General features: G+C 65.4%; 55 protein-coding genes and 1 pseudogene. 21 read left to right on the top strand and 35 right to left on the bottom strand.

Annotation, left to right across the window (positions count from 1 at the left end; translation table 11 throughout):
* Positions 1-130: 130 nt before the first annotated feature.
* Together RTU05_RS01775 and RTU05_RS01770 are read left to right on the top strand one after the other, a co-directional pair.
* Positions 131-961 carry a type IV toxin-antitoxin system AbiEi family antitoxin domain-containing protein gene (locus RTU05_RS01775; protein ID WP_312595174.1) on the top strand — a complete coding sequence of 277 codons (831 nt, stop codon included), beginning with the start codon at positions 131-133 and terminating at the stop codon, positions 959-961.
* Positions 948-1,871, top strand: a complete 924-nt coding sequence (locus RTU05_RS01770; RefSeq protein WP_312595172.1) for a nucleotidyl transferase AbiEii/AbiGii toxin family protein — start codon at positions 948-950, stop codon at positions 1,869-1,871. Before RTU05_RS01775 ends, RTU05_RS01770 begins: the two co-directional genes overlap by 14 nt.
* Positions 1,872-1,966: 95 nt before the next feature.
* Here RTU05_RS01770 and RTU05_RS01765 read toward each other — a convergent pair whose 3' ends face one another.
* The gene (locus RTU05_RS01765) at positions 1,967-2,209 is read right to left on the bottom strand and encodes a 3'-5' exonuclease (protein ID WP_409411581.1); all 243 of its coding nucleotides are present in this window, start codon (positions 2,207-2,209) and stop codon (positions 1,967-1,969) included.
* A gap of 111 nt (positions 2,210-2,320) precedes the next feature.
* Here RTU05_RS01765 and RTU05_RS01760 point away from each other — a divergent pair, with 111 nt between their 5' ends.
* From RTU05_RS01760 to RTU05_RS01750, 3 genes are read left to right on the top strand one after another with little or no spacing between them, the layout of a single operon-like run.
* Positions 2,321-3,259, top strand: a complete 939-nt coding sequence (locus RTU05_RS01760; protein ID WP_312595169.1) for an ATP-dependent endonuclease — start codon at positions 2,321-2,323, stop codon at positions 3,257-3,259.
* A 52-nt stretch (positions 3,260-3,311) separates the two neighbouring features.
* Positions 3,312-3,638 carry a TonB-dependent receptor gene (locus tag RTU05_RS01755; RefSeq protein WP_312595167.1) on the top strand — a complete coding sequence of 109 codons (327 nt, stop codon included), beginning with the start codon at positions 3,312-3,314 and terminating at the stop codon, positions 3,636-3,638.
* 8 nt (positions 3,639-3,646) lie between these two features.
* The gene (locus RTU05_RS01750; protein WP_312595165.1) at positions 3,647-4,669 is read left to right on the top strand and encodes a hypothetical protein; all 1,023 of its coding nucleotides are present in this window, start codon (positions 3,647-3,649) and stop codon (positions 4,667-4,669) included.
* Here the strand turns inward: RTU05_RS01750 and RTU05_RS01745 are convergent.
* The 11 genes and pseudogenes from RTU05_RS01745 to RTU05_RS01695 form a co-directional block, all read right to left on the bottom strand.
* Positions 4,623-6,059, bottom strand: coding sequence for a ParB N-terminal domain-containing protein (locus RTU05_RS01745; RefSeq protein WP_312595163.1), 1,437 nt, complete (start codon positions 6,057-6,059; stop codon positions 4,623-4,625). The two genes, RTU05_RS01750 and RTU05_RS01745, sit on opposite strands and share 47 nt — an antisense overlap.
* Positions 6,060-6,063: 4 nt before the next feature.
* Positions 6,064-7,011 (bottom strand): toprim domain-containing protein, encoded by a 948-nt coding sequence (locus RTU05_RS01740; protein WP_291537380.1) that lies wholly within the window; start codon positions 7,009-7,011, stop codon positions 6,064-6,066.
* A gap of 7 nt (positions 7,012-7,018) precedes the next feature.
* Entirely contained in the window at positions 7,019-7,300 is a 282-nt protein-coding gene (locus tag RTU05_RS01735) for a JAB domain-containing protein (protein WP_312595161.1), read from the bottom strand.
* Positions 7,287-7,517, bottom strand: a complete 231-nt coding sequence (locus RTU05_RS01730; RefSeq protein WP_291537382.1) for an AlpA family transcriptional regulator — start codon at positions 7,515-7,517, stop codon at positions 7,287-7,289. Before RTU05_RS01730 ends, RTU05_RS01735 begins: the two co-directional genes overlap by 14 nt.
* 153 nt (positions 7,518-7,670) lie before the next feature.
* Positions 7,671-8,128: pseudogene (locus RTU05_RS01725) on the bottom strand (transposase); the annotation flags it as partial.
* Between the two features lie 185 nt (positions 8,129-8,313).
* Complete coding sequence (locus RTU05_RS01720) at positions 8,314-8,526, bottom strand: hypothetical protein (RefSeq protein ID WP_312595160.1); 213 nt, start codon at positions 8,524-8,526, stop codon at positions 8,314-8,316.
* On the bottom strand, positions 8,510-8,842 hold the full coding sequence (locus tag RTU05_RS01715; protein WP_312571263.1) for a YHS domain-containing protein: 333 nt from the start codon (positions 8,840-8,842) through the stop codon (positions 8,510-8,512). Before RTU05_RS01715 ends, RTU05_RS01720 begins: the two co-directional genes overlap by 17 nt.
* 41 nt (positions 8,843-8,883) lie before the next feature.
* On the bottom strand, positions 8,884-10,650 hold the full coding sequence (locus RTU05_RS01710; RefSeq protein ID WP_007407174.1) for an oleate hydratase: 1,767 nt from the start codon (positions 10,648-10,650) through the stop codon (positions 8,884-8,886).
* A gap of 27 nt (positions 10,651-10,677) precedes the next feature.
* Positions 10,678-11,544, bottom strand: coding sequence for a 3-hydroxyacyl-CoA dehydrogenase (locus RTU05_RS01705; RefSeq protein ID WP_007407172.1), 867 nt, complete (start codon positions 11,542-11,544; stop codon positions 10,678-10,680).
* Positions 11,541-12,038 carry a thioesterase family protein gene (locus tag RTU05_RS01700; protein ID WP_224761176.1) on the bottom strand — a complete coding sequence of 166 codons (498 nt, stop codon included), beginning with the start codon at positions 12,036-12,038 and terminating at the stop codon, positions 11,541-11,543. The genes RTU05_RS01705 and RTU05_RS01700 overlap by 4 nt, the downstream gene beginning before the upstream one ends.
* Positions 12,035-12,658, bottom strand: a complete 624-nt coding sequence (locus RTU05_RS01695) for a TetR/AcrR family transcriptional regulator (RefSeq protein ID WP_007407173.1) — start codon at positions 12,656-12,658, stop codon at positions 12,035-12,037. The genes RTU05_RS01700 and RTU05_RS01695 overlap by 4 nt, the downstream gene beginning before the upstream one ends.
* A 79-nt stretch (positions 12,659-12,737) precedes the next feature.
* Here RTU05_RS01695 and RTU05_RS01690 point away from each other — a divergent pair, with 79 nt between their 5' ends.
* The 3 genes from RTU05_RS01690 to RTU05_RS01680 are packed head-to-tail and all read left to right on the top strand — an operon-like array spanning position 12,738 to position 15,930.
* Entirely contained in the window at positions 12,738-13,901 is a 1,164-nt protein-coding gene (locus tag RTU05_RS01690) for a catalase family protein (RefSeq protein WP_218015899.1), read from the top strand.
* Positions 13,902-13,941: 40 nt separating this feature from the next.
* A complete protein-coding gene (locus tag RTU05_RS01685; protein ID WP_066624052.1) occupies positions 13,942-14,553 on the top strand; it encodes a hypothetical protein in 612 nt (203 codons plus the stop codon).
* A 3-nt stretch (positions 14,554-14,556) separates the two neighbouring features.
* On the top strand, positions 14,557-15,930 hold the full coding sequence (locus tag RTU05_RS01680; protein ID WP_191554977.1) for a peroxidase: 1,374 nt from the start codon (positions 14,557-14,559) through the stop codon (positions 15,928-15,930).
* A gap of 217 nt (positions 15,931-16,147) precedes the next feature.
* Here the strand turns inward: RTU05_RS01680 and RTU05_RS01675 are convergent, their stop codons facing one another.
* The 7 genes from RTU05_RS01675 to RTU05_RS01645 all read right to left on the bottom strand — a co-directional run bounded on the left by RTU05_RS01675 (position 16,148) and on the right by RTU05_RS01645 (position 20,792).
* The gene (locus RTU05_RS01675; RefSeq protein ID WP_224761175.1) at positions 16,148-16,657 is read right to left on the bottom strand and encodes a LysR substrate-binding domain-containing protein; all 510 of its coding nucleotides are present in this window, start codon (positions 16,655-16,657) and stop codon (positions 16,148-16,150) included.
* Positions 16,654-17,589, bottom strand: a complete 936-nt coding sequence (locus RTU05_RS01670; protein ID WP_191554976.1) for a hypothetical protein — start codon at positions 17,587-17,589, stop codon at positions 16,654-16,656. The genes RTU05_RS01675 and RTU05_RS01670 overlap by 4 nt, the downstream gene beginning before the upstream one ends.
* Before the next feature lie 8 nt (positions 17,590-17,597).
* Positions 17,598-17,966, bottom strand: a complete 369-nt coding sequence (locus tag RTU05_RS01665) for an XRE family transcriptional regulator (RefSeq protein WP_030538437.1) — start codon at positions 17,964-17,966, stop codon at positions 17,598-17,600.
* A 4-nt stretch (positions 17,967-17,970) separates the two neighbouring features.
* A complete protein-coding gene (locus RTU05_RS01660) occupies positions 17,971-18,336 on the bottom strand; it encodes a type II toxin-antitoxin system RelE/ParE family toxin (protein ID WP_191554975.1) in 366 nt (121 codons plus the stop codon).
* 43 nt (positions 18,337-18,379) lie between these two features.
* Positions 18,380-18,781: a thermonuclease family protein gene (locus RTU05_RS01655; protein ID WP_409411583.1), complete on the bottom strand. Its 402-nt coding sequence runs from the start codon at positions 18,779-18,781 to the stop codon at positions 18,380-18,382.
* 14 nt (positions 18,782-18,795) lie between these two features.
* Positions 18,796-20,049: a site-specific integrase gene (locus tag RTU05_RS01650; RefSeq protein ID WP_191554974.1), complete on the bottom strand. Its 1,254-nt coding sequence runs from the start codon at positions 20,047-20,049 to the stop codon at positions 18,796-18,798.
* 116 nt (positions 20,050-20,165) lie between these two features.
* On the bottom strand, positions 20,166-20,792 hold the full coding sequence (locus tag RTU05_RS01645; protein ID WP_291537816.1) for a RadC family protein: 627 nt from the start codon (positions 20,790-20,792) through the stop codon (positions 20,166-20,168).
* A gap of 110 nt (positions 20,793-20,902) precedes the next feature.
* Between RTU05_RS01645 and RTU05_RS01640 the strand changes: the two genes are divergently transcribed.
* Complete coding sequence (locus RTU05_RS01640; RefSeq protein ID WP_191554972.1) at positions 20,903-21,310, top strand: thermonuclease family protein; 408 nt, start codon at positions 20,903-20,905, stop codon at positions 21,308-21,310.
* A gap of 609 nt (positions 21,311-21,919) precedes the next feature.
* Here the strand turns inward: RTU05_RS01640 and RTU05_RS01635 are convergent.
* Entirely contained in the window at positions 21,920-22,552 is a 633-nt protein-coding gene (locus RTU05_RS01635; RefSeq protein ID WP_191554971.1) for a hydrolase, read from the bottom strand.
* A 338-nt stretch (positions 22,553-22,890) separates the two neighbouring features.
* Here RTU05_RS01635 and RTU05_RS01630 point away from each other — a divergent pair, with 338 nt between their 5' ends.
* The 5 genes from RTU05_RS01630 to RTU05_RS01610 all read left to right on the top strand — a co-directional run bounded on the left by RTU05_RS01630 (position 22,891) and on the right by RTU05_RS01610 (position 28,671).
* Entirely contained in the window at positions 22,891-23,367 is a 477-nt protein-coding gene (locus RTU05_RS01630; protein WP_291537832.1) for a hypothetical protein, read from the top strand.
* On the top strand, positions 23,259-23,924 hold the full coding sequence (locus tag RTU05_RS01625; protein WP_224761173.1) for an SDR family NAD(P)-dependent oxidoreductase: 666 nt from the start codon (positions 23,259-23,261) through the stop codon (positions 23,922-23,924). The genes RTU05_RS01630 and RTU05_RS01625 overlap by 109 nt, the downstream gene beginning before the upstream one ends.
* A 569-nt stretch (positions 23,925-24,493) precedes the next feature.
* Entirely contained in the window at positions 24,494-26,140 is a 1,647-nt protein-coding gene (locus RTU05_RS01620; protein ID WP_191554970.1) for an acetolactate synthase large subunit, read from the top strand.
* A gap of 31 nt (positions 26,141-26,171) precedes the next feature.
* Positions 26,172-27,608, top strand: a complete 1,437-nt coding sequence (locus RTU05_RS01615) for an aldehyde dehydrogenase family protein (RefSeq protein ID WP_191554969.1) — start codon at positions 26,172-26,174, stop codon at positions 27,606-27,608.
* Between the two features lie 175 nt (positions 27,609-27,783).
* A complete protein-coding gene (locus RTU05_RS01610) occupies positions 27,784-28,671 on the top strand; it encodes a hypothetical protein (RefSeq protein WP_312595150.1) in 888 nt (295 codons plus the stop codon).
* 29 nt (positions 28,672-28,700) lie between these two features.
* Here RTU05_RS01610 and RTU05_RS01605 read toward each other — a convergent pair whose 3' ends face one another.
* The gene (locus RTU05_RS01605; RefSeq protein WP_191554967.1) at positions 28,701-30,041 is read right to left on the bottom strand and encodes a hypothetical protein; all 1,341 of its coding nucleotides are present in this window, start codon (positions 30,039-30,041) and stop codon (positions 28,701-28,703) included.
* Positions 30,042-30,189: 148 nt separating this feature from the next.
* Positions 30,190-31,524, bottom strand: a complete 1,335-nt coding sequence (locus RTU05_RS01600) for a site-specific integrase (RefSeq protein WP_191554966.1) — start codon at positions 31,522-31,524, stop codon at positions 30,190-30,192.
* A 347-nt stretch (positions 31,525-31,871) separates the two neighbouring features.
* Here RTU05_RS01600 and RTU05_RS01595 point away from each other — a divergent pair, with 347 nt between their 5' ends.
* Positions 31,872-32,480: a DUF433 domain-containing protein gene (locus RTU05_RS01595; RefSeq protein ID WP_291537800.1), complete on the top strand. Its 609-nt coding sequence runs from the start codon at positions 31,872-31,874 to the stop codon at positions 32,478-32,480.
* Positions 32,477-32,908: a type II toxin-antitoxin system VapC family toxin gene (locus RTU05_RS01590; protein WP_035305778.1), complete on the top strand. Its 432-nt coding sequence runs from the start codon at positions 32,477-32,479 to the stop codon at positions 32,906-32,908. Before RTU05_RS01595 ends, RTU05_RS01590 begins: the two co-directional genes overlap by 4 nt.
* A 5-nt stretch (positions 32,909-32,913) precedes the next feature.
* Here RTU05_RS01590 and RTU05_RS01585 read toward each other — a convergent pair whose 3' ends face one another.
* The 5 genes from RTU05_RS01585 to RTU05_RS01570 all read right to left on the bottom strand — a co-directional run bounded on the left by RTU05_RS01585 (position 32,914) and on the right by RTU05_RS01570 (position 37,810).
* Entirely contained in the window at positions 32,914-34,470 is a 1,557-nt protein-coding gene (locus tag RTU05_RS01585) for a strawberry notch C-terminal domain-containing protein (RefSeq protein WP_409411580.1), read from the bottom strand.
* Positions 34,471-34,634: 164 nt separating this feature from the next.
* Positions 34,635-35,633 (bottom strand): hypothetical protein, encoded by a 999-nt coding sequence (locus RTU05_RS01580; protein WP_312595145.1) that lies wholly within the window; start codon positions 35,631-35,633, stop codon positions 34,635-34,637.
* A gap of 598 nt (positions 35,634-36,231) precedes the next feature.
* Positions 36,232-36,399 carry a DUF1289 domain-containing protein gene (locus RTU05_RS18250; RefSeq protein WP_081836171.1) on the bottom strand — a complete coding sequence of 56 codons (168 nt, stop codon included), beginning with the start codon at positions 36,397-36,399 and terminating at the stop codon, positions 36,232-36,234.
* A gap of 9 nt (positions 36,400-36,408) precedes the next feature.
* Positions 36,409-37,527: a nickel/cobalt efflux transporter gene (locus RTU05_RS01575; protein ID WP_271145752.1), complete on the bottom strand. Its 1,119-nt coding sequence runs from the start codon at positions 37,525-37,527 to the stop codon at positions 36,409-36,411.
* A gap of 7 nt (positions 37,528-37,534) precedes the next feature.
* Positions 37,535-37,810 (bottom strand): metal-sensing transcriptional repressor, encoded by a 276-nt coding sequence (locus RTU05_RS01570; RefSeq protein WP_035308120.1) that lies wholly within the window; start codon positions 37,808-37,810, stop codon positions 37,535-37,537.
* 70 nt (positions 37,811-37,880) lie between these two features.
* Between RTU05_RS01570 and RTU05_RS01565 the strand changes: the two genes are divergently transcribed.
* Entirely contained in the window at positions 37,881-39,200 is a 1,320-nt protein-coding gene (locus RTU05_RS01565) for an MFS transporter (protein ID WP_035308117.1), read from the top strand.
* Between the two features lie 31 nt (positions 39,201-39,231).
* On the opposite strand, the gene RTU05_RS01560 is transcribed toward RTU05_RS01565, so the two are convergent.
* The 8 genes from RTU05_RS01560 to RTU05_RS01525 all read right to left on the bottom strand — a co-directional run bounded on the left by RTU05_RS01560 (position 39,232) and on the right by RTU05_RS01525 (position 49,573).
* Positions 39,232-39,948, bottom strand: coding sequence for a hypothetical protein (locus RTU05_RS01560; protein ID WP_035308115.1), 717 nt, complete (start codon positions 39,946-39,948; stop codon positions 39,232-39,234).
* Positions 39,949-39,961: 13 nt separating this feature from the next.
* Complete coding sequence (locus RTU05_RS01555) at positions 39,962-40,690, bottom strand: HupE/UreJ family protein (protein ID WP_035308114.1); 729 nt, start codon at positions 40,688-40,690, stop codon at positions 39,962-39,964.
* The gene (locus RTU05_RS01550) at positions 40,687-43,875 is read right to left on the bottom strand and encodes an efflux RND transporter permease subunit (RefSeq protein ID WP_035308111.1); all 3,189 of its coding nucleotides are present in this window, start codon (positions 43,873-43,875) and stop codon (positions 40,687-40,689) included. The genes RTU05_RS01555 and RTU05_RS01550 overlap by 4 nt, the downstream gene beginning before the upstream one ends.
* Positions 43,876-43,889: 14 nt before the next feature.
* Positions 43,890-45,152, bottom strand: a complete 1,263-nt coding sequence (locus RTU05_RS01545) for an efflux RND transporter periplasmic adaptor subunit (RefSeq protein WP_035308110.1) — start codon at positions 45,150-45,152, stop codon at positions 43,890-43,892.
* Positions 45,149-46,465 (bottom strand): TolC family protein, encoded by a 1,317-nt coding sequence (locus RTU05_RS01540; RefSeq protein WP_052004992.1) that lies wholly within the window; start codon positions 46,463-46,465, stop codon positions 45,149-45,151. The genes RTU05_RS01545 and RTU05_RS01540 overlap by 4 nt, the downstream gene beginning before the upstream one ends.
* Positions 46,466-46,518: 53 nt before the next feature.
* Complete coding sequence (locus tag RTU05_RS01535) at positions 46,519-46,917, bottom strand: hypothetical protein (protein WP_312595141.1); 399 nt, start codon at positions 46,915-46,917, stop codon at positions 46,519-46,521.
* A gap of 363 nt (positions 46,918-47,280) precedes the next feature.
* Positions 47,281-48,360 carry an acyltransferase gene (locus tag RTU05_RS01530; protein ID WP_312571537.1) on the bottom strand — a complete coding sequence of 360 codons (1,080 nt, stop codon included), beginning with the start codon at positions 48,358-48,360 and terminating at the stop codon, positions 47,281-47,283.
* A 937-nt stretch (positions 48,361-49,297) separates the two neighbouring features.
* Positions 49,298-49,573 (bottom strand): metal-sensitive transcriptional regulator, encoded by a 276-nt coding sequence (locus RTU05_RS01525; RefSeq protein ID WP_035308104.1) that lies wholly within the window; start codon positions 49,571-49,573, stop codon positions 49,298-49,300.
* Between the two features lie 101 nt (positions 49,574-49,674).
* On the opposite strand from RTU05_RS01525, the gene RTU05_RS01520 reads away from it, so the two are divergent.
* The 4 genes from RTU05_RS01520 to RTU05_RS01505 all read left to right on the top strand — a co-directional run bounded on the left by RTU05_RS01520 (position 49,675) and on the right by RTU05_RS01505 (position 55,517).
* Entirely contained in the window at positions 49,675-52,029 is a 2,355-nt protein-coding gene (locus RTU05_RS01520) for a heavy metal translocating P-type ATPase (protein ID WP_312595139.1), read from the top strand.
* A 281-nt stretch (positions 52,030-52,310) separates the two neighbouring features.
* Positions 52,311-52,991, top strand: coding sequence for a DUF305 domain-containing protein (locus RTU05_RS01515; protein WP_052004990.1), 681 nt, complete (start codon positions 52,311-52,313; stop codon positions 52,989-52,991).
* Positions 52,992-53,046: 55 nt separating this feature from the next.
* Positions 53,047-53,517, top strand: a complete 471-nt coding sequence (locus tag RTU05_RS01510) for a DUF305 domain-containing protein (RefSeq protein ID WP_112863190.1) — start codon at positions 53,047-53,049, stop codon at positions 53,515-53,517.
* 137 nt (positions 53,518-53,654) lie between these two features.
* A complete protein-coding gene (locus RTU05_RS01505; RefSeq protein ID WP_112863189.1) occupies positions 53,655-55,517 on the top strand; it encodes a copper resistance system multicopper oxidase in 1,863 nt (620 codons plus the stop codon).
* Positions 55,518-55,660 lie beyond the last annotated feature (143 nt).

The following is a 55,660-nucleotide window of genomic DNA, read 5'->3' as shown; positions in this document are numbered from 1 at the left end:
GACGCGCCGGTATCAATCCCGCACCAGAGTTTGACTTTGAGCGCACTAAGACACTGATGGTGTTCCAATATGCCGAATGGCAAACCAATATGTTTGACAATCTTCATATTAGGACACTATAAGTGTTCAAATGCTAGGAAAGCTAAACAAGCTCGAACGTATCCTCCCGGAAGGCCTTCTGGTCGATTCCGGCTGGATGAACGAGAACGGCTATCCCAATTCTCTCCGTGCCAAATACGTCGCTTCGGGGCGACTGGAACGGACTGCGCGCCGGGTCTACCGCCGTCCGCGCGGAACCCTCGACTGGCCGACAGCCGTTCTCTCGCTCCAGGCCCTCCTCGACTATTCCATTGTGATCGGAGGCCGCACCGCGCTCGAGTTGCAGGGCTATGCCCACTACCTTCCTGCCGCCCGCAAGGAAGTTCATCTCTATGGCGACGAGACCCCGCCGACCTGGCTCGCCGACCTGCCGCTGGACGTAGAGTTCAAATATCATCCGTCGCAGAAGCTGTTCCGCAGCGCCCGATACTTCGAGGTCGCCCGGCTCGGCGAGGACTCCAGCGAGACCGGCCTCCTGGCGGACTGGGCCCGCGCCGCAGTGGTGGACACCCCCCTGGGCCACTGGCAATGGCCCTTGCGCCAGTCGACGCCCGAGCGCGCCATCCTCGAACTTCTGGACGAACTCCCCGATCATGAGAGTTTCGACCAGGCGGACCAGTTGATGGGCGCCCTGGCCACCCTCAGCCCACGACGTCTCCAGCGTCTGCTCGAGGATTGCGTGAGCGTGAAGGTCAAACGCCTTTTCTTCTATTTCGCCGATCGGCACGGTCATGCGTGGCTTAAAGCCCTGGACCGTAACACCATCGATCTGGGCAGCGGCAACCGCGTGCTCGCCAAGAGCGGCAGACTGGACCCGACCTACAAGATCACCGTGCCGAGGTCGCTCGATGCCGGTCAGTGACGTCTACGCCCGGCAGGTCCGCCTCCTCGTCCGAACCCTCCCCCTCGTGTTCCAGGAACCCTGCTTCGCCCTGAAGGGCGGCACGGCGATCAATCTTTTCGTCCGCGATCTCCCACGGCTGTCGGTGGATATCGACCTGACCTATCTGCCGGTCGAGGATCGGGACACATCGCTCGCCGCAATCGACGCGGCCTTGAGGCGAATCGCCGACGCCATCGAACACGCCCTGCCGGGGTCTGTCGTCGTGCGCGGCAAGGGTGGAGCCCAGCCCGTGATCGACAAGCTGCTCGTCCGCGCGGACGGCGCGGTGATCAAGGTGGAGGTGACGCCGGTCCTGCGCGGCGTGGTGTTCGAGCCCGAGGTCCGTCCGGTTTCAGCGGCAGTGGAAGAGCGCTTCGGCTATGCGGAGGCCCGGATGGTTTCCCACGCGGATCTCTACGCCGGCAAGATCATGGCGGCGCTGGATCGCCAGCATCCCCGCGACCTGTTCGATGTCCGCGACCTTCTGGCCAACGAGGGGATCACGCCGGCACTGCGACAGGCGTTCGTGATCTATCTGACCAGCCACCACCGGCCCATGGCCGAGGTGCTCCGCGCCAATCCCAAGGATCTGGCCCAGGAGTTCGAACGCGGCTTCTATGGGATGACCGAAGACCCGGTGGACCTTGAGGACCTCATCGCGGCGCGCACCGCCCTGATCACTGCCGTCGTCGATGACATGCCCGAGGCCCACCGCGCATTCCTGATCGGGTTCAAGGCCGGCGCGCCTGACTGGGACCTCATCGGCCTGCCCGACGCCGCCGACCTCCCCGCCGTGCGTTGGAAGCAGTTGAACCTCGACCGCCTGGAGCCCGACCGACGCGCGGGCATGGTCGAACGGCTTCGACAGACTTGGCCGCAATCAGTCTGACAATACCGCCAGACCGCAGCATGCTCACAGACTCCGAGGTTCGGACGCTATGAGCAACTGACGCAAACGGTCGTTTAGGCGTCTGCGCGTCGGGTCTAGATGGCAATTTCCGGAACGCCAGCCTGCCCTAGGAGCGCGTAGAGTTCGGCTACCTTTGATCGTTGGCCACGTTGTTGGCAGAACGCAAAGATGGCCCGCTGCTTCGCTCGGGAGAGAGCGACGAAAAACGCGGCGAGGCCCTCTTTGTCGCCGGGTTTGTGCGCCCACCAAGCTTGGTCGTCGAGCCCCATGAAGACGATCGTGTCGTACTCAAGCCCCTTGCTCTTGTGCACGGTCATCAGAGGTATCTGATCGAGACCTTCGAAGGCATCCAAGCACTCGGACCAGGTCGATACCCCGGTATCGTCCGACAGATCCAGGAACTGACCGCAGGGTCACGGGCTCAAGCCATGCTCTCGAGCCATTCGCCAAGCATTCTGGCGCGGGTGAAGCCCGAGCAAGTCCGTCATTTCCGCCTCGACTCCAAGACCCGCGCCTGCCGCGTGAGGGGGATCCGATTGCCTCCGATCGCGGACGAGGCTTCGAAGTTCGTTCGCGAGGCGGTGCGTACCTACCCCGAGCTCTATTTTGCCCGTTTCGTGATCCTCGGCGAAGGCGCCTCCGAAGAGGTGGTGCTCCCGCGCCTCGCCGAGGCCCTTGGCCTGGACATCGATCGGTCTTTCGTGGCGGTGGTTCCCCTTGGGGGCCGCCACGTCAATCACCTGTGGCGGCTGCTTGTCGACCTGGACATTCCGCACGCGACTCTTCTGGATCTGGATTACGGTCGTGCGGGCGGGGGCTGGGGGCGCATCAAGACCGCCTGCGCGCAGCTGATGGACAACGGCGTTCGGCCTGACCAACTTTTCCAAAGCCCGAGCCCGGCGGGCTCTTCGGCCGATCTGGCGGCCTTCGACACCTTCGCCGCCGCCAACTGGACAGACATTCAGACGTGGGCGCGATCTCTTCGAAGGTTCAACGTCTTCTTCTGTGAGCCGCTGGATTTGGATTATTCGATGCTGATGGCATTGCAGGCCGCCTATTCGGCGCCAGAGCCCGGGCGTTCCGGACCGTCCCCGGCCGGGGAGCCGCGAGACGCCGTGTTGGGCGACGGCGGCATTCACGCCCTCTACGACTCTAGCCAGGACGGCCTGTTGCGCTGGTATCGTTATCTCTTTCTGGGGCGAGGCAAGCCAAGCACGCATGTGCGGGTTCTGAGCGGTCTCGACAGTCCGGCCCTCGCTTCGGCGGCTCCCGAGGAACTGAAGGCCTTGCTCGGCGCCGTCGCGGTCCAGCTCGATCCCCCACCGCCGGCTGCGCCCGGGACTCTGACCGTATCGCTAACATCATGACGTTACGGTTCACCGCGCCACCCCGACCGCCCCGGTCCGGGAGGTGTCGGGATTGATCGGCTTTCCCGTCAAGTTCCGCTCGAGGCTCGGCGCGACCTGGACCGACGGCGCGTTCGCCGCCAGCCTCCACTGGAACCATGTCGACGCCTATGAGGACCGCGCCGGCGTCCGCATCGACGCTTGGGACACCGCCGATGTCCAGGCGAGCTGGAACCCGGAGACGGGGGCTCTGGCGGGCTTGAGGATCAGCCTGACGGTCCAAAATCTTCTCGATGAGGACCCGCCGTTCTACGACGCCGCGAGCGGGTTCGGCTTCGATCCGGGTCAGGGCAGTCTTCTGGGAAGGGTCGTCGCGCTTCAGCTCGTCAAGCGCTGGTAGCCGGTCCCATGGTCCGGACCCTGTCCGCCCTGGCCGGGGCGTTCCTGACGCTCGTCTGCCTCGCAACCCCCGTATTCCCGCAGGATCGGGGCATCACGGTCGAGGACGTCGTCGGACTGGAGGCCTTCGGTCGCGCGGCCATCTCGCCCGACGGGCGCTGGGCCATCTATGAGAAGCGCGGGCGCTACGACAGCGCAACCCGGTTCGATCTGGGCCAGCGGGCGTCCTGGACGATCACCGACCTCTGGCTGGTGGATCTGCGCCGTCCGAACGCTGCGCCCGAGCGGCTTCTCCCCGGCGAGGGGCCCGGTCTTCTACGCGGGTCCTGGTCGCCGTCGGGCGCTCGCGTCCTGATTTCCCGCTTCGCCGGCGCCCGACTGGAGGTCGGCATCGTGACGATGGCCAACCGGTCCGTACGATGGACGGGGCTGACGCCGGAGATGCCCCAGATGGGGGCGGTCGCCGAATGGCGTGGCGATGACGAGGTCGTCGTCATGGCCCGTCGCGACGGCGACCTGCCCTGGCTTCTGCGCTACTATAACGCCAGCCAGACCCGGACCGCGCAGGCCTGGGCGCGAACGGCGTCGGGCCGCGAGCCCTCGAGAACGGTCGTGGACACGGTGAACCGCCTGCCGACGGCCGAGGGCGCCGGCAGCCTGCAGATCCTTGTCCTGGTCGATGCCAGGACGGGCAAGGGCCGGCCCTTGTTTGAAGGCACGGCGGTGGATTTCGCCCTCTCCCCCGATGGCGGCCGGGTCGCCGTGATCGAGGGGGTCGCTCCGCGGCCGCTGCCCACCGATGAGATGTCCCAGTCGGAGATTCCCTGGGTCCAGCGGCTTGTGCTCATCGACCCGGACCGGGCCGTGCGGATTACACCGGACGCAGAATTCGAAGTGGCCCCGCACCTGTTGCGGTGGTCGCCGCAGGGCGACTCCGTGCTCGTCTGGGGCCGGGCGAGTGGAAAGCCATGGCGCGACGGCGATCTCAGAAAGGTGACCGGGCCACGCGGCTGCGCAGGACGATCACCGTGAACAGGCGCGAGATCAGCGCCGTCAGGGCGGCGGACGGATCATCGGCCAGGGCCCGGATCAGGCCTCGCGTGGCGACGTCGGTGCGCGCCGCATGGAGGGCGTGGTTGACCCCTTCGGTCTCAGGTTCGGGCGCCTCGACCTCGGGCGAGATGTAGGCCGGCGGGGCGGCCGCACGCGGGACCGGATCGCCCCCGCCTCTCTCATCGTCGTCGGTCTCGGGCTCCTCCGGCGTGTAGCAGCGCACCTCCACGCCCGTGTCCGCCGCCGGCCACATCACCATCGTCGTCACGACGCGGCCGCCGCAGCCGGTCTGGTCGGAGGCGATCCGCGCGCGGATCATGTCCATGATGGCGAGATCGGCGATGTCCGGTCGGGCCGGGTCGGCCAAGGCCAGGCGCGCAGCCTCGACACGATCGTTGAAGACCTCGCGCTGGGCGCGATATCGCGCCATCTCCTCGGCCGGGAGGGATCCGCCATAGACATAGCCGAGCGCCTCCAGGTCCTCGGGCAGGTCCGGCTCCGGGCCAGCGGTGACGTGGACGGCGACGCCTTCCGCCTCGAACACGGCTGCGATGCCACGGGCGCGCCTCAGCCAGAGATCGGTCAGGATGTCAGGGTCGAGCAGGACGGGGACGAGTTCGCCGAAGAGATCGGTCTCGGTGCGGCCCCCGGCCTCGCCGTAGGTGGTCGGATGGACGAGGGCGCAACGGCGGTCGCGGGCGGTGACGCGAGCGTCGTCGAGCCGCTCGAGAACGCGCCAGTCCTGGAAGCCGTGACCGTCCAAGGCCGCCTCGGCGAGTTCCTCCTGCTCGGCCTTGTCCGGCAACCGCGCCAGCAGCCGCGCCTGCTTCAGGCTCATGCGGCCGCTCTTCAGGGCGACGAGCGCTGCGGACGGCAGGCCGGCGAGCGCCGCCAGACGCTTGATCTCGATCTCGGCATAGCCCAACGCCCTGGCGATCACCGCGACCGTCAGCTTCGACTTCAGCATCCGGCCGATCGCCGCGATGATGTCGGCGACATGGACGGGAACCGCAGTGTTGGTGAGAAGCACCGCCGCGGCCTGACGGGCCGGGTCGGTCTCGACGAAGACATCGACGGGATGGTCGTCGCCGATCTCGCCGGCCTCGAGGAGGAGGCCGAGCGCGAGCCGGCGCCGGCGCCCGTCGAGCGCCATCCACGGCTCTTCCTTCCTGCCGCGACCCGGGCGGACGGTCAGGGGCTGAAGCTGGCCGGCGGCCCGCATCGTCGCGGCGAGCGTGGGGATGTCGTCGTCAGGCGGCTCGTCGTGACGAAGGTTTTCCCGGGCGATGCCCAGATCGCCGAGACGGACTGTGCGTCGGTCGCGCTCGACGACAACGACAGGGGTGATAACGGGAGCGAGGTCGGTCATGGGATCATCTCCGCAGGGCGACGGGGCCCATCCCCGCCGCTCCGGCGCCCCCGAGCGCCCTCGCTCCTCCTTTCGCGACGCCGCGGGCGATCGCGTTCCAGTCCTCAAACGGCGGGTTGGGGCACCAGACCCGAACCTGGATTCCCAGCGTCCTGAGGCGATGGCTAAGGCGGGCGGCGGCGTCCTCGCCGACCATGCCCCGGTCTGCGGCGACCAGCACGCGACGGACGTCCGGGGGCGGGGTCCAGGCCGCGAGATTGTTCGCCGACATCAGGGCCCAGCCGGGAAGGCGGAAGCGGTCGATGGCGGACAGGGTGGTGACCACCCCTTCGCCGACCAGCATCTCCTCGGCCGCCGGCGACAGGCGAACCGCCGCGCTAGGCGGCACGACCCCCACCGTCTTGCGCGGCACGGCGAGGCCGACGACGCCCAGGCCGTTCGGCTCGAGATAGGTCACCTCGACGGCCGTCAGGCCCCCGTCCGCCGCGACGATTCGCGCGACGAGGGCCGGTCGCGTACGCCCGCCGGGCCGGTAGATGGAGACGGGGACGGCGGGATGGAAGCGCAGGTCGAGCGCCCCATCGCCGCCGTGGACGGCGCGGCGTCGCAGGTAGAGGGACGCGGGATCGGAGGGGCTTAACGGTCGAGCGTCATGCCACAGACGAGAGGCGGTCTCGATGCGCCGCCGGCGGTCCGGCGCCGGGGCCGACACCGGGGCGCGCCCCGCCCCCGTGAGACGCCCGGTATCGTCGATGAAACCCGAACTACGCAGGTGGTCGCGGATGGCCCTCCAGTCCGCCGCGCCGAACCCGTGGATGATGACCCGACCCTGGGAAAGGAGGAGCGAGACCGATCGATCGGCCTGGCTGTGGCCCGGCGCGGGCACATTGGCGCGCAGCCCGCTCTGGTAGAGGTCGCCGCCCAGGGCGGCGACGATGGGGTGAAGGGTCATGACGGCCTCAGAACAGGCCGAGTTGCTTGAAGCTCGCCGTCCCCTGACGCCCCAGGACCAGATGGTCGTGGACCTGGATGCCGAACAGTTTCGCAGCGTCGATGATCTGGCGGGTGACGACGATGTCCGCCTGGGACGGGGTCGGATCGCCGGAAGGGTGGTTGTGCACCACCCTAATGGCCGCTGTAACCAATTGATATTGCTCGTAAAAAGCGCCCCGTGGATGCAAGTGGAGCCGCTTATTGGGGGCGGTCCAAGGTGACCGATCGTGATCATCACGCCTGATCACCCGCAGGCTCGCTGAGTCGCTCAGAGGCACTGCAAGGCACTCTATTCCTTTTGTCCAAATCCTCAAGCTCCTCCACCGGGTAGAGGACGGCCTTTCCGATCTTGATGAACGAGGGGCCAATACGCTTCGTTCGCCAGTTTCGTAGGGTGCCAAGCGACACACCGCCGCGATAGCGGTCCACCACTTCCTCCGGCGTCAGAAACCTGCTGTCTGTCATATTCGCCTCCTGCGGCTCGTTGTGCGCGAGGCGGTTCTGATCGAAACGTTCCGCACTCCGGAGCACTCTCGGGATCGTTCAAGCGCGATGTCTCACGCTACTGCCCGCAAGAGGTTGCATTGAGTTTGTAGCGAGAAAAGCCCCCACGCTCGGGCGTCGATAGCCGAACCGCCGACGCTCCTGGGCCAGGGCCTTCAGCCGATCGCGCAGGGTGCCGTCGTCCGGTCGCGTCGCCTGATAGCGCACGCTCGTCCGGTCCACGCCCAGCACCCGGCAGGCCCGCCGTTCGCTCATCCCGTAAGCCGACTGCAGGTGCGCCGCCGCCGCTCGATGCGCAGCGGGCGTCACCACTTTTTTCCCAGCAGATCCTTCAGCGCGACGTTGTCCAGCATCGAGTCCGCCAGCATCCGCTTCAGCTTGGCGTTCTCCTCTTCCAGCGCCTTCAGCCGCCGGGCCTCCGACACGTCCATGCCGCCATACTTGGCCTTCCATTTGTAGAAGGTCGGCGAGCTCAGCCCGTGCTTCCTGCACAGGTCCGCCACCGGAACACCGGCCTCCTGCTCGCGCAGGATCCCGATGATCTGCTCTTCCGTAAACCGTGATCGCTTCATTCTGTCCGTCCTTTCGAGGGGCGGACTCTAGCTATTCGTGGAGGAGTTTCAGGGGGTCACGTCACGTATCATGAACGAAGCCTCGCACGGCGTGGACGTCGACCCTGACGCGGCCAAGCGAGCGGTGGAGGTTGGAACAGTCTTTCTCACCGAACTGAGAGCCATGGACACCCATAACTGAGGCATCAGGTTCGGCAGGCATTGAGTGACTTCAAAAGTTTCATGGAGAGCGACGCCGGCGCATCCGCACGATACCAATCACGGCTCGGGCGACGCATCCACATAAATCGAGCCGCAGTCAAAGAAGATGTCCCCCCGCGGATCGCACCGCCTTTCAAGCCGCTGTCGCCGAACAGCTTGGTTCCATTAAGCGTAGCACCTTTAGCGGTCAGGACCATGCGTGTGGCTATGGTGGGAATGATCGCCATGGGCGGCAGCACCCTCATGGTGATGTGCGGCATGCGCTGCCAGTGCCGCATAATGCACGGGGTCGGCGTCGAACTTCGCCTTGCAGCCGGCCGAGCAGAAGACGTAGCGCTCGCCTTCATACTCAGCCTTGTGAGCGGTCCTGGCGGGATCGACCACCATGCCGCAGACCGGATCATGGTCGACGTGACCGGACGGCGTTTCGCCGTCCGGCTCATGATGGTGATGATGGCCGTGCGCCCCAGTCACCTCGGCGGCGCGTTCGCTCTTCTGATCGTCGTCGGCCATTCATCACCTTTCACACGCCGCGCGTGCCTTCCGGTCTCTGTTCACTCCTCGATCAGATGGAACTCTTCGAGCAGCTTGGCGATCTCGGTGCCTTCGAGCTTCTTCATCAGCAGCTTGCGCAGGAAGGCCGGTCCGGGAAGGTCGATGCCCTTGCCGTCCCGCAGCGGACCGATCGCTGCCAGCAGCGTACGGATATCGTAGGTCGAGTTGAAGACTTCCGGCACGCCGCGCTCGACATTCATCAGGGTGTAGACGGCCTCCATCGGGGTCCTCACCGAATATTCCGTGGTGAAGATGCAGTCCCGCTGTTTCGATTCCGCGAACTGTCCGATGAAGGCGAAATTGACCGCGCCCTCCGGCACCACGTCCGGCCGGTCACCCGCCTGGCGCGGCATGAAGAAGGCGGTGATATAGGGCATCATCGTGGGCACGGTGCTGGCGCCGGAGGCTGCGAGCTCCGGAATGTCCTCGACCGGTACACCGAGATGGTAGAGCCACTCCTGGGTGATTTCCTCGCCGGTGCATTCCTGCATTGGCTTCTTCACATAGTCGCCGGGCTTGTCGACAAAGAGCGCGTAGAACCAGGCGATCATCTGGTCCTTGGGCTGCTTCTTGAAATGCGGCTGGCGATGAACCGTCCAGCTCAGCAGCCACGCCGAGTCCTTCACCGTGACGATACCCGCCGAGACGATCTTGCCGGTGAAGGGGTTGCGCTTGGTGATCTTCTCGACATAGGCCGGAATACGGGCATCGAGGGCGGTAATCGATGCCGAGGCCCATTTCGTTTCCGGGATATGGGCCCCGAATACGTCCGGGCGGCCGAAGGCCGGATCCTTCGCCGCGATCCGCCGCCACAGGTCCCAGGCCGGCGCCGGTCCTTCGTTGAGCTTCGCCGGCGTCTTGTGATCGCCATTGTCGGAATTCTCGGTCAATGAGCCGATGGTTATGAAGACGAGATCGTCTGGCGCGAGATCGACGCCGCCTTCGACGCCGCGCTCTTTCCAGTGAATGCGGGTCGCTTGCTTGCGGCCGGGCTGGATGTCGAAATCGACGTCGGTGACCTCGACGCCGTAGCGGAACGTGACGCCGTGATCGGTCAGCCACTTCACCAGCGGCAGGACCATGGATTCATACTGATTGTAGCGATTGAACTTGAGCGAGGAGAAGTCGGCGAGACTGCCGATATGATGGATGAAGCGGTGCAGGTAGAGCTTCATTTCCAGCGCCGAATGCCATTCCTCGAAGGCGAACATGGTGCGCCAATAGAGCCAGAAATTGCTCTTCAGGAAATCTTCGCCGAAGACCTCGTTGATGCGCTTGTTCTCCATCTCCTCGCGTGTCGCCAGGAAAACGGAGAGCAGGTCCTTCTGGGCCTTGTCGTTCAACGTCAGCAGCGCCTTGTCGGGCACGTCCTGGCCCTGGTTCTGCGTCGTACGCTGGAGCGAAAAGTTGGGGTCGTCCTTGTTGAGCCGGTAGAATTCGTCGAGGACGCTGGCATCCTCGATCTCCAGCGAGGGGATCGAGCGATAGAGGTCCCACAGGCACTCGAAATGCTCCTCCATCTCGCGGCCGCCGCGAATGACGAAGCCCTTCTCCGGCACATCAAGACCATCGAGCGCGCCGCCGGGGATTCCCAGCTCTTCCAATATGGTGATGCGATCGCCCGAAACGCCGCCGTCGCGGATCAGGAAGGCGGCGCCGGCGAGCCCCGCCAGCCCCGAGCCGACGAACCAGGCCGTCTTCTTGTCGGCCCCCTCGGGCTTGCGGGGACGCACGAAGGCTTCATAGTTTCCACTGCTATAGTGCATGGCGAACTCCTGTTCTTCTTGTTGGGATCAGTCTGCGGAGGGTTTGTAGCTGTAGAAGCCTTCGCCCGAGGCGATGCCGAGCCTGCCCTTGTCGATGTAGTTTTCCTTCAGCCATGCCGCGAGCGACTGGGCGTGCTCATCGCCATGCGACAGAATGTTGTAGGGGGTGTTCAAGCCGATGATGTCGTAGATCTGGAACGGCCCCATCGGCGCGCCGGTGGCGATCCGCCAGACCTTGTCGACATCTTCCGGCTCGGCATAGCCGCCGGCGGCGAGATCGGCCGCCGCGTTCAGGAACGGCACCAGCAGGGAATTGAGGACATAGCCTGCCTTTTCCTTGCGCACCGGGATCGGCACCATGCCGATGGCCGAGGCGAAGGCGATCAGGGCATCGAACACGGCCGGATCGGTGTCGTCGGTGCCCATCACCTCGGCGGTGTTGAACTTCCAGATGCTGTTGGCGAAGTGCAACGCCAGAAACCGGTCCGGGCGGCCGGTGAAGGCCTTGAGGTCGCTCGGCAACAGGGTCGAGCTATTGGTAGCGAAGATCGCCCTTTCCGGCGCAAGCCCCGCGAGCTTCTCGTAGAGCGCCTGCTTGATCGAGAGAAGCTCCGGAACCGCTTCGATCACGAGGTCCGCGTCCGCGACGGCCGAACCGAGATCGGCGGACAGGGTGATGCGCTGCAGGGACTCGGCGGCCTTGCCGTCGGCCGCACCGGCCACCTCCTTGCCATAGGTCTCGACGAGCATGGCAAAACGCTGCCTTGCCTGTTCAAGCGCCTCCTCGCTGGTGTCGTAGGCGGTAACGTCGAAGCCGCTATAGGCGGTCTGGAAGGCTATCTGGCTCCCGAGGACGCCCGTGCCGAGAACCGCCACTTTCCTGATATCGCTCATTCAATCTCCTTCTGCGCGGTATCGTCACCAAGAAACGGAGCCGCCACCTCCACCGGGACGCGGGCCAGCTTGCCGGTTTCCCGATCGACAAGGGCCCACTGGGTCAGCGAGGCGACGAGCGTCCGCCCGTCTTCATCATGGAATTCGACGCATCGTGCATAGCGCGCACCGCGCGGCACTCCGACGACCCAGGTGATCGCGCTGACCGCGTCTCCCGCCCGGACATTGCCGCGATAGTCGACCTCATGGCGCAGCACGACCGCGACGAACCGGTCGCGATCTTGCGGACGCGCGGCCGTCAGCCAGTGCGCCACCGACGCATCCTGGATCCAGGTCACCCAGACAGCATTGTTGACATGGCCGAGTTCGTCGATGTCGGCGTCCTGGGCGCGGAAGCGGATATGGAAGCGCCGATGCTCATCCACCTCGCCGACGAGCGGGTGTCCGTGCTCATCGCAGCCGATGCGTCGACGATCTGACACGATCCCGCTCACGAATACGCCTGCTCCTCATGCGACGAACCCAGTCCAGCCATGGCGCGGAAGAAGCCGACGAGCATCTCGTCGCGCGGCATGGCGCCTTCGACATCGCCCTGGACCGCCAGTCCCATCCAGAGCGCGTATAGACCGATGCCCGTCTGCATCGGCGGCAAGGCCGGACGCAGTGCGAAGCGTTGCGTTAGATCGGCAACGAGTTCACCGAACATCCGATAGCAGGCCGCCTTGCCCTCCCGGTGCCGCTCGGCGAAAGCCGGATCGCGCCGCGCGTGAAGCTGCAATTCGATCGAGAGGAGCGACCATTGCGCTTCACCGGCCAGCTTCGCGAGCCGGGCGGCCAGCACCTGGAGCGTTGCCTCGATATCATCGCCGGAGCAGTGCGCGACCAGGTCGCGAAGCAGTGTGACCTCATCCTGGATATGGCTCTGCAGGATCTCGACCAGCAGATCGTCCTTGCTGGCGAAGTTCGAGTAGAAGGCACCCTGCGAATGGCCGGCCGCGCTGCAGATGTTGCGGATCGACATGGCGGCGACCCCCTCCTCGATGATCGAGGTATGTGCGGCGGCGATCAGCCGGTCCCGCGTCTGGCGCTGCGTGTCCTTGCGCGTAAGCGGCATGGGTTCGTTCTCCAACCAACGGGCGAGACGTGCGAAACCTTTTCGGCGGTTCCGCGTTCTCAGTAAAACCAGATATCAAGTGATCTCCGAAATCAACGGCGATTTCGACCCGAAATCGTCCGCAGTATCGAAATTAAAACGCGAAGGAGTGCCCTTGGCTGAAACCTACATTGGCTATTCCCCGGACGTGGAGGTTCTCGGCGAAGACGAGGAGCGGCTGACCGCCGAAATCCTCGAGATCATGGCGAGCACTAACCGTAAGGCCTTCGAACGCCACCGCCATGCGGTGCGCGACGCCCATGCCAAGAGCCACGGGTTCCTGAAGGGTGAGTTGGTCATCCCGGAACTGCCGGAGCATCTGCGCCAGGGGCTTTTCGCTCGTCCCGCCACCTATTCCGTGGTGATCCGCCTCTCATCAGCGCCCGGAGATATTCACTCCGATACGATACCGGCTCCGCGCGGCATGGCGATCAAGGTCATTGGCGTGGCGGGGGAGCGGCTTCTCCCCGAAGACCAGGGCCGCAACCAGGATTTCCTGCTGGTCAATATCCCGACCCTGAGCTTCGGCACGATCGGTAAATATCGCCAGCTCATCGGCCTTCTGGAAAAGAATGCCCAGAACCCGGCCGTTCTCCAGCGCGCCATGGCCGGGGTGGCGCGGGGAGTGGAAGCCGCGGTCGAAGCGGTCGGCGTCGAGCCCGGCGCCACGCTGCGCGGTCTCGCGCGCGACAATGACCATCTGCTTGGCGAGACCTATCACTCGATGGCGGCGATCCGCTTCGGCGACTACATCGCCAAGATCAGCGCCGCACCGCTCTCCGACAATGTCCGGGCACTCGCCGGCAAGGATGTCGGCGCGGTGGAGGACGCCACCATGCGCGATCTGGTGGTCGAGCATTTCCGCGATCAGAGCGCGGAGTATCAACTGCGCGCCCAGCTCTGTACCGATCTCGAAAGGATGCCGGTCGAGGATGCGGCGGTGCTCTGGCCGGAAGATCTCTCGCCGCACCAGCCGATCGCCACGCTGCGCATTCCCCCTCAGGACGCCTATTCGCCAGCGCGGCGGGTCTATGGCGATGACGTGCTGTCCTTCAACCCCTGGCACGGCATCCGCGATCATCAGCCGCTCGGCTCGATCATGCGGGTGCGCATCGCCGCTTATGAACGTTCCGCCCGCTACCGCCACGAAATGAACGCGCAGCCGCGCGTCGAGCCGACGAACATCGACGCCATTCCGGACTGACGATCCGATCGTCAACCAAACTTACGAAAGGAGGCCAGCCATGGCCGAGACCGAAGAAACCCCTCAGATCGACGAAACCCGCCTTCAGGCCATCCGCCGCCGGATCGAGGAAGTGGCCGGCGACGCGCCGCAGCTCGCCAAGCTCGCCCTCGAGCAGATGGTGACGAAGCATAATCCAGACCTCAAGGGCACCGCCGGCTCCGCCGGCCGTGTCGGCGCTCAGTCCGGCAATGTCTCGGAGCTTACCGCCATCGCCAACCTCAAGCCAGGCGGCGCGGACCGGCTGAAACGCATCTTCGGGCTGGTGAACGGCAATTTCGACGGAGCACAGAAGGTCGGCACACTGCACAATATGCGCTTCGTCTTCTTCGACAACGACACGCGCATCCTGTTCGCCACCGCCTATGATGGCGACTGGGACACCTATATCAACGACTTCGCCACCAAGATCCCCGACCTGATGGACCTGCTCTTCGCCTCGGTCGAGGGCTGGCCGGGCATTGCGAGCCCCAAGGTCAAGGACTTCATCGCCGAGCATCAGATCACCGCCGCCGGCTGGTTCGTCGCCAACCCGCAGGTGACCGTCGTCGATGTGCGCCGGCTCCAGCGCATGGAGCATGCCGTCAACGAATTTCTCGACAAGGTGGGCTGAGCAATGGCGATCCTTCAGAAACTGAAAGAGCGCTTCCGGCGCGACAGCGTCACGCTCGACCTGCACGACATCCAGGCGCTGATTCTGCGAAGCCGGCCGGAGCCCTATGTCGGCATCCACGCCATGCTCCATTTCGACGAGGCCGAGGGCGCGCGCGACCTCCTCGGCCGGCTCGCGCCGCATGTCGCCTCGGCCGACAACTGGAGCGACGATCTCGATTTCTGGATCGGGGCCGCACTCAGCTTCGAGGGGCTGAAGGCGCTCGGCCTGCCGGAAGCACAACTCAAGACCTTCCCGCTCCCCTTCCAGCAGGGCATGCCCGCACGCGCGGAGCAGCTTCGCGACTTCGGGCCCAACGCGCCTGAAAAGTGGGAAGAGGTCTTCAAGCCGGGCAACTGCCATCTCGCGCTGACCATCTATGCCGTGAATGATGCGGCGCTCGACAAAGCGCTGGCGACAGCGCGCGCCGAACTCGACCGGAGCAGCGGCGTGACCCTGCTCGGCGAGCATCGCTTCGGTGCGCCGGATGGCGCGAAAAACCCGTTCGGCTTCCGGGATTCGATCTCCCAGCCCGCAGTGGAGGGCAGCGGCGTTGATCCGCTGCCAGGCGAGGAGCGGCCGATCAAGGCCGGCGAATTCATCCTCGGCTATGAGAGCGAGAACGGCCAGCCTCTCGGCATGCCGGAGCCCGCCGCGCTCGGCAAGAACGGCACCTTCGTCGTTATGCGCAAGTACAACAGCCGGGTCGGCTGCTTCAACGCCTTCCTCAAGGCGCATGGCGAGACGCCGGAGGAACGCGAGCTATTAGCCGCCAAGATGTTCGGGCGCTGGCGCTCCGGCGCGCCCTTGACGCTGTCGCCCGACCATGACGATCCCGACCTCGGCGCCGATCCGCAGCGCAACAATGACTTCACGTTCAAGGAAGACCCCAAAGGCCGCGTTGTGCCGCTCGGCTGCCATATGCGTCGACTCAATCCCCGCGATTCCGAGCTGACGCTGCTTACCGACGTCAACATCCACCGGATCATCCGCCGCTCCTCGACCTTCGGACCGGTCTATTCCGAGGATGTCGCGCCGGAAGACGATGCCGAAGGCGATCGCGGCCTGTTCTTCATCTTCATCAGCGCGCGTGCCTATGACACGATCGAGTTCATGCAGCAGGAGTGGATCAACCGAGGCAATTTCGTCGACCTTGGCGAAGAGCGCGATCCGATCGTTGGCCTGCATGAGGATGACGGCCGGTTCACGATCCCGCAGGCGTCGGCGCGCAAGCGCATCGACGGTGTGCAGACTTTCAATGTCATGAAGGGCGGCGAATATCTGTTCATGCCAAGCCTGTCCGCGCTCAAATGGCTGGCGGCCGGGAGCTGGGGTTAGGAACCCGCCGGTCAGTCGTTGGCCTTTGTGAAGATGAACGTGCAATTCATCAGGATCGCTGCGCTCGGCCTCACCATGATCTTTGCCAGTCGCGTCTGGCCCGATCGGTAATCCTGACGTCTGCAAAAACTGCCTCTAACGCATGATCGGCGAGGACGCTTCGGTCATCCGGACCGCTTGAGCGCAGGCCTTTCGGATCCCGGGTGGCTTTTGCTCTTCATAAGAGCTTGTCCTTCAGCAGCGTCTCAAGCCAATCGGCAAATACCTGCAGCCGGTGTGAAAGGTGCTGGCGGTGGGGATAGAGTAACGTCATAGGCATCAGCTCGGCTCGATGGCCGGGCATCACCTCGACCAATTCTCCCGCCTCAAGATGCTGTTTCACGTCATAGGCTGGGATCTGGATCATGCCGAGGCCTGCGAGGCAACAGGCGATGTAAAGCCCGTTGCTCGTGGCGGTCTCGACCTCGCGGTCGGTCATCCGCGTATGATGCCAGGCCCGGATCGTTCGGGTCTGCGTGACTGCCATCAAGTCCTCGGCGAAGCGATAATAGGCGCTGGCATGAGGGTTGGACGGTATCGGACCCCTATGGTCCGAGGCTTCACGCTCCAGGTAGTTTGTCCGATCTGTCGCGAAATAGTCGATGAGGAGCTGCTGCTGATCGCGCAACTCGCCCATCAAGGCTGCGTCGAAGGTGTCGAGGTTCCAGACGTCGATCAGCGTCGTCATTGCTCGGCCGACGCTTCCGCCAATGGCTCGGGCGCGAGAATGTCGGTCGACTCCCATGCCTCTCCCTGGGGCGTGGTGACAAACTCGCGATCCCAGACGCCCCAGTTCGTCGGAAGCGGGACCTGTGCGAGGGGATTGTGGACGTAGGTGAGTGGTCTGCCTTGGCGCGAAAGGTTGCCGAGCCCGACGCGCGACCAGAGAACGCCGGAGATGTCGGCGAACCGTTCGTCAAGAAATGCGGTCCGCGGTATGGGCTCGCGTTCGCGGTCGATGAAGGGCGCTGAATGGAATCCTTCCTCGACAACATTACCGGTCTCTCGATCGATCGTGATGAAGGCATCGCCGATCGGGAACAGCGAGGTCATGATGAGCGGCAGGGGCCTTTCGGCGACATACACACCGAAGCGGCTTGCGCTGATGGCGATGATCCGCACGTCGTCAGGGCCGATAACGCCCTGAGCAAGGTAGCGTGCGATCTGCTGCGCCTTCGTCCAGAACGCGCTCGTCGTGCGCAATTGCGCCTGTCGGATCGGCGCGGCGGAAAGACCACCACCTTCATTCATTGGGACAGGTCGCACAATCTGATCGGGACCGGGGTCGCCCTCGTCGGGCGTGATCGCTTCGATCCAGATGCGCCGTCCCTCTTCGACGACGCACAGATCCGGCTGACCGCCGGCGCGCTGACGCTCAACGACAGGCAGCAGCGCTCGGCCCGCTTCGAGCAGCGTGCAGCCAAGATACATTTCCCAGAACCGGCCATCGACGTCGCGCGCGAAGCCTTGGCGGAAGTCCGGATCAGCATAAGGCTCATAGGTCGCCCACAGCGATTCGATCAGCTCGTGAAGCTGCTGCTCGTGGCGGGATTCCGCCGCCCTGAGGTTCACGAAGCCGCGGTCGAGATTCTCTCCATTGACATCAAACAAGTGCGTCATCGGAGCTTCTACCGCAAGCCAACGACCTTGCGCCGAGCGACGGTGGGCTTGCCGGCTGGCGCGGCGACATCACCGAGATGGTGGATCGTGAATGCCGGACGAGCCGGCAGCTTCACGGTTAGTTCCAGCTTTCCGCCTATCGCCTCGACATAACTGCGAAGCGTCGAGAGATACATGTCCGCCTGCTTCTCAATCTTCGAGACCGAGGGCTGCTTGATGTTCAGCGCCGTCGCGATGTCGGCCTGAGCTTTGCCGGCGATCTGCCGCAGCTCGCGGAGGCCCTCGACCTCCTGCTTCATCTCTTCGTAGCGCGCCTCGATCTGCTCCTGCTGGTCGCGGGGTAGGGAAGCGATGATTTCGTCCAGGCTCCGGCCCATCGGATCAGTCCTTCTTTGCGGATTTCAGGTTTTCCAGATGTGCGGAAAACCGGCTGTCCGCCTTTGCAATAAGCTGCTTATAGAAGCGCTTCTGGCTGCCGCCCGATTTGTCGCCCGCGACGAGAAGGATGGCCTTCCGTTCGGGATCAAAGGCGAAGGCAGCACGCCATTCGCCATCGGCGGCCGAGAAACGCATCTCCTTCATGTTGGCGTGTTTCGAGCCTTTGAGCGTGTCAGCATACGGCCGACTGAGCTGCGGGCCGTATTCGCCTAGCAGCTTCGCGACCGCCAGCAATTCGGTCTGGACCTCGCGCTCGAAAGCCAGAAACTCCGCCTCGAAGGCATCATGCAGTCTGACGTTCCAAGTCATATAGCCTCCAAGCTATGTGGAGTCAATGGCGAGTTGGATCGCATCAGTTGCCGCCCTCAGCTACGCCGGCCTGGCGCAGCAGGTCGCCAAGACTGGCTGCACCGATGCGGCATCGCGCGATAACGCGATCAAAGGAGCGGACATGACCGCCGCGACCGCGCTCGGAGGTGCATACGACCTCACGTTGGAGAACCAGGCGTTCGAGCACCGCCTTCGCTGTGGGACCGCCGGGAGCGTGCAGCTCCGGGGCGTTGAAATCGGCGAGGCGGATTTCAATCCACTCATTGGGATCCGCCGTTCGCCCGACACAGAGGCCGTCGCCGTCCCCCACGTATCGGACGAGTCCCGAAAACTGGACGCCGGCCCGCGACGGGAGAGGGCCTTCGCACGGATCTGCGTGGGCGGGCGCGGCGTAGCAGAACGTCGCGGTCGCGGCGGCCAACACGAAAAGCCGACCGCTCACGCTGCCTTCTTCAAGGCGCCGGTGCCTTTCTTCTTCGCCAGCATCGCGCGAACGAACTTGTCCCACTTCGCCATGCCGGCGCGCTTCTCGGGCATGTAGTTCCAGCGGTCGTAGTTCTTGGAGCTGACGTCCTGAAGCGCGTGGTTCTGGAGACGGTCGCGGATTTCCTTGGAGACACCGGCCTTGCCGGCGAGCGTCTTGAAGGTGCGACGGAGATCGCGGTTCGTCACGTAGGGGATCACACCGCGATCGCGCTGGCGCCACATGAACGAGTAAAGCGTGCCATGGCTGACCGGCTTCGACGGGTCCGTCGCTGAGGGGAAGAACCAGCCATATTCGTTCACGTTGATGGATTGGAGCAACTCGGCGGCTAGCGACGGCACGGGGACGGCATGCGGCTGAAGGTTCTTGGTCTTCGACCAGTCAATGATCCGCTCCTTGGCATCCCATTGGTCGATATGGAGGCGAGCGATTTCCTGGACCCGCTGGCCGGTCAGCATGAGAAGTCGGACGGCGCGGGTGTAGGGCGGGTGGATGGGCGTGTCGGGGCTTTCCAGCCAGCGATAGAGCCGGACGAACTCGTCCTCGTCGAGCCAGCGCGTGCCCTGGACCTTAGGTTCGGTCGGAATGTCCGTGGCCGGATTGAAGGGAATTCGAAAGCGGCGCGGCGAAGTGTTCCGATAGTCGTTGTCGGACTTCATGCCCCAGCCATAGGCCGCGTGGAGATAGCCACGGACATGGTCGGCCATCGCGCGCGCGCCTCGGTCGTAGATTGGTCGGATGACTTCGACGATCTCTTCGGGATCGATCTCGCGGGCGAGACGATTGCGGCCAAGCGTGTCGGCGATCTTGTTCAGGCCCTTCTCCGTCTCCTTCCATGACGGCTTGCCTGCGGCTTTGAGCGACGCGACATAGCCTTCGAAAAGGTCGGCGACGGTGCCGGGACGGGTGTCCGTCGCGATCCTGATGCTTCGGCCCTTCTGGATAACGTCGGCATAGTCGCGCTTGTAGATTTCGCGCGCCTCGGCGAGGGACATGGAAGGGTAGGCGCCGATCTTCTTCTTGGAGCGCTTGCCGTCACGCCATTGCTGCGCCATCCAGTCGGCGGTCACGCGTTTGGGCATCGGCTTCAGGACGAGGACGAGCCGCCCGGTCCCGCGCCCTTCGCCATCGGCGAGGTTTTCTTGTTTCTGGCTCGCTTCGACACGCTTCAACGCATGTCGGATCGCGGTATCGGTCAGGCTTGGCATCACGTTTCTCCTGTCCCGCAACTGGGATCGGTCAAGGAGAAAGGGGATCGCTTGCTGGGAGCGGAATGCCGTTTCCTACCCCTTAAACCGCCCCCAATTTGACAAAACCGCCCCCACTACGCAAGGCTAAAAATTCGCGAATTTCCTAGTGATTCAGCATGCTTGTGCGTGATCCAACGTGATCGATTTGAGCGAGTGGGGTGGTTGTGCACCAGGATCAGGGACGAGGCGGACAGTTCGAGCGCCCGCCGGATGATTTCCCGCGGATAGACGGGCGCGTGGTCCACCGTGCCGTCGGCGACCAGTTCGTCGCGCAAGAGGTGATTGCGGCGGTCGAGAAAGAGGGTTCGGAACTGTTCCCGGGGCAGATGGGCCAGGGTCGTCCGGGCATAGGCTGTGAGCGCGTTCCAGGATGACAGGACCGGGCGGGCGCACGCCGTGGTCCGCGACAGCCGCACGCTCAGTTCGCGCAACAGCTTGAGATCCAGAATGGCCGCCGGACCCATCCCGGGCAGCCGGCCGAGTTCGGCGACCTCGGCGGCGGCGATATCGCCGAGCGACCCGAACCGATCGACGAGGGCCTCAGCGGTGGCGCCGACCATAGGCGCCGACAGGCATCGCCCAAGCAGCAGGCCGAGCAGGGCCAGGTCGTCCAGACTTGAGAGAGTTGACGGCTCGGCAGCGAAGGAGGGTGTAGCCGCAAGGGCCGGATATGCCGGCGCGCGGTCGGGAAGCGATCTCATGGCGACCTCCTGGTCTGCGCTCCCTGATCGGAGCGCCCGCCGCCGCCCTCGCTTTCCCTTTCGATCGACGGCGTCTTGGCGAAGCGGCGGACACGCTTCACCCTGTGCCCATGAAATGGCTCCTCGTTGTCGCCGGCCTCCTCCTCACCCCCGCCGCTGCCCGCGCCGACCCGTGCGAGGGCCGCCTGCCTGACCGGGCCGGCGAAACCTTCTCCGGGGTGGTCCGCTATGTCGGGGACGGCGACGGCCTGTGCCTTGGCTCCACGGCGGACCCGGCGACCTGGATCGAGGTGCGGCTGTCGGACTTTGACGCCCCGGAACTCAACAGCCCGGCCGGTCGCGGCGCCCGGGATCGTCTGGCCAGTCTGGTGCGGGGGCGCAGGCTAACCTGCGTCGCGGTCAGGGGCAGAAGCGGCCGGGTCGTCGTCTACCTTCGCGTCGTCGCCGCCTGTCGCCTGAACGGGCGAGGGATTGGCGACCTGCTGCGGGAAGCCGGCGGCCGCGAAGGCGGCAACTAGGACCGACGGCGCGTTCGCTCGGCCTAGGCGCGATCCTCCAGGATCGAGTCCGACCGGCCCCCTATAGCTGACAACCGGGCGGGTGACCGGCCTTTCCGACGTCACGAAAACCATTGCAACTCCAGCCAAGCGACTATCATCGCAGGGCTAGATCGCGGCGCCCGAGCCACTCCTCAACATCGTCTGAAGCGTCGATTCTACCTTGCCGACTGGCGCTCAAGGCGCTCAGCCATAACTCAGGTTCGACGCTGGCCGGTCGGCCCGGGCGACCGACTGTACAGCGCCAAGTTCACCACGAGCTGCCTGTGTATCGCCGCTCCGTCGAGCAGGAAGTTCTGCTCGTAGAACCGACCGTCCCGGATTTTGTGAAAACATGTTCGGCGCATTTCACGGTCGCGCCGTTGGGTTCGGCCCCCAACCACGTGGAGATGGGAACACCCGTGTGAAGAATATTGCCGCAATCCGATCGTCGTCCATGGCGACATCCTGCAGGTGAAGGTCCTGATGACGGCCTGCATGCGCGCCCACCTCTCTTCTCGCCGACCGGCGGGAAGAGAGACCAAGGCGTCGCGCCCGCGCCCTCGGAAGGGCGCGGGAGCGGTAGAACTCTTAGACGTGGGCGTTCTTTTCGGGGTTGAACCCGTCCCAACTCTCGAACACGTCCATGAAGCCCGGGACCGTATCCTTGCGGGACCAGTCGCGCTGGAGCTCGCACCACAGCTGAGTTTTGCTGATGAGCTTGCCGCCGGCCTGCTCGACGCGGCGCAGCCCGAGCTCATGCGCCGCCACGGAGGTGCCGCCGATCGCGTCGGCCACGACGTAGACGTCGAACCCTTCGCGCAGTGCGTCGAGTGCGGGGAAGGCAAGGCAGACCTCGGTCCACAGCGCGGTCATGATCAGCTTCTTGCGGCCCGTGGCGAGGACGGCTTGCTTGAATTCCACATCTTCCCACGCATTCACCGTCGTGCGGTCGATGACCGGCGTGTCAGGCAGCAGGTCCATGAGGGGTTGAATCGGCGCTTTGTTGAGGCCCGTCGCCACGTTCACCGACGAGTGGATGACCGGGACGTTGTAATTCACGACCGCCTTGACGGTGTGGACGATGTTGAAGAGCAGTTCCTCCTGGCCGATGGACCGGATCGAGCTGACCTGGATCGGCTGATAGTCGATCAGAAGAAAAGCGCAGTTTTGCGGCGTGAGGAGGTGATCGGTTTTCGGATCACGGATGGGTTCGCTAGCCATTACAGATACTCCTGGCGTTGAGATCGGGATGCGCCTGCGCGCAAGCACGCAGGCTGACGACGCCCGGCCGGGTCGGGGGATTGGGGGGAAGCCCGGCCAAGGCGACGATGGGGTCAAGGTAGCCCCCTCGCCTGTCGCCGTCCGCCTGGACCGGGAGAACTCAGTGTTCTCCAGTCCGGCGCCGCCGCTGGTCAGCCGACGGGCTAGACCTTCCCGGGGGCCCGCCCCTGGCAACCCCGTCACGAGCGGAAACCTGACACGGCGGCGCCGTGCGGACATCGCCCGAGCACCGGTCGCCAAGAAGGCTTCGGCGCGACAACACGAGACCAGAGACCGTCATGACGCTTCAGCGCCCCCGCTCCGCCCCGCCCCCCTCCTCAGCCCCGGCCGCCGCCTGGCTGGCGAAGGCGGGCGCGGTCGCCTACGTGATCTGGGGCCTGCTCCACGTTCAGGCGGCGTGGAAGGTCTACAGTCTCGGACAGCAGATGGCGGACGGCATGGAACGCGCGCGAGTTCTGCAGAACGCCTGGAACCTGCTCTGCTTCGCCCTGATAGCGATCGTAGCCGCGGTGGTCCTGAACTGGCGGAACAGTTCACGGGGCTGGTGGATCAACCTCGTGGCCGTGAGCGCCACCGATATCGGCTTCATCGCCGTCGTCCTGGCCCCGGGCTATATGCCGCTATTGGCGCTGCGATTGCTCAGGCCTTGGCCGAGCGCGGCGCGGACGTCGCCATCACCTACCAAAACTCCCCGCAGCGCGCGGACAGCGTCGTCGCTGCGATCCAGAAGGTCGGGCGCCGCGGCCTCGCCGTGAAGGCCGACAGCGCCGACACCGACGCCATCGAGAGCGCCGTAGCTGAGACGGTCAATGCGCTCGGCGGCTTGGACATCCTGGTCAATAGCGCGGCCATCGGACTAGCCGGTCCCGTCGCGGATCTGGACCTCGCTCAATTCCAGACCCTGATGGACGTGAATGTTCGCGGACCCGTCGCCTTTTCCAAGGCCGCGATCCCGCACCTCGGTCAGGGCGGGCGGATCATCTCGATCGGCTCCGCCTTGGGTGATCGGGTCCCCTTCCCTGGGGTGACGGCCTACGCCATGACGAAATCGGCTCTACTGTCCTTCACGCGCGGCCTTTCGCGGGAGCTTGGTCCGCTCGGCGTCACCGTGAACCTCGTCTCGCCAGGATCGACCGATACCGAGGCCAATCCGGCTGACGGCGAAGGCGCCGATTTTCAGCGCGGTCTGTCGTCCGTGGGACGCTATGCGGACCCGCGCGAAATCGCCGACGCCGTCGCCTTCCTGGCCAGCCCGGCGGCCAGCATGATCAACGGCACGGTTATAACGGTCGACGGCGGCGCGAACGCCTAGCCTGTCAAAGACGCCCGCATCGGCGCATTGCCGATGCGGGCGTTGACACGGGCGACGCCGTCGGTAGCGGCGCAGAGCAGCGGTTTATAACGTCGATCTGGCGTTGGAAGGCTCGCGGGTTCTGGGATCGAATCCCTACCGGTCGCTCCATGCCTCAAGGACTGAGAACGGCGCTTCACGACGTCTGCTTTGGAGCAGCAAGCAAGGCTGTGGCTTTCTGCGGCCAACCGAGCAGGCCGCGAAGCGTGATCCGATCATTCAGCAAACGGCGCGCGCTATCCGCCAAGCCGCCACCGTTAGGCTTCAGGGATCAGGGGTCCTTATTGACGCCGACCACACAGCTAACGGGATCCCTTTTCTACGCCGGTCCACACTTCAGCGCCTATCTCGCTACTTTCGAGACGGTATAACCACCTGATCGGCCAGCAGTCGGTCGAGCTTCAGGGCGACCGCGCCACCGTTCGCCAGCTACAGGATCAATCGCGCGTCGGTTGACCGCCCCATCGTTGATCCACCTACGCCCGGCCCCCCAGTCCGGGAGTTGATCGTCACCTGACCCCGGAGTTTCCATGACCAAGGCGTCTGATCTGTTCGTCGCATGCCTCGAACAGGAGGGTGTCGAATACGTATTCGGCGTGCCGGGCGAGGAGAATCTCGACCTTCTGGACAGCCTGTCCCGATCAAAACAGATCCGGCTGATCCTCACGCGCCACGAACAGGGCGCAGGATTCATGGCGGCGACCTATGGCCGGCACACGGGCAAGGTCGGCGTCTGCCTGGCGACGCTGGGTCCAGGCGCGACCAATCTCGTCACCACGGCCGCCTATGCGCAGCTGGGCGGCATGCCAATGATGATGATCACCGGCCAGAAGCCGATCAAGTCCTCCAAACAGGGACGATTCCAGATTCTGGATGTGGTCGACATGATGCGGCCGATCACCAAATACACGCATCAACTGGCCTCGGCCGACAACATCCCCGCCCGGGTGCGCGAGGCCGTGCGCCTGGCCCAGGAGGAAAAGCCCGGCGCGACGCATCTGGAGCTGCCCGAAGACGTCGCCCGCGAACAGACCGACAACGGCCCGATCCCCGCGAGCCAGGTGCGCCGTCCCATTCCAGACCCCAAGTCGATCCAGATCGCGGCCGACCGGATTGCGCGGGCCAAATCCCCGCTTCTGATCGTCGGGGCGGGCGCCAACCGCAAGATGACCAGCCGGATGCTTACCGAGTTCGTCGAGAAAACCGGCATCCCCTTCATCACCACCCAACTGGGCAAAGGCGTCATCGACGAGCGCAATCCGAAATATCTCGGCTGCGCCGCTCTTTCGTCAGGCGACTTCGTTCATCGCGTCGTCGATGCGGCGGACGTCATCATCAATGTCGGCCATGATGTCATCGAGAAGCCGCCCTTCTTCATGACTGCCGAGGGTTGCGACGTGATCCACATCGGCTTCCGCACAGCCGAGGTGGATCCTGTCTATTTCCCCCAGATCGAGGTGGTCGGCGACATAGCCAACGCCATCTGGCAGCTGAAGGAAGCCCTTGACCCGCAGGCCGACTGGACATTCGCGGACATGGAGCGGTTCCGGCGCGCCGAGATCGCGCATTCCGCCGCCTCGGTGGGTGACACGCGCTATCCGGTCTATCCGCAATACCTGGTCGACCAGATCCGGCAGGTGATGCCGGACGACGGCATCGTCTGCCTCGACAACGGCGTCTACAAAATCTGGTTCACCCGGAACTACCCGGCCTACATGCCCAACACCATGCTGGTGGACAACGCGCTGGCCACCATGGGCGCCGGCCTGCCCTCGGCGATGGCGTCGGCCATGATCTGCCCGGGGCGAAAGGTCATGGCCGTCTGCGGCGACGGCGGCTTCATGATGAACAGCCAGGAGATGGAAACCGCCGTCAGGCTGGGGCTCAACCTGGTCGTTCTGGTTCTCAACGACAACAGTTACGGCATGATCCGCTGGAAACAGGCGCATATGGGTTTTGCCGACTGGGGTCTGACCTACGGCAATCCGGACTTCGTCAAATACGCCGAGTCCTACGGAGCACACGGGCACCGCGCGACCAGCGCGGAAGGCCTGCCAGACCTCTTGCGGGCCTGCCTCGATACGCCGGGCGTCCATCTGGTGGAGGTTCCGGTCGACTATGCCGACAACGACCGTATTCTGAACACTGACATTCGTGACCTGAGCGCCGCGCTCTAGGTCAACCGCCAGCCTATGCCGGAGCGATCCTTTGCCCTCCCTGAAGACGTCCTATCCGCTCTACCTGGCCAATGAGGCGCTGAGCCCGAACCAGGACCTCGAGGTCACCAACAAATACTCCGGCGAGGTGGCGACAAGGGTCGCCCTGGCCGACGCGGCGACGATCGACAAGGCCATCGGCGCGGCGGTTCAGGCCACGCGTCCGATGGCCGAGATGGCGGCCTACGAACGCCAGGCGGTCCTCGCCCATTGCGTGACTCGGTTCCAGGAACGGGCGGACGAACTGGCCTATGCCCTGTGCATCGAGGCCGGTAAGCCGATCCGGGACTCGCGCGGCGAGGTCAGCCGACTGATCGACACCTTCCGCATCGCGGCCGAGGAATCCGTGCGCATGACCGGCGAGGTCCAGCCGCTGGACATCTCCGCCCGCGCCAAAGGATATCAAGGCATGTGGAAGCGCGTTCCGATCGGCCCCTGCTCCTTCATCTCACCGTTCAACTTCCCTCTGAACCTTGCGGCGCACAAGATCGCCCCGGCGCTGGCCGTCGGCTGCCCCTTCGTGATGAAACCTGCGTCGAGGACGCCGCTGGGCGCCTTGATCATCGGCGAGGTGCTGGCCGAGACCGACCTTCCCAAAGGCGCTTTCTCCATCCTGCCGGCGACCCGCGACGGCGCGGATCTATTCACCACCGACGACCGGTTGAAGCTGCTTTCGTTCACGGGCTCGCCCGAGGTGGGCTGGGCCCTCAAGGCCAGATCCGGCAAGAAGAAGGTGGTGCTGGAGCTCGGCGGCAATGCTGCGGTGATCGTCGATCGCGATACCGATCTGGCGGACGCCACGGACCGGATCATCTTCGGGGCCTTTTACCAGTCGGGGCAGTCGTGCATCGGCGTGCAGCGCATCCTGATCCACGAGGACATCTACGAGGCCTTGCGGGACATGCTGGTCACCAAGGTCCGCGCGCTCGTCTCTGGCGATCCTCTGGACGAGAACGTCTTCATCGGCCCCATGATTGACGAGGGGGAGGCGCGCCGGCTTGAGAGCTGGATCGCCGAGGCTACCGCTGCGGGCGCGACCCTACTGTGCGGCGGCGGCCGTCAGGGCGCGATGTTGGAAGCGACGCTGCTGGAGGGCGTAGGTCGGGGCCTGAAGATCCGCGACGAGGAGGCGTTCGGGCCGGTCGCGATCCTGTCCCGTTTCTCCGATTTCGAGGTTGCGCTGGAAGAGGTCAACGACAGCCGGTTCGGCCTGCAGGCCGGTATCTTCACTCGCGACATCCACAAGGCGATGCGGGCCTGGGAGGTGCTGGAGGTCGGCGGCGTGCTCATCGGCGACGTTCCCAGCTATCGCGTGGACAACATGCCGTATGGCGGGGTCAAGGATTCAGGGCTGGGACGCGAGGGGGTCAAGTTCGCCATGGAAGACATGACCGAAATCCGCAACCTGGTGATCAGAAGGCACGGGTAGTCGCCATCGCTCCACATCCGGCGTTGAAGTCCGGAAGCCAGGGGCAGAGACGCTTTGGCCGACGACTGGATGATCGGATCGTGGCTGGCGGCCTCTTCGGATAAGCTCGCTCTTGCGACTCCGAAGTATGGTGGAGCGCATCACCATACGAGGACGGAACATGGGGCGGTTTACGTTGGCTGTCGAAGACATGCCTGAGGACCACTGGGATCTTCTGCTCGCTTTTACGGACCTTATCGAAACCGCGTTGCTCGAACCAAGCGTCAATCTCGAGCCCGCCTACGCATTTCTCCGGCGTCATTTTACGCGCGACACCGGTATGTCCGACCTTGTGCCAGACTTCGTCGAAGACAGCGCGGACCTGCCGGCGCTCACGCGATATCTGGCCAGAACTGGCCTTTCGATTGATGAGCAGATCGCCCACGTGCATGAGGCATTTGAACCCCTCGGCGAATACATGGAGCTCGTTTTTCGCCCGAGATCAACAAACTACGCTCGCACCTTTTGGCCCGACAAACCCAAAGACACGCCATTTGCACCCCTCCCAGGCAGTCTTCCTGTAGCGATCGAGCCAACTCCTTCTTCCTCAGAGGATGAGCCGTTCGATAACTTTGACATGCCGCTTACAGCGCGAGCGCAACGAGTGGTCCGGCTAGCGCCGATTGCTCTTGAAGGTCTGGAACGGCTGATCCGTGATCGGAGCATTCCGGGAGCCTCAAACGCATCTCAACCGCTTCTGTGGGAGGAGATCGACGCTCTCCACAGGCTCCATCGGGAACTCGGCGACCTGCTGCGTTTGGCCCGCGCAGGACGCCCTTTTGAAACCCAATGGGCTGCGGTTAGTGAGCTTTTCCAAGGCGTATTTCGTCTTGGAAAGGAAACTGGAGAACTCTTCGTCAATGGGCTCCCCCCGCTCGCGGCATCCGCCCTCCCCGCGCTAGGTACTTTAAAGGCGTGCGAGGCGATGCTCCATCTGGACACAACTTCTAGCGCGACCATTGCTGCGGGCGTGGTTGCCGGAACCTTTGCCTTGAAACCAGGAACGAAGAAAACATCGACCTAGGTGCGCGCTCATACGATCCGCATCCCCGGTCAGAACCGAAGACCAGGACTCGACTCGGCCTCCTCGCTTACTAAGAGATGATCCGGAAGCGGCCACGGCGTCGCGTGCCGGCCGATACGGTAGGGCGCCATCGACTCCGTCAGCGCCCAGGTCTCATTTCGATCCGTGGTCAGTTCAGGGCGCAAGTAGTTGGCGTATACCCAGCGGAAGCGCGGATTGTCGGGCGTGAACTGGTGGGCCTCTACCATGTTTCGAACGTGCCTGACGGTGTTCACGTCGCGTCCGCCCATGGTCTCGACGCCGACGTGGACGACACCAGGCCGGTCGGCCGGCAGCTGCCGCTCGGCCTTCGCAACCACCTGCCGGAAGTGCTTGGCCTTGTGCCGGATGGCGGCGGGCGAGGAACTTGTCCAGGTCACAACGCTCACACGGTAGATGGTATGGGCGTAGATTGGCCGCTTCTTCGCCGGGCGCCACCGGGCCGAGAAGCTGTGGTCGGCTTCGTGATCGTAGTTGCCGGAGACCAGTTCGATCATCCGGCTCGACCCGTAGAACACGTCGTCATGGGCCATGACCCGGCGCGCCAGATGCCAGGTCGGCGCGGCGATCGCACCGTCCGAGACCTGATCGGACCAGACTGCCCGCTTTTCGCGAAGGGCCGTCTCCACCCGGTTTACGAGATAGTCGGGCGGGACGTCCTGAAGTTCGACCTTGAAGTCGATTGTCAGGATGAAGGACGTGTCCAGGCGCTCCCTCAGGCGATGGACGGGCGCAGCGAGCGCCAAGCCAAGCTGACGCTCTTTGATGGCGTAGGCCGATGGCATGAGGCGCTTGCATTCGATGGCCCAGCGACGAGTGCCCCGGGAGGCATGCAAGTCCGGGGTCGGCGGTCCGCCACGGATTTCTTGTACGAACCGGGTGTCCCAGCCATGCCTGTTCCAGGCTAGGGCGACCAGCAGTTCATAAATGCCGGGCTCGGGCTGGCGCCGATCGCCCGTCATCAGGCGCGCGGCCCGGTCCTCGGCACCCGGTATCGCCCGCAATCGCCCCAACTCCAGGCCGAGGCGCTTCAGGTAGGGAACAGACCGAACCATGGCGTCCGGCACGAAGCTCTCGCGGTTGGCGGCGAAGGCCTCGCCCTGGACGATCCACCACGCCGCGGCGTCGGATGGATCAAAGGGATCGGCGTGTTGGCCTCGCTTCCAAGCTTCGAGCGCCGACGCAAGGTGAGCGCGCTGGACCTCAAGCCGGCCCTCCATTTCACTGACCGGCACGAAGCCTTTCAGCCAATCGACCGCGGCGCGCACGTCTTCGTCACGCCAATCGTGGCCCGTGCGCGGCGCGATCCAGTTTGGGTCGGGGAAAGGCATAGCCCACCATCAACGTTAAAGCTGTGGCGGGGCAAGAGGCCTCTCGTTGGCGGAGGGTGAGTGGCCTGTTGCCTCCGGGCCGCGACCGTCTAACTGTCGGCTGGGAGCTGTAAGGGAGGGTGCTTAAGCGGCAATGATAGAGCAGCGGCTAGAACCTCATGGCCTGGCTCAGTCTCGCTGCCGTCTTGTTCGCCACAAGCTTCAGCGGATCATCGCTCAGGTGCGCGTAGATCTCGGTCGTCCTCGCCTGCTTATGGCCGAGAACCTTTCCGACGAGGAACAGTGACGCGCCATCCGCGATGGCGAAGCTCGCGAAACTGTGCCGGAGGTCATGGAGTCGGACGGTCGTTAATGACCGGACTTCGCGAAGGTCGCCGCCCAGGTCGTGGATCCGCCGATGCAGGATCGCATCCGCTCTTGCCTTGACCTTGGTCCACAGATTGGGGAGGCCGACGAAGTGGCCGTCTCCCTTCAGGGCGGGCAGCACCCAGGGCGATCCCGTGCCAAGCGCCGGCGTCGTGTCCCCCGAGTTGTGGCCCCTCGACGCCTCGGGAGCTCGGGTCTCGTCCCAACGACGCCGGAGCACCGCGATCGCATCGTCGGCCAGCGGCACGACCTTGGCCCCAGTCTTTGACTCGGGGAGGCGCAGGCAGCCCTTGGACCAGTCGACGAAGTCCCATTGCAGCGTCAGGATTTCCGATTTGCGGCACCCGGTCAGCATCAGCAGGCGCACCGAGTCGGCCATGACGGCGTAGCGCTCGTCCTCGCGCTCAAACTCCGCCAAGGCCTCGGCGAGCGCGGCAATTTCCCGCTCGGATAGGTATCGCTCCTTTCGGATCGTTTTGAACCTTTCGACGCCTTTGGTCGGGTTCTTCTGGAGATACTCGGCCTTAATCGCGAACTCGTAGACCGCCCCGAGCGTGATCACCGCCATCGCGGCCACGCGCTTGCCGCCCCTCACCTTCGACCGACGACGGTGTCCAAGCATGACGTTTCTGGCCGTCTTGCCCTGAGAGATGTCGAACTGCATCCGCGACACATCCATCGCGGTGACGTCGCGGGCGAGATGCCGGCCGAGCAGCGGCTTGATGTGGCAATCGAACATGATGCGGTTCGTCTCCCAGCTTGAGTCCTTCTTATTCGGCTTCAGCGCGGGTCCCTGCTCGAGATAGAGGTCGGTCAGCGCTTCCACGGTCAGCGCGTTCCTGTCGGCGACCTTCTGGGCTTGGGGATCGACCCCGTCCCTCACGTCCTGAAGTTTCTCGATCGCCCGGTCACGCGCCTCATCAAGACCATACCCTCCGTCGGCCTTGCCAAGGGTGAGCTTCCGGAACCGGCCTCCCAGTCGATAAAAGAGGACATAGCTGCGTCCGCCTCCGGGCCTGACGCGAACTCCAAAGCCTGTGACCTGGGTGTCCCACACGCAGAACTCGGCGGCTGCGGGTTCTAGGTTTTCAATCAGTTTCTTCGTCAGTTTCGGCATCGAACGGCCCAAAAAAGGTAGCGTATGGGTAGCAGAAAGTGCGATTTGCTACCTGTTTCCGCGATTTGCACATCGTACCGGAAAACAGGATTTCTACAATCTTTTCCGTAAGTTGGAACAGAATGAGATGACCTGAAAAGGCATGAAATAGGAACATTATCCTAATGTCAGTCTCCTGGATATCCGAAGCCGTCGGGGAGCCGATCTCCCCAATCCCGCTTCACCCGGAAACTCCCTTCCTCCGCTCCTTTGGACGGTGTTCGGTCGCGCACGCGATCCTGGGTCTCACCGACATTGCCGAACCCACAATGTGATCCTATATTGGATCATATTAGGAGGCTTGTTCGATGTCCGATCCCCAGTGGACTCTGCCCGAAGCGGCGTTCGTCCTTGATCAACCGCTCGACGCGATCAAACGCGACGTCAACCGCCGACCGCTCAAGCCAGAGGCCTCAGGTCCGGCCAAGCGCGCCGTGCGATGCGTCGGCCTGACCGATCTCGTCTATCTCGACATGGTGGCCACCTATCGCCACACCCTGACGCCGTCCGCGCTCGACGACCTCTACGTCGCCGTGGCCAAGGAGCCCGCGCAGTCCGCCAGCGTCTCTGTCGGGCCGCTCATCGTGCAGTTGAAGCGGCATCGGACAAATGTCGCGCAACGCCTGAAGGCGCTGGAGGCCGTGGATCGCGCCATCGAGATCAAACACGGCGCTCCCGTCGTAAGAGGCACCGACATCGAGGTCCATCGCCTGGCGGCGCTCTCGGCAGGCGGAGCCACCGATGAGGAGATCCTCGAGGACTACCCGTCGCTGTCGCTCGCCAAGATCAAGGCGGCGACCGCTTATGCGCGCGCCCATCCCAAATCCGGTCGCCCTTACCCGGCGACGTCGGCGAAGCGCGCGATGCAGGGAGCCGACCTTGGCGGGCTCGAGCCGTTCATGCGGCCGAGGGGATGATCTATCTGCTTGACACCAACGTCGTCAGCCAGAGCAGCAAGCCCAAACCGTCCGCCAACATCCTGGCCTGGCTCCGGTCGGTCGATGACCACGAGCTCTGCATCAGCGCCATGACTGTCCGCGAGTTGCGATACGGAGCGGAGCGGGCGACAGCCGCTGACCATCCTGCCGCCGCGGCGATCACACAGGGCGTGGACGCGGTCATCGCCGCCTATGCGGGCCGCATCCTGCCCATCGACGAAGCCGTGGCCGCCGTCTGGGGCCGGATGCTGGCCGAGCGCGACGGCGACGAGGAGGATACCGCCCTGGCCGCGACCGCGCTGGTCCACGGTCTGACGCTCGTCACCGCCAATATCAAGGATGTGACGGGTCGCGGCGTCCCCCTTCTGAACCCGTCCCGGTCCCCGCCGAAGGCGACGCCGGTCTGACCCGCTCAGGCGGCCTGCCCGTCGAGGACGGTCTGAACCGGATGGCGGCGCAGCACCACCTCCAACACGGTCGGCCGCTCAACCGGGACGAAGACCCGAGCCGTGTAGGCGATGATCTCCACGAAACAGCCCGAGGCGACCAGGGCGTCGCGATCCGTCCGGCCTCCCACCACCTCGATGCGCCAGCGGTCCATAACGCGGGACCGCTTCAGCCACAGCCCGCCCTCCAGCGATAGCTGGACGTTGCGGTCGAGGATCGTGGCGGCGGTTATCGCGCCGTCCGCCCAAACCTCGGCGACGTCGGTCAGACCCAGGCTCGTCTTCAGAGTTCGAGCCTGAACCTGGTCCAGAACCCGCCCCAGCCAGCGGCGTCCGTCCGGCGCCCGGACCCGGCGAACCGAGCAACCCCGCGCCGGCAACCGGCCCCAAATCGGCAACAGCAATCCCGTGGCAAGCGTCAGTTCGCGTGTCCGCCAAGGGTCGGTCCCGGCGGCCTCTTCGTCCCAGACCCGCCGCCAGGTCGAGACCTCCGCCGGCCTCCACGCCGACTCCTCGAACGTCTTCTCGGCCATCGTCTGGCGATCGTCGGGCCGAACCAGCCGCACGGCGGTGATCAGGCGGTTCTCGTTCGTCGAGGTGGTCAAGCCGAGTTCCGCAATCGCGGCGCGGCCCGACTTCTCGTTGACGACCAGCTGGTGGGCGACATCCTTCGCCCAAGTCAGGGCGGCGTCGGCGACGAGGATCTCGCGCCTTACCTTGAGCGAGAAGGTCACCAGAGCCGTCTCGGCGCCGGTCGAGACATCGGTCCGGATCACTTCCTGATCCGTGACCTCCAGTTCCTCGGCCTCGATGTCCTCCAGCCCGCGGTCCAGTTCCCCGGAGGCGGCGGCTCGATCGAGGATGCCGGACAGGATGCGGTCGAAGTCCGCGAACAAGGCGTTCTGGTCGGCGATGCGCAGCGCCAGCAGCCGGCTCAGAAACGTGTGTATCGGTGGCAGGTCGTCGGAGGGTTTGAGGCCGCCGTCGTCGTCGAGCAGCTTCAAGCTCGTCTTGGCCACGAAGGTCTCGAGCGTCATCGAGTCCAGCTCGGCCACCACGGCCAGCAATCCGGTCCCCGCCGACGGCTCCAGGACACGGTCCTTCGGTCGAACCTGCGCGGCCAGCACCGCGAGGGCACCGAGTTGGGGCGGGGTGGAGAACTGATCCAGCGCGACCTGTTCCTCGCTGCGCCGGCTGTGGGTGAGGCCAAGCGCTGAGACCCCCGCGAGCAGAGCGGCGATCTCGGCCGGGGCGTCCTCGAGCCGGGCGATCTGCGGCGCGAGGCGGCGTATCTGAAGCACCGTCGCGGCCTCGATAGCGTCATAGGCGTCACGCCAGGTCCAGCCGCCCTCGGCGTCGGACGCCCCGAACGCGGTGGTCATGACGTCGGCCACGAGGCGTCGATCCAGCGGGCGCGAGCGGGCCAGATGGATGGCCAATGCACGGGCGGCGGCCAGGATGTTGGCGGGGAGATTCCCGACGGCGAGGTCGGCGAACAGCGAGAGGTTGCGGGTCGTGGACATGGGAAGCCTCCGGTCGCCTGGAGCGGAAGGCTCCTCCCTCTCGGTCCTCCAGGCTCGCTTCGCCCCGCCCTTCCTTCGTCTCCCCGGCAGTCGCGTCGGCGCGCACGACGCAGAGAAACACCGCACCGGCGGGTCGCCGTTGCGATGCTTCCGTGTGCGGACGATCAGGCGGCGGAAGAACCCAGGGCCGCCTCACCCGCCGGGGTGACGGCGAAGGCGCCGACCCCCTCGTCGTCATCATCGACGCCACCGCCGGCCGCTTGGTCCTCGATGTCCGGGGTATCCTGATCGGCGTTGATCGGGGCGGCCCAGCACAGGGCGGCCGGCACCCAGGCCCGTTGCGCAGCCTGTTCGGCCACCCAGTCGACCAGCTCCGTCTTGCGGAGCGTCTTCGCCCGCTCGTCCTCGGCGCCCATGGTCTCGAGCATGCCGGTCAGCAGGCCCTTGGAGTGGGGCTGCAGGAAGAGGGCGTCGGGCGTCCAGTGTAGGGTGATGTCCGCCTGGCAGAGAGCGGCCAGCTCCGCCGCCTCGGCCCGGGCGCTGCGGCGAATGGAGAAGGTCTTCTCCTCCCGGACGTCGAGGCTGATGGCGGTCAACTCCGCCAGCAATCCCATCTTCTCGCCGTGGGCAAGGCCGTGGACCCAGGCGATGACGGTCTCGCCGGACGCTTCCCAGGCTGTGCGACGATCCTCGAGCCGGCGACGCACGTCCCCGTCCAGTGCCTCGATGACTCGCCCATTGGCGGGATTGAACCCACTGGCGGTGATGGCAAGGGCCGAGTCCGACCGCGCGACGTGCGCGCGTCGCACAAGAACGGTGAACAGCCGCGCGATCAAGGCTGTCAGCGCCGCCCCGGGATCGTCGGCCAGCGCGCGGATCAGACCCCGCGTCGCCACATCGGTCCGAACGGCGTGAAGGGCATGGTTGACGCCTTCTGTCTCCGGCTCGGGAGCCTCGACTTCTGGCGGTATATACGCCGGTGGCGCCGAGGTCCGACGCGCGGTCTCGGGCGCGACGTCCTCATCCCCGTCGTCGACCTCGGGTTCCTCCGGCGTGTAGCAGCGGACTTCGACGCCCGCCCCCGTAGCCGGCCACATCACCATGGTGGTCACGACCCTGCCGCCGCATCCGGTTTGATCGGAGGCGATCCTGGCGTGGATCATATCGACGATGGCGAGATCAGCGACGTCGGGGTGCTCGACATCCGCCAGAGCGATGCGGGCCTTGCCTGACCGCGCGGGCGCGTCCTTCTCCGGTCTGGTGCGCTACATCGGTGACGGTGACAGCCTGTGTGCGGGCCCCAACAGTGACCCCTCGACCTGGATTGAGGTCCGGCTGTCGGATTTTAACGCCCCCGAGCTCCACAGTCCGACCGGACGCGCTGACCGGGACCGATTGTCGGGCTTGGTTCGCGGACGTGTCCTGACGTGCGTGGCGGTTCGCGGTCGTAACGGTCGCGTCATCGTCTATGATCGGGTGATTGCCTCATGCCGCCTTAATGGTCGAAGGGTCGGCGACCTGCTGCGTGCCGCCGGTGGACGCGAAGGGGGAGATTAGGACGCGAGCCTGCTGGACCCCGCAAGCCCTGCCGAAATCCAACTTGGAGTGGCAGTCCCCTCGTCCATCCGCGCGCATGTCGGACCCCTTGGCCACTTCCCTTCCGAGTTCCCTGCGAGCCATCAGCTAGGAGGAAGTCGTCGGCTCGCGGGGGCCCAAGGTCATAGGCGGATCGCTGCGGCAAGTATGTGGATGCGAGGCGCCCTACGAGCGTCCCGTCAGGCGACGTCGCAAGTCGCGTTCGATGGTTTTCCTCTGATGCGGAGTGAGTTTGCGCCACCCCGCGACTTCCAACCGCGTGCGTCCACAGCCTGCGCAAAAACCGGAGCGGGCGTCGAAAGTGCAGACATCGATACAGGGTGTCTTGGCCATCCCACCTGTCTACCGGGCCAGGGAGACGACGGCCTGCCAGGTCAAGACCAGGCCGACGACAGCGATCAGAACCCCTGAAAAATAGGGCGCCTTTCGTGCAAAAGCCGCGAAACCTCCCGACCAGCGCTTCTCCGCATGCCGCATCCCGATCGCCGCTGCGACACCGACGGTGACCATGGTCGCCGCCAATCCGATCGAAAAGCACAGGACGAGGGTCGCACCCAAGGCCACCTGCTTCAGCTGCAGGCAGAGCAGCAGGACGGTGATCGAGGCCGGGCACGGGATCAGGCCGCCTGTCAGGCCGAAGAGCATGATCTGCCAAGTGGTCACCTTGCGGTTGGCGAACCGCTTCTTGATGTCGTTGGCGTGGGCGCGTTCGTGGGCGTCCTGATAGCCGGGGTCCGAGACATCAAGCCCGCCGTGGTCATGAGCGTGTTCGTGATCGTGTTCGGCGAACTCGACATCGAACTCGTGGGTGTGATTGCCGTGGCCCAGGACCAGCCTTGCGGTGAACGCATGGGGTTCAGGAATGACGTCTGCCGATTCGAGATAACCGTCGCGTGTCTCGAAGTGGAATGTCTGGACGGAGCCGTCCGCCCGGGTGGTTGCGACGATGACGTCGTCGGCCCTCGGAACCGGCCCTTTCTCCGGAGCGAACCGGAACCGTGGGGGCACGCCGTCCTCGAAGATACTCAGGCTGACGACGCCATGGCCGGTGTCGATCCAGCGCGTCTCGTCGTGGTCATGGTCGTGGTCACGATCATGCTCGTTGTGGACGGCGTTCTGCTCGCGCCATGTGGCGAAGAGCATCCATGCGGCGACACCGAGGATGATCACGGCCGAGGCCAGCTGGAACCAGCCCTCCGAGGCTTCGATGTCGAAAAACTGGCCGAAGTAGAGCCCGGTCAGGGCGATGGCCCAGACGATGGCCGTATGGGACAGCGTCGCCGACAAACCCAGCAGGATCGCCTGCCAGACCGTACCGCGCACCGCGACGATGAAGGCCGCCATCATCGTCTTGGAGTGGCCGGGCTCCAGCCCGTGCAAGGCTCCCAGCAGCAGGGCGGAAGGAATGAACAGCCAGGCATGGGCCGAGCCCTGCGCGAGCAGGTCTGCAAACGGGGTCATCGGCGTCTCACAGGTATTTGGTGATGTCTTTGAACTCGGCCATGGCCCGACGGGCCTCGGCCGGGTCGCCCTCGGCCGCATGGGCGAGGCAATGGTCGATGTGATCGTGGATCAGGGTCTTCTTGGCCGCCGCCACGGCCTTCTCGATCGCATGAAGCTGCTGGGCGAGATCCAGACACGTTCGCCCACCCTCGATCATGGCGATGGTCTTGCGCAGATGACCCTCGGCGCGCTTCAGCCGATTGATGATCTCGGGGTGGGATTCGTGGACGACGTGAGCCATGAGGCTATGCTATCCCCCTGGAGGGGATAAGACCAGCCTCTCTTGGTTACCCGCCGCAGGACGACGTTCGATGTTTTCACCGCTTCGCCATGCCGGTTACCGGCATCTGTTCATCGCCCAGGTCGCGGCCCTGCTCGGCACGGGCATGGCGACGGTGGCGCTGGGTCTGCTGGCGCATGATCTGGCCGGGGCCAATGCCGGCGAAGTCTTGGGGATGGCCCTGGCCATCAAGATGATCGCCTATATCGGCGTCGCGCCCTTCGCGAGCGCCCTGGCGGCCAGGCTTCCCCGCAAGGCCCTGCTGGTCTCGCTGGATGTCGTCCGGGCCTGTGTCGCCGGCGCCTTGCCGTTCGTTGGCGAGGCCTGGGAGGTCTATGCCCTGATGACGGTGCTGTACGTCGCCTCGGCGGCCTTCACCCCGGCGTTCCAGGCGATGATCCCCGACCTGCTGCCTGACGAGGCGGAATACACCAAGGCCCTGTCGCTCTCGCGCCTCGCGGCCGATCTCGAGAGCGTGGCCAGTCCCGTGCTGGCGGCCGTGCTCCTCGCCTTCATGAGCTACAACAATCTGTTCGCCGGGACGTCCCTCGGCTTCGTTATCTCGGCCCTTTTCGTCGTCACGGCTGCACTGCCGGTACTGACGCAGACGGCTCAGAAACCCTTCATCCAGCGGCTCACGGGCGGGGTTCGCCTGTTCGCTTTGACGCCACGTCTGCGCGGTCTGATCGCCATCAGCATCGCCGAGGCCGCCGGCGGGGCCATGGTGTTCGTCAACACGGTCGTCCTGGTGCAGTCCCGCTTCGCCATGTCCGGCCAAGCCGCCGCCTGGGCGCTAGCGGCTTTCGGGGCGGGGTCGATGGCGGCGGCGATCGCCCTGCCTCGCCTGCTGGACCGGGTCGCAGACCGGACCGCCATGTTGTGGGGCGCCGCGATCATGACCCTGGTGCTGCTTGGGGGATCGGTGCTGGCGACCACCTATGTCGCCCTGCTCATCCTCTGGGCCGTCATGGGCGTCGGCTATTCGCTGACCCTCACACCGGCGGGTCGCGCCTTGCGTCGGTCTTCCAACGCACAGGATCGTCCGGCCCTGTTCGCGGCGCAGTTCGCCCTGTCCCACGCCGCCTGGCTGATCGCCTATCCGGTCGCCGGTCTGGTCAGCGCGGCTGCGGACCCCAGCGCGGCCTTTCTGGTGCTGGCCGCCCTGTGCGCGTTCGGAACGGTCCTAGGATTTGTAGTCTGGCCTGCGAACGACCCGACGGACCTGCCGCATCGGCATGACGCACCGGCCGAAGACGATCCGCATCTGGACGGTCAATCCGGAGAGGCGTTGCACAGCCATCCCTTCGTCATCGACGAGCGCCACCCGCGATGGCCGACGACGAAGGAGTGAGCCCAAGGCGGGAGACATCCGACCGTAAGCCTCAGTCGACGAAATCGACGCTCTCGTAGTCGCCCGAGGTTTGAAGCGTGATGGTGACACGCTCGCCGCTGCGGTTACGCCAGAACCAGCCGTGATGACCCGCGAAAGCGGCCGTTAGCACCCCCGTCTCGCGGGCGGAGGTTCCCTTGCTATAGCCGTGATAGGTGATCCCTTGGCCGTCACCATGGGTGTCATAGTTCACCGCCGGGCCACTGGTGGACCAGGTGAAGTTCGCCTTCGCGCCGTCCCCCATGGCCATTTTGATCTCGGCCCCCTCGTCAGGCTCAAGGGTCAGGGACGTGCGATGGCTGCGACCCGCCGATGCGCCATTGGTTGTCGTAGCTGCGGCTGCCGTCTGGGTCGTGACCGCTGGCGGGACGGCTTCGGTCTTGGCAGACCTGGCCGGCTCCTGAGTTGCGGTGTCTGGTGAGCCCACTGGTGCGGCTGCCGGCAAGGCAGGCGCGGTCCTCGTGGATGTAATGACCGCCGCCGTTGAGGCCGCTTCAGCCGCAGCTTCAACGGCGAGTTGGCGCTTGATCCGGCCCATCTCGGTCAGCCCGAAGACCGAGCCGATGCGGGTAGGATCGACGCCGTACTCGGCTGGAAGGACCACGGTGACCAGCAGGGCCGAGGCGATGACGACGGCGACGCCGGTAGACTTGAGCAGCTTGGCCGTCGACGGCAGTTCGGCGGGATCGGGTTGATTGAGATTTTGCATGGAAGGTCTCCCGTCAGGCGACGAAGAAGCCGACGAGCTGATAGCCCGTCAGGATGAAACCGAGGATCATGAGGATGACGTTGGCCAGATAGGCGTGGCGCCCGAAGCTGGCGGTCCGGCGCCAGAATCCCATGGCGATCAGGATGGCTCCGAGCGCCAGAAGCTGGCCGATCTCCACGCCGATGTTGAAGGCGATCAGGTTGACCAAGAGGCCGTCTGAAGACAGCTGGAAGTCCTGCAGTTTGGTCGCCAGACCCAGGCCGTGGAACAGACCGAACGCCAGGGTCGCGGCCCTGGCGTCCGGCTGGACACCGAACCAGCGTCGGTAGGCCCCCATGTTGTCGAGCGCCTTGTAGACGACGGACAGGCCGATGATGGCGTCGATCAGATAACTGGAGACGTTGACGTTCAGCATCACGCCCAGCAGCAGGGTCGTCGAATGCCCGACGGCGAACATGGTGACGTAGAGGCTGATATCCTTGAGGCGGTAGAGGTAGAAGATCACCCCGAACAGGAACAGCAGATGGTCGTAACCGGTGACCATGTGCTTGGCCCCCAGATAGACGAAGGGCCAGAAGACGATGCCGGACGTCTCCTGGATGTAGCCCTTGTCCCCTGCCGCCACCCCGTGCGCCAGGGTGGCGGTGAACAGGCCGTTGAGGAAGAGCACCAACAGGCCTGCGCTCAGCAGGCCGATGGGCGTTCGCAACCAGGCGGTCGCGCGCTGGAGACGCGGGTTCATGAAGTCCTCCGGGAGTATGCGAAGGGAAGCCGCTCACGCCACGACCGTCTGACGCCGTTCGGCGAAGACGGGCGGCCGTGGACGAGGCTGTAGAGGGCGGGGAGCACGAGCAGGGTCAGCAGGGTCGAGGAGATGATCCCGCCGATGACGACCGTGGCCAGCGGGCGCTGGACCTCGGCGCCGGCTCCGACGTTCAAGGCCATGGGCACGAAGCCGAGGCTGGCGACGAGCGCCGTCATCAGCACCGGGCGAAGACGGGTCAGCGCCCCCTCCCGGATTGCCTCGCCAAGAGGCTTCCCTTCGGCGATCAAGCTGCGGATGAAGGTGACCATGACGACACCGTTGAGCACGGCGACCCCGGACAGGGCGATGAATCCGACCCCCGCCGAGATCGACAGAGGCAGCCCACGCAGCATCAGGGCGGCCACCCCTCCGGTCAGGGCCAGAGGCACGCCGGAGAAAACGATGGCCGAGTCCTTGACCGAGCGGAACAAGGCGAACAGCAGGCCGAAGATCAGCAGCAACACCGCGGGAACCACGAGTTGCAATCGTTTGGCGGCCGAGATCAACTGCTCGAACGTTCCGCCATAGGTGACCCAATAGCCGGCCGGTATGGCGACCTCAGCATCGACCCGGTCCTGAACCTCGCGGATGAACGAACCCAGGTCGCGGTCGCGGACATTGGCCGTGGTCACGATGCGGCGTTTGCCGTTCTCTCGGCTGATCTGGTTCGGACCCTTTGTGAGTTCGATCGTGGCGACCTCATTCAGGGGCACGAACTGACGCGGCTGTCCTTCGCCCGCCGGGAGCGGGACCTGGAGACGACCGATGGCGTTGGTGTCGGCGCGCAGACGCTCGGGCAGGCGGACAACGACGTCGAAACGACGGTCACCCTCGAAGATTTGCCCGGCGGTCGTGCCGCCCATCGAGGTGGAGATAACCGACTGGACGTCTTCGATGCTCAGGCCAAGGCGCGCCATGGCGGGTCGGTTGGGTGTGATCTGGAGCACCGGCAGGCCGGTGATCTGTTCGGTCTGGGGATCGGCGGCCCCGTCCACCGAGGCCACGATGGCTTCGATCTCGGCGCCGAGGCGCAGCAGTTCGTCGAGATCGTCGCCATAGACCTTGATGGCGACGTCGGCCCGCACCCCGCTCAGCAGTTCGTTGAACCGCATCTGGATCGGCTGGGTGAACTCGTATTTGCTGCCGGGAATCTCATTCACGGCCTCTTCCATCTCGGCGACGAGGTCGCCGCGAGACTTGCGAGGGTTCGGCCAATCCTTCCTGTCCTTCAGCATGATGAAGGTGTCGGCGACCGAGGGCGGCACCGGATCGGTGGCGACCTCGGCGGTGCCGATCTTGGCCACGACCCGCTCCACCTCGGGGAAGCGGGCGATGCGGGCTTCCAACGCAGTCTGCATCTGCACGGCCTGGGTCAGGCTGGTGCCCGGGATGCGCAGGGCGTGCATGGCGATGTCGCCTTCGTCGAGATTGGGCACGAACTCCGAGCCCATCCGCGACGCCCCGAACCCGGCGAGCAGCACCAGCACGACCGCAATGCCGATCATCAGGCTGCGGGTCCTGAGCGCGAAGTCGAGCGCCGGCTGATAACCCACCCGGGCCCAGCGCATCAGGAAGCTGTCCTTCTCCTCGACCTTGCCGGTGACGAACATGGCGACGGCGGCGGGTACGAAGGTCAGGGACAGCAGGAGCGCTGCCGTCAGGGCGATGACGACGGTGATCGCCATCGGGTGGAAGGTCTTCCCCTCCACCCCGGTCAGGGCGAAGATGGGGACATAGACCAGGGTGATGATCATGACCCCGAATAGCGAGGGCCGGATTACCTCGCTGGAGGCGGTCGCCGCCAGATCGAACCGTTCCTCGCGGGTCAGGATACGACCCAGGCGATGCTGGGCCTCGCCGTAGCGCCTGAGGCAGTTCTCGACGATGATGACGGCGCCGTCCACGATCAGGCCGAAGTCGAGCGCGCCGAGGCTCATCAGATTGCCGGAGGTTCCGGTCCGCACCATGCCGGTGATGGTCATCAGCATGGTGACGGGAATGACCGCCGCCGTGATCAGGGCCGCGCGGATGTTGCCGAGCAGCAGGAACAGCACGACGATGACCAGCAGGGCGCCCTCGACGAGGTTCTTTTCGACGGTGTGGATGGCGCGTTCCACCAGTTCGGTGCGGTCGTAGACCGGCGTGGCGACGACACCGGGCGGCAGGGCCTTGGCGGCTTCCTGCAGGCTGGCGGCGGCGGCCTGGGCGACGATACGGCTGTTCTCGCCAGCCAGCATGAGAACCGTCGCAAGGACCGTCTCCTTGCCGTTCTCGGTCGCGGCGCCGGTGCGAAGTTCCTGGCCCATTCCGATGTCGGCGACGTCCAGGATGCGGATCGGAACGCCCCCACGCGTGGCGATCACGATGTTGCCCAGGTCTTCACTCGTCGAAGCCTGCCCCGGCACCCGGATCAGATACTGTTCGCCGAAGCGCTCGACATAGCCCGCGCCGACGTTGGCGTTGTTGTTGTCCAGCGCTTCGACCACCTCGGCCATGGTCACCCCGTAGGCCGCCAGCCGCTGCGGATCGGGTGTGACGTGATACTGACGCTCGTAGCCGCCGACGGTGTTGACCTCGGTGACACCGCGCGTGTTGCGAAGCTGGGGCCGGATGACCCAGTCCTGAAGCGTGCGCAGGTCTTCGGTCGTATAGGGCTGGCCGTCGGGACGTCGTGCACCCGGCTCGGCCTCGACCGTATACATGAAGATCTCCCCGAGGCCGGTGGCGATAGGGCCAAGTTCAGGGGTGACGCCGGGGGGAAGCTGACCGAGGGCGCTTTGGAGGCGCTCATTCACCAGTTGGCGTGCGAAATAGATGTCGGTGCCGTCGTCGAAGATGACGGTCACCTGGCTCAACCCGTATCGCGAAACCGAGCGGGTGTATTGAAGGCCCGGAACGCCTGCGACGGCGGTCTCGACGGGGAAGGTGATGCGCTGTTCGGCCTCCAGCGGCGAATAGCCGGGGGCTTCGGTGTTGATCTGAATCTGGACGTTGGTGATGTCCGGAGTGGCGTCGATCGGCAGGCGCTGGAAGCTCCAGACGCCGATGGCGCAGGCCAGGAGGACGAGCCCCATGACCGCCCATCGGAAGCGGATCGACAGGGCGATGATGCGTGCAAGCATGGTTCTCGCGCCCCCTAGTGATCATGGCTCGCGCCGGACTTTTCGATGTCCGCGCGAATGAGGAAGGCGCCGTCCACGACGTATTCGGTTCGGGGTTCGAGCCCGCCAAGCACCTCGGTCCACTCGTCGGTCCTTCGGCCCAGTTCGAGCATCCGCACCTCATAGGTGTTGCCGACCTTGGCGTAGACGACCTGGAAATCGCGGAACGGCTGGATGGCCTTGGTCTGGACGGCGAGAGGCACTGCACCCTCACCGACCTGAACGGTGCCCTGTACTCCCAGGCCCGGCCGCCAGACGCCGCCCTGATAGGCCAGTTCGACATGGGCGATCAGGGTCTGGCTCATCGGATCAGAGCCGGGCAGGATGGTTTCGATGACGCCATTGAAACGGTGGTCACCTGCCAGACTGGTGACCTCGACCCGCTGGCCCCGGCGGACACGTTCTGCATCGCGCGGATAGAGGGCGAACTCGGCATGGAGGCGGGTTGGGTCGCCGATCACCAGCATCGGCTCGCCGCCCGCGCCGGTGATGGCCCCGGCGTTGACGTTCTTGGCCATGATGACGCCGGAGATCGGCGCGGTGACGGAATAGGTCTGGAGGCTCTCGCTGGACTCGACCCGCGCCACAACCTGGCCTCGCGATACGCGCTGGCCCAGTTCGACGTTCAACGCCATCACCCGACCCGGATAGCGGGCGAAGACATCGCTCTGGCCCTCAGGCGTGATCTCGACCCGACCGCTCAACGGCAGAGACTCGCCCAGGACTGCGGAACCGGCGCGCTGCGTGGTGACGCCACCGGCGCGGGCGGCGTCGGCTGAGATGACGGTGCGACCCTCATAGGACTGGTAGGCCCAGGTCGATCGCTTGCCGTTCTGGGTCGCCGCGACCGCCACGTCGAAGGAGTGCGGCTCGGAGACGACACCGGGGCTGGCGAGATAGTCCTCGGTCGGGATGAAGGTGAACCGATCGACCTTCGGCCCGAGACGGGTCAGGGCCATGGTCGCCTGGACCTGACGTGGATCGAGCGGCTTGTCCTTCAGATAGGGATAGAGCCGGAACAGGGGCTCTGGTCCTTCCTCGAAGATGGTGATCTCAAGGGCGAAGTCTCCGTCGCGGAGCATCCGGCCTCGGTGAGGGCCACGCTCATAGTCGGCGGCGGCAGCCTCGCCGTTTTCGCCTGCCTTTTCGGCGGGCTTGTCTCCGCAAGCGGCGGCGGCGAAGGCGAGGACGATCGCGGACGCAACGAGCCAGCGCCGCGAAGGTGTCAGGCGGATCATGGTTGAGTCTCCAGGGCGAGGATCAGGGCGCCGTGCGCGCCGGTCAGTCTGTCGAGGCGGGCGCGATCGATATGGAATTGCTTGAGCACCGCGACGCGGCGGGCGCGGGTCTGCAGCAGGGCGGTCTGGGCGGAGATGACGTCGTTGTAGGTGAAGCCGCCCCTGTTGAAGCCGTCGCGCACCAGAACGACGGCGCGCTCGGCCTGGGGAAGGGTTTCCTGCCCGATCCTGCGAGCTTCGCTGGCTCGGGCCATGACCTGAACCTGCAGGCGCGCGATCTCACGTTCACGGTCGATGCGGGCGGCGGCGAGATCACCCTCGGCGGCCAGCCCCTCCGCTCGGGCGCGGTCGATGGCCCCGAGGTTCTGGTCGTAGCGACCAAGGGGAATCGACGCGCCGACGACAAAGCCGAGGTCGTTGCCGTCCCCGAAGTGACGGACGCCGGCGCTGACCGTGGCGTCCGACCGGGCGCGGGCCGTCTCCACCGCCACCCGGGCGACGGCGATGTCGCGCTGTGCGACGAAGATGTCCAGGTCCGCCTGGGCGACCCCATCCGTGACGTCGAGCGCCGACCGGGTGTCGGCGAAGGTCTCGGCGCCAAGGGTGAAGTCCGATGACCCATCCCAGAACCGGGCCAGCGAAATGTTGGCGACCCGGACGGTAATCCCGGCCTGATCGAAGTCGATCTGGGCCTGAGCCAGTTCGGCCTCGGCGCGCGCCCCGGCGAACAGAGGATCGCGCGCCATGTCCACGCGGCGACCGACCTCGGTCTGGAACCGTTCGGCGAGGTCAAGGCGCTCGCGGGCGATCTCCAACTCGGCCTGAGCCGCCAGAGCTTCCGCCCAGGCGCGCTGCACCTGTTCGAGCCGGTCCAACTGGCGAATGCGCGCGGTGGCGTCGACCAGCAGCCCTTCGGCTTCGGCGAGAGAGACACGGGCGGACCTGTCACCGCCCCGCTCGAACCGTTGCTCGACTGTGAGCGTGGTCTCGGTCCGACGGAACAGGTCGCCTCCGCCGATGGTCGGAAAGTTCTCGACCATCACCCCAAGCGTGGGGTTGGGACGAACGTCCGCCTGACGCACGGCTGCCCGCGACGCCTGTCGCCGGGCCTGGGTCGGTGCCAGTGAGGGATCGACCAGGGCGGCTCGACGCAGCGCCTCGTCCAGCGACAGTACAGGCGCGGTGGACGTGGCCGCCGCATCCTGTGCGACAGCAAGGGTCGGCGGCAGCGAGGCCGCCAGAATGAGCGCGAGGGCCGACACGGCCGTCAGTCGCGCCCACGGCCCGGCAATGCCGGACGATGGGGTCTTCAAGGGATTCTCTCCGGGAAACGGGGGTGCACGCGCGACCGATTGGCCGCGTCGGATCAGATGATCGTGCGCGTCCGTCTGGGAGGGTATTCAGGCCCGTCGCCGTCGTGGGCCGGACGTGCGCCATCGCCCGCCGGCTGGATCAGCACGGCGTTCATGGCGACGAGGGGGCTCAGATCGCGGTTGAGGATCGGGATGGCGGTGTGGCTGTCGCCGCTCGTATGGTGGTGATGGCTTGCTGGACGCCCGGCCTCGCCCTCGTCTTCGCCGTCTTCGGCTTGATCCAGTGGATCCTCGGCCGGCGCGTCGGGGGCGATATGGACGTGCAGCGAGCCATGATCGACGTCCGCGATCTCTGCGTGATCACCGTGGCCGATCGCGACTGCCGGCCAATCCGACGCATGGGCAATCTGGTGCCGCCCTTCCTGAACCCCATGCAGGCTCAACGTCGCCACGAGGGCGGCGCACAGGCTGACGCAAATGGTGCGAAACAGGCGAGACAAGATTGAACGGCTCCTTCATCCGCCATAGTGCGACCCGATCCCAATGGCAACGGTCGAGGTTGCCGCATCACGATATGGCTAGGATTCGTCCTTCAGGTGGATACGTGATGGCGGAGGTCGGGAGCTCCGTTGACGGCTGCGACGATGCGAACATTGATCGATCCGCCAGTCGTGGTAAGGGGCGGCATGGGAGTGACTCACTATCATTCTCAAAATGTTTTCTTGGTGGGCTGCGGGTCGCTGCGGCGCCAGTGCGGCGCCGACCGGTCGGGATTGACCGACGCCGAGGCAGTACCCACGTCTCGTGGCCCGGGGTCAGGCCGGCGCTGCGGGCCGGGCTCGCCGGCTTTCGAACCGGCGTCGGATCCAGGTTCGCCCAGGTTTCTCAACGAGCAGATGCAGGGCCGCCGCGATCAGCGCCGTGACGACGAACAACCCTGCCAGTTCGACTGGCGTGATGCGGAAGGCGCTGTCGATGCCGCGCAGTTCGGCGACCACGCCCTTGAAGGCGACGAGGACGGGCATGTGCACGAGATAGAGGGCGAAGGAGGCTTCACCGGCGAAAACCAGCGCAGGGGCGGCGAGAGGCCCCTCGCAGTCCGCGCGTGCGAGCAGGGACCAGGTCAGGATAACGGGGGCTGAGAGGGCGACGATGATCCGGTCGTCCAACGACAGCTGCATAGCGCCGAGCAACACGAGGGTAGCAGCCAGGGCGGCGGCGATGGCGACGGGCCGGCTCCAGCGCCAGCGATGGCCCAAGCCGTAGAGCGCCATGCCGATCAGAAAGGCCGGCGCTATGCGCAAGATGCCCATGTCGTCCTCGGCCCGAGGCAGAACCTTGCCGAAGGTTGAGACGTAGGCCGCGTCGATGACAACATAGCTGACGATGCCCAAGCCGAGCAGGAACCAAGGACGATGTCTCATCCGGATCGAGAGAAGGGCGTAGGCCGGGAACAGCAGATAGGCGAACCATTCCGCCGAGAGCGACCAGGACGGGCCGCTCCAATTGTATCCGATTTCGCTTGGAAACCACGCCTGCACCAGGAACAGGGTCTTGAAGAAGCCCTCTGTCGTATAGGTCGAGAGATCGAACGGAACGCCAGAGATTGAAGCTCCGAGCACCATGATCAGAACACCGCCCAAAATCGCCAGATGGAGGGGATAGAGCCGAGCCAAGCGGGCCACGAGGAAGCGCCTGTAGCTGAATGTTCCTGCGGCGAAAGCGGGGCCGTAGACGTGGGCCAGAATGAAGCCCGACAGCATGAAGAAGGCGTCGACCGCCAGCCGGCTTCGCTCGATGATCGGGCTGTAGCCGAGGGCCGGATCCCACTGAAGCTGGTAGTGGAACAGCACCACGCCCATGGCCAGGAAGGCCCGCAGGCTGGTCAGGGCCATCAGATCAGCCGGGTAGCCTTCGTGAGTCGGAGAAACGGACGTCATGAACGATGGCCCCCCAAAGGCAGGCGGCACAGGACGGACCGCTTAATTGGTCTACGCATCGGTCGCCTCCATCCCTCATTCTGTCGCATCTGGGGATCAGGCCTGCCGCGCTGGAGAAAAGGCCATGATCTGATCCTGCGCCGCTCGCGGGCTCATGGCGATCGGCTTGCAGGTTTTCATCGGAAGGCGCGATGACGCGCGCCACCGGCTCAGCCCACAGACCGGCGCGGCCATGGTGAACGATGGCCTGGATCTCATCGAGCGCGGTTTTCTCCATGGGCGATGGATCGGCCGCCCATGCGGGCCCGCACGAAGACCACGTCGCCCACGCCCATGTCGCAATCCAGCTGACCGTGGCTCGCGCGGGCTCGGCCCGCGTGGTTCTGGACGACCGTCGCGCCCCGAGCCGTCAGGCGATCGTCATCGGGCTTTCTGGCGCTGATCGGGCCGGCCCTCGCCTCGTCATTCCGCCCTCCCTGACGGCCCTGTCGAGCCCTGAGGCCCAGCCGGACCGCATCGTGGCGGGCTTCAGAGAACGGCTCGGCGTCAAGGCGTATAAGCTGGATCCACGCCTTGAAGGGGTGCTTCTCAAGCCGTCTGAGGACCCGGCGCCCGGAGCCGTCGCCCGTGGGGCCTGGTCGGTCGGCGCCTCAAGGTCCTGGCCTAGGCGCAGATGCAGGCTCCACGTCTTCGCTATGCGCCCGTGATTCTCCGTGGGTTTTTCGGCCTGTTCATCAGCCTGTGGGATCATCTCTTGGGCAAGTTCCGGTCCGGGGCCCACACGCCCCCGGACAGGCCAGATCGGCGTGTCCGATCGGCCCTACTACCCGAGAGGATATTTTAGGACGCTCGCCGAACCAATCCGACAGGCCGTCTAGGGAAATATCCTGCGCTAGCGCGATGCGCGTCCGAGAAGGTTGATCAGTTCTGTGGCCTTGGCCTTGCGATCGGAGAGATCGTCGCCGGTCATCGCCCCCATGACGCAATGGTCGAGGTGGTCTTTCAGCACCTCCCTCTCGACGCGCAGCAGGGCGGCCCGCACGGCCTGGAGCTGGGTGAGGACCTCCACGCAGTAGCGGTCCTCCTCGACCATCCGGGCGATGCCGCGAACCTGGCCCTCGATCCGGTTCAGGCGGTTCAACACCTTGGGTTTGGTTTCCGTCTGCATCCAATTCCTCGTTCTGACCGTTCGACCCTACCCTAGGACAGCGCCTTGCGCGATACCCCCATAGGGTATATCTGGCGTCCAGCTGTTTCAAGGAGCCCGCCATGTCCATGCCCTCCCATTCGCATCCGGCCGGTCACAGCTGCTGTTCGGCCAAATCGGCCGACGGCGGCGCGAAGGCGGTCGATCCGGTCTGCGGCATGACCGTCGATCCCGCGACCGCGGCGCATCGGGCCGTCCACGACGGCCAGCACTATTTCTTCTGTTCGGCGGGCTGCCGGACCAAATTCATCGCCGATCCGGACCGCTATCTCGGCGAGACCCGGCAACCGGCGCCTGTCATCCCGGGCGCCATCTACACCTGCCCGATGCATCCGGAGGTGCGCCAGGAGGGCCCGGGCTCCTGCCCGATCTGCGGCATGGCGCTGGAGCCGGAGACCGTCACCGCCGAGGCGCCGGTCAATCACGAACTGATCGACTTCACCCGCCGCCTCTGGGTTGCCGCGGTCCTGACCCTGCCCGTCTTCGCGCTCGAGATGGGCGGCCATCTGACCGGACTGGCGATGCGGATTTCGGGCCAAACCTCCAACTGGATCCAGTTCGCGCTGGCGACGCCCGTGGTGCTGTGGGCCGGCTGGCCGTTCTTCCAGCGGGGCTGGGCTTCCCTCCGCAACCGCAGCCTCAACATGTTCACCCTGATCGCCATCGGCGTCGGCGCGGCCTGGATCTACAGCGTGGTCGCGGTGCTGGCGCCGGCTCTGTTCCCGGCGGCGGTCCGCCGGATGGACGGCAGCGCGCCGGTCTATTTCGAGGCAGCGGCCATCATCACCGTCCTGGTTCTGGTGGGCCAGATTCTTGAGCTGCGCGCCCGCGAACAGACGTCCGGCGCCATCCGGGCGCTGCTTGATTTGGCGCCCAAGACCGCGCGGCGGCTCCGTGACGACGGCGGCGACGAGGACGTCACGCTCGACATGGTCGCCGTCGGAGACCGGCTGCGCGTCCGCCCCGGCGAGAAGGTGGCGGTCGATGGCGAGATTCTGGACGGTCGGGTGACCATCGACGAGTCCCTCGTCACGGGTGAATCCATGCCGGTGACCAAGGACGTCGGCGACAAGGTCGTCGCCGGATCGCTCAACAAGACCGGCTCGTTCGTGATGCGGGCCGACAAGGTGGGCGCCGACACCCTTCTGGCGCAGATCGTCCAGATGGTGGCCCAGGCCCAGCGCAGCCGCGCGCCGATCCAGCGGCTGGCCGACAAGGTGTCCGGCTGGTTCGTGCCGGCCGTGATCGCCATCGCGGTTCTCGCCGCCGTCGTCTGGGGCCTGATCGGTCCGGAGCCGCGCCTGTCCTACGCCCTCGTCGCCGCGGTGTCGGTGCTGATCATCGCCTGTCCCTGCGCCCTGGGCCTGGCCACGCCGATCTCGATCATGGTCGGGGTGGGGCGCGGCGCCCACGCCGGGGTGCTGATCAAGAACGCCGAGGCGCTGGAGCGTTTCGAAAAGGTCGACACCTTGGTGCTCGACAAGACCGGTACCCTGACGGAGGGGCGACCGTCGGTGACGGCCATCCGGCCCGCCGCCGGGTTCGACGAGACCGAGCTTCTGAGACTCTCCGCCAGTCTGGAGCGGGCCAGCGAACATCCGCTGGCCGACGCCGTCGTCCGCGCCGCGACGGATCGCAAGCTCGCGCTGTCGGAGGCCTCGGAGTTCGACAGCCCGGTCGGGCGTGGCGTCACCGGGGTGGTCGACGGCCGCCGCGTGGCGCTCGGCAACGGCCGCTACCTCGGCGAGATCGGCGTCGATGTCGCCGCCCTCGAGGCCGAGGCCGAGGCGCTACGCCAGGACGGCGCCACCGCGATCTTCGTGGCCGTGGACGGGGCCGCGGCCGGCGTCCTCGGCATCGCCGACCCGGTCAAGGCGACGACCGCCGGGGCCATTCGCGATCTGAAGGCCGCGGGCCTGCGCCTGGTGATGATGACCGGGGATAACCGGACCACGGCCGAGGCGGTGGCGCGCCGGCTCGGCATAGACGACGTCCAGGCCGAGGTCCTGCCGCAGGACAAGGCGGCGGTCGTCGAGCGGCTGCGCGCCGAGGGCCGGATCGTCGCCATGGCTGGCGACGGGGTCAACGATGCCCCGGCCCTGGCCGCCGCCGATGTTGGTGTGGCCATGGGCGCAGGTTCCGACGTGGCGATCGAGAGCGCCGGCGTCACCCTGCTGGGGGGCGACCTCCAGGGCATCGTCCGGGCCCGCAAGCTGTCGAAGGCGGTGATGAGCAACATTCGCCAGAATCTCGTCTTCGCCTTCGGGTACAACGCCCTGGGCATCCCGGTCGCGGCGGGGCTGCTGTACCCGGTCTTCGGCCTCCTGCTGTCGCCGGCTCTGGCGGCGTTGGCGATGGCCCTGTCCTCCGTGAGCGTCATCGGCAATGCGCTGCGGCTTCGTGCGGTCAGACTTTAACGGGGGCGGCATGGGGGACCGGGGCCAGGAGAAGGCGACGACCGGCGTTTGCGCCATTACGCACTCCGGCAGCCGATCCCTCGCCTGATCCAACAGCGTTCGGGTATATTTGATCAAGGCGGAACCGTGTCGGAGGACCCGGATTTAACTGGCGTTCATGTCCGGTTGCGCAACGGCGCCGAGATCCCGGTTCAAGTCCGCGTCCCGCCGCCGCCCCGCGGCGCTTTCGTCAACTAGCCGCCGGCCGATTCGCCGGCGCCGCCCCACGCCGGAGACACCCGATGTTCAACCTGACCTTCACACGCTCGTCCGTTCTGCTCGCCGGCTGTTCCGCTCTCCTCGTGGCGGCGTGCAGCCCGGCCGCCGAGCCGCCGGCGGCCTCCAAGGCCGACGAGTCGGCGCAGACTCCGGAGCCCATGGCGATGGCGCAGACGCCCTTCTCCGCCGCCGAGGCGAGGATGCACGAGGCCATGAGGTCGGCGACGGGAGCCAGCGCCGGAGAGGCATGGGCCCGCAAGATGATCCCCCATCACCAAGGCGCCCTCGATATGTCCCAGATCGTGCTGCGCGACACGCGGGATGCCGACATTCGCCGGATGGCGCAGAAGACCGTCGAGATGCAGACCGGGGACATCGCCGAGCTCCAGCGTTGGCTCGAAACAAACGTGGGGGCCGCAGCCGGTGCGGCAGCGCCGGGCGGAGGCGGTGAGCCGCCGTTCGCGCCGGCCGAAGCGAAAATGATGGAGGCCATGATGGCCGCGACCGGGGTCGACACGGACCAGACCTGGGCTCGCAAGATGATCGCGCATCACCAGGGCGCCCTCGACATGGCCCAGGTGGTGCTGCGCGAAAGCCAGGACGCCGACATCCGGCGCATGGCGCAGAAGACGATCGAGATGCAGACCGCGGACATCGCGGAGCTGCGCGCCTGGCTGGAGGCTCATCCCGCCAGCGCAGGATGATCCGGCGTCGGCGAGAAGTCCCGTTGCAGATTTGCGAGTAGAGGAAGAACAATCGATGGAAAACATGAAGACCATGCACGCCATGAAGGGGAGCTACCGTTCCTTCGGCTTCGAGCTCGTCTTGGATTTCATCATCATGTACCTGGTGATGTACACGATGATCGCGTCCCTCAATCACTTCTATTTCAACCTCAACAACGTCTACATGACGCTGATGATGGTCTCGCCTATGGCGATCCTCATGCTGGTGTTCATGCGGTCGATGTATCCGTCGAAACGGACGAATCTGCTGATCGGCGGGGCTGCCGCCCTGGTGTTTGCGGTCAGCTTCTGGGGTATGCGGACCCAGGCGGCGGTGGGAGACACGGAGTTCCTGCGTTCGATGATCCCGCACCACTCCGGCGCCATCCTGATGTGCCAGCAAGCCTCGCTGACGGATCCGGAAGTGCTCGGTCTGTGCGAGGAAATCGTCCGCTCCCAGGAACAGGAGATCGCCCAGATGAAGGCTCTTCTGGCGCGGCGCTGATCCAGCGCTAGGCGACGGGAGTTTCCGGCCCGGTCGGCTCTGCGGCAGCGTGTCGCGAGGGGCGACCGGGTCGCCTGCGTAAAACCATATAGATCGTCGCCTCGCCGAGGCGCGGTTCTGACTTTAAGGAGTATCTTATGAAGCTGGATCGTCGACTGCTGCTGCGCGGCGCCGTCGCGGGCGGCGGTCTCGCCGCCTTGCAGGGCCTGATGCCCGCCTGGGCGCAGACGGGCTCGCCGGGGCTGCGGTCGGACCTGCCTACCCTGACTGGGCCGAATATCGATCTGACCATCGGTCAGACGCCCTTCACCGTGAACGGGCGCACCGCGACGGCCACGACCATCAACGGCGTGCTGCCGGCGCCGGTGTTGCGGCTGCGCGAAGGCCAGAACGTCCGTCTGGCGGTGACGAACACCCTGGACGAAGACACCTCGATCCACTGGCATGGGTTTCTTCTACCCTTCCAGATGGACGGGGTGCCCGGGATCAGCTTCCCAGGCATCAAGCCGCGCGAGACCTTCGTCTACGAGTTTCCGATCAGGCAGTCCGGCACCTTCTGGTATCACAGCCACTCCGGCCTGCAGGAGGCGCTCGGCCACTACGGGCCGATCGTCATCGATCCGGCCGGCGCCGATCCGGTCGCCTACGACCGCGAGCATGTGCTGGTCCTGTCGGACTGGAGTTTCATGCATCCGCACGAAATCCTCGACAAGCTGAAGAAGAGCCCCGGCTACTTCAACCGGCAGCGCACGACCCTGGCGGGCCTCTTCTCCGGCGAGGACCGCATGAGCCTGGAAGAACGGCGCATGTGGGGCCAGATGCGGATGGACCCGCGCGACATCCTCGACGTGAATGGGACGACCTACACCTATCTGATCAATGGACACGGCCCGCAGGAGAACTGGACCGGCCTGTTCCGACCCGGCGAACGGGTGCGACTGCGCATCATCAACGCCTCGGCCATGTCGATCTTCAACGTCCGCATCCCCGGCCTGCCGATGACGGTGGTCCAGGCCGACGGCGAGAACGTGCGTCCGGTCGAGACCGACGAGTTCCAGATCTCCGTCGCCGAGACCTATGACGTTATCGTCCGGCCGACCGAGGACCGGGCCTACACCATCGTGTCGGAAGCCATTGACCGTTCCGGCATGGGGCGGGCGACCCTTGCTCCGCGCCTGGGGATGACCGCCGAGGTTCCGCCGCTCCGCGAGGTTCCCAACCTGACCATGAAGGACATGGGCATGGGGGACATGGGCGGCATGGGCGGCATGGACCACGGCTCGATGGGGGGCCAGCCGGGCGGCGCCATGGCGGGGATGGATCATAGCGCCATGACCGGCGCCTCCGGCGGCACCATGGCCGGGATGGATCACGGCGCCATGGCGCCCCAGTCCACGGGTGCGATGACCGGGATGGACCACGGCTCCATGGCCGGCATGAACATGCGCGATCCCGCCAACGCCCCGCCGGACATGGCGGTGGGGGTCGGCGTGGACGCCATCGCCATGGCGCCGGCCAACCGCATGGGCGAGCGCCCGACGGGACTGGCCGACGTACCCCACCGCGTGCTGGTCTACACCGACCTGGTCTCGCTGACGCCCAACAAGGACCAGCGTCCCCCGTCGCGGACCATGGAGATCCACCTGACCGGCAACATGGAGCGGTTCATGTGGGGCTTCGACGGGAGGAAGTTCAGCGAACTGGTCGAGCCGATCCGCTTTGAGCGGAACGAGCGGGTGAGGGTGACCCTGGTCAACGACACCATGATGGCCCACCCCATCCATCTGCACGGCCACTTCTTCGAACTGGTGACCGGCGGACCGGCGGGCCACCAACCGCTGAAGCATACGGTCAACGTTCTCCCCGGCGGCAAGGTCACCTTTGACCTGACCGCCGACAATCCCGGGGACTGGGCCTTCCACTGTCACATGCTGATGCACATGCACGCGGGCATGTTCAACGTCGTCACCGTCCGCCCGATGTCAGGAGCCTCGTCATGATCCGTCGGTCCGTGGGTCTCGTCCCTCTGCTCCTCGCGGCCTCGGCCGGCCCGGTGTTCGCCCAGAGCCACGCCGGGCACGGCGCGGCGGCTAACGCCGTCCAGACCGCCGTCCAGCTGCCCGCCGGTTGCGTCCGGCGCGGC

Source organism: Brevundimonas sp., assembly GCF_032017145.1.
Classification (GTDB): domain Bacteria; phylum Pseudomonadota; class Alphaproteobacteria; order Caulobacterales; family Caulobacteraceae; genus Brevundimonas.
This window is presented reverse-complemented; position numbering and strand designations above follow the sequence as displayed.

Bases quoted from the DNA above. Each gene is read 5' to 3' on its own strand.
- RTU05_RS01775 (WP_312595174.1), top strand. From the start codon at position 131: ATGCTAGGAAAGCTAAACAAGCTCGAACGTATCCTCCCGGAAGGCCTT.
- RTU05_RS01770 (WP_312595172.1), top strand. From the start codon at position 948: ATGCCGGTCAGTGACGTCTACGCCCGGCAGGTCCGCCTCCTCGTCCGA.
- RTU05_RS01765 (WP_409411581.1), bottom strand. From the start codon at position 2,209: ATGACCGTGCACAAGAGCAAGGGGCTTGAGTACGACACGATCGTCTTC.
- RTU05_RS01760 (WP_312595169.1), top strand. From the start codon at position 2,321: ATGCTCTCGAGCCATTCGCCAAGCATTCTGGCGCGGGTGAAGCCCGAG.
- RTU05_RS01750 (WP_312595165.1), top strand. From the start codon at position 3,647: ATGGTCCGGACCCTGTCCGCCCTGGCCGGGGCGTTCCTGACGCTCGTC.
- RTU05_RS01745 (WP_312595163.1), bottom strand. From the start codon at position 6,059: ATGACCGACCTCGCTCCCGTTATCACCCCTGTCGTTGTCGTCGAGCGC.
- RTU05_RS01740 (WP_291537380.1), bottom strand. From the start codon at position 7,011: ATGACCCTTCACCCCATCGTCGCCGCCCTGGGCGGCGACCTCTACCAG.
- RTU05_RS01730 (WP_291537382.1), bottom strand. From the start codon at position 7,517: ATGACAGACAGCAGGTTTCTGACGCCGGAGGAAGTGGTGGACCGCTAT.
- RTU05_RS01720 (WP_312595160.1), bottom strand. From the start codon at position 8,526: ATGGTCCTGACCGCTAAAGGTGCTACGCTTAATGGAACCAAGCTGTTC.
- RTU05_RS01715 (WP_312571263.1), bottom strand. From the start codon at position 8,842: ATGGCCGACGACGATCAGAAGAGCGAACGCGCCGCCGAGGTGACTGGG.
- RTU05_RS01710 (WP_007407174.1), bottom strand. From the start codon at position 10,650: ATGCACTATAGCAGTGGAAACTATGAAGCCTTCGTGCGTCCCCGCAAG.
- RTU05_RS01705 (WP_007407172.1), bottom strand. From the start codon at position 11,544: ATGAGCGATATCAGGAAAGTGGCGGTTCTCGGCACGGGCGTCCTCGGG.
- RTU05_RS01695 (WP_007407173.1), bottom strand. From the start codon at position 12,658: ATGCCGCTTACGCGCAAGGACACGCAGCGCCAGACGCGGGACCGGCTG.
- RTU05_RS01685 (WP_066624052.1), top strand. From the start codon at position 13,942: ATGGCCGAGACCGAAGAAACCCCTCAGATCGACGAAACCCGCCTTCAG.
- RTU05_RS01680 (WP_191554977.1), top strand. From the start codon at position 14,557: ATGGCGATCCTTCAGAAACTGAAAGAGCGCTTCCGGCGCGACAGCGTC.
- RTU05_RS01675 (WP_224761175.1), bottom strand. From the start codon at position 16,657: ATGACGACGCTGATCGACGTCTGGAACCTCGACACCTTCGACGCAGCC.
- RTU05_RS01670 (WP_191554976.1), bottom strand. From the start codon at position 17,589: ATGACGCACTTGTTTGATGTCAATGGAGAGAATCTCGACCGCGGCTTC.
- RTU05_RS01665 (WP_030538437.1), bottom strand. From the start codon at position 17,966: ATGGGCCGGAGCCTGGACGAAATCATCGCTTCCCTACCCCGCGACCAG.
- RTU05_RS01660 (WP_191554975.1), bottom strand. From the start codon at position 18,336: ATGACTTGGAACGTCAGACTGCATGATGCCTTCGAGGCGGAGTTTCTG.
- RTU05_RS01650 (WP_191554974.1), bottom strand. From the start codon at position 20,049: ATGCCAAGCCTGACCGATACCGCGATCCGACATGCGTTGAAGCGTGTC.
- RTU05_RS01645 (WP_291537816.1), bottom strand. From the start codon at position 20,792: ATGAGATCGCTTCCCGACCGCGCGCCGGCATATCCGGCCCTTGCGGCT.
- RTU05_RS01640 (WP_191554972.1), top strand. From the start codon at position 20,903: ATGAAATGGCTCCTCGTTGTCGCCGGCCTCCTCCTCACCCCCGCCGCT.
- RTU05_RS01635 (WP_191554971.1), bottom strand. From the start codon at position 22,552: ATGGCTAGCGAACCCATCCGTGATCCGAAAACCGATCACCTCCTCACG.
- RTU05_RS01630 (WP_291537832.1), top strand. From the start codon at position 22,891: ATGACGCTTCAGCGCCCCCGCTCCGCCCCGCCCCCCTCCTCAGCCCCG.
- RTU05_RS01620 (WP_191554970.1), top strand. From the start codon at position 24,494: ATGACCAAGGCGTCTGATCTGTTCGTCGCATGCCTCGAACAGGAGGGT.
- RTU05_RS01605 (WP_191554967.1), bottom strand. From the start codon at position 30,041: ATGCCTTTCCCCGACCCAAACTGGATCGCGCCGCGCACGGGCCACGAT.
- RTU05_RS01600 (WP_191554966.1), bottom strand. From the start codon at position 31,524: ATGCCGAAACTGACGAAGAAACTGATTGAAAACCTAGAACCCGCAGCC.
- RTU05_RS01595 (WP_291537800.1), top strand. From the start codon at position 31,872: ATGTCCGATCCCCAGTGGACTCTGCCCGAAGCGGCGTTCGTCCTTGAT.
- RTU05_RS01590 (WP_035305778.1), top strand. From the start codon at position 32,477: ATGATCTATCTGCTTGACACCAACGTCGTCAGCCAGAGCAGCAAGCCC.
- RTU05_RS01585 (WP_409411580.1), bottom strand. From the start codon at position 34,470: ATGTCCACGACCCGCAACCTCTCGCTGTTCGCCGACCTCGCCGTCGGG.
- RTU05_RS01580 (WP_312595145.1), bottom strand. From the start codon at position 35,633: ATGATCCACGCCAGGATCGCCTCCGATCAAACCGGATGCGGCGGCAGG.
- RTU05_RS18250 (WP_081836171.1), bottom strand. From the start codon at position 36,399: ATGGCCAAGACACCCTGTATCGATGTCTGCACTTTCGACGCCCGCTCC.
- RTU05_RS01575 (WP_271145752.1), bottom strand. From the start codon at position 37,527: ATGACCCCGTTTGCAGACCTGCTCGCGCAGGGCTCGGCCCATGCCTGG.
- RTU05_RS01570 (WP_035308120.1), bottom strand. From the start codon at position 37,810: ATGGCTCACGTCGTCCACGAATCCCACCCCGAGATCATCAATCGGCTG.
- RTU05_RS01565 (WP_035308117.1), top strand. From the start codon at position 37,881: ATGTTTTCACCGCTTCGCCATGCCGGTTACCGGCATCTGTTCATCGCC.
- RTU05_RS01560 (WP_035308115.1), bottom strand. From the start codon at position 39,948: ATGCAAAATCTCAATCAACCCGATCCCGCCGAACTGCCGTCGACGGCC.
- RTU05_RS01555 (WP_035308114.1), bottom strand. From the start codon at position 40,690: ATGAACCCGCGTCTCCAGCGCGCGACCGCCTGGTTGCGAACGCCCATC.
- RTU05_RS01550 (WP_035308111.1), bottom strand. From the start codon at position 43,875: ATGCTTGCACGCATCATCGCCCTGTCGATCCGCTTCCGATGGGCGGTC.
- RTU05_RS01545 (WP_035308110.1), bottom strand. From the start codon at position 45,152: ATGATCCGCCTGACACCTTCGCGGCGCTGGCTCGTTGCGTCCGCGATC.
- RTU05_RS01530 (WP_312571537.1), bottom strand. From the start codon at position 48,360: ATGGCCCTGACCAGCCTGCGGGCCTTCCTGGCCATGGGCGTGGTGCTG.
- RTU05_RS01525 (WP_035308104.1), bottom strand. From the start codon at position 49,573: ATGCAGACGGAAACCAAACCCAAGGTGTTGAACCGCCTGAACCGGATC.
- RTU05_RS01520 (WP_312595139.1), top strand. From the start codon at position 49,675: ATGTCCATGCCCTCCCATTCGCATCCGGCCGGTCACAGCTGCTGTTCG.
- RTU05_RS01515 (WP_052004990.1), top strand. From the start codon at position 52,311: ATGTTCAACCTGACCTTCACACGCTCGTCCGTTCTGCTCGCCGGCTGT.
- RTU05_RS01510 (WP_112863190.1), top strand. From the start codon at position 53,047: ATGGAAAACATGAAGACCATGCACGCCATGAAGGGGAGCTACCGTTCC.
- RTU05_RS01505 (WP_112863189.1), top strand. From the start codon at position 53,655: ATGAAGCTGGATCGTCGACTGCTGCTGCGCGGCGCCGTCGCGGGCGGC.